At 59.2% G+C, this 56,357-nt stretch carries 53 protein-coding genes and 2 pseudogenes; 31 read left to right on the forward strand and 24 right to left on the reverse strand.

The features are described 5' to 3' along the window. Window positions 1-117 precede the first annotated feature (117 nt). On the reverse strand, window positions 118-732 hold the full coding sequence (locus tag CF137_RS14775) for a TetR/AcrR family transcriptional regulator (RefSeq protein ID WP_139691667.1): 615 nt from the start codon (window positions 730-732) through the stop codon (window positions 118-120). 201 nt (window positions 733-933) lie between these two features. Between CF137_RS14775 and hpt the strand changes: the two genes are divergently transcribed. From hpt to CF137_RS14800, 5 genes and pseudogenes are all read left to right on the forward strand, one after another. Further along, entirely contained in the window at window positions 934-1,464 is a 531-nt protein-coding gene (gene hpt, locus CF137_RS14780; RefSeq protein ID WP_042023605.1) for a hypoxanthine phosphoribosyltransferase, read from the forward strand. A gap of 110 nt (window positions 1,465-1,574) precedes the next feature. Further along, window positions 1,575-2,492: an ABC transporter ATP-binding protein gene (locus CF137_RS14785; RefSeq protein WP_101325779.1), complete on the forward strand. Its 918-nt coding sequence runs from the start codon at window positions 1,575-1,577 to the stop codon at window positions 2,490-2,492. Next, complete coding sequence (locus CF137_RS14790; protein ID WP_139719931.1) at window positions 2,489-3,262, forward strand: ABC transporter permease; 774 nt, start codon at window positions 2,489-2,491, stop codon at window positions 3,260-3,262. Before CF137_RS14785 ends, CF137_RS14790 begins: the two co-directional genes overlap by 4 nt. Before the next feature lie 252 nt (window positions 3,263-3,514). Next, a pseudogene (locus CF137_RS14795) lies at window positions 3,515-3,934 on the forward strand (MauE/DoxX family redox-associated membrane protein). A gap of 4 nt (window positions 3,935-3,938) precedes the next feature. Continuing rightward, window positions 3,939-4,466, forward strand: coding sequence for a rhodanese-like domain-containing protein (locus CF137_RS14800; RefSeq protein WP_139719933.1), 528 nt, complete (start codon window positions 3,939-3,941; stop codon window positions 4,464-4,466). Window positions 4,467-4,547: 81 nt separating this feature from the next. On the opposite strand, the gene CF137_RS14805 is transcribed toward CF137_RS14800, so the two are convergent. From CF137_RS14805 to thpR, 9 genes are all read right to left on the reverse strand, one after another. Next, window positions 4,548-4,895: a putative quinol monooxygenase gene (locus CF137_RS14805; RefSeq protein ID WP_139719935.1), complete on the reverse strand. Its 348-nt coding sequence runs from the start codon at window positions 4,893-4,895 to the stop codon at window positions 4,548-4,550. A 24-nt stretch (window positions 4,896-4,919) separates the two neighbouring features. Next, on the reverse strand, window positions 4,920-5,777 hold the full coding sequence (gene panC, locus CF137_RS14810; RefSeq protein WP_139719937.1) for a pantoate--beta-alanine ligase: 858 nt from the start codon (window positions 5,775-5,777) through the stop codon (window positions 4,920-4,922). A 247-nt stretch (window positions 5,778-6,024) separates the two neighbouring features. After that, window positions 6,025-6,819 (reverse strand): 3-methyl-2-oxobutanoate hydroxymethyltransferase, encoded by a 795-nt coding sequence (gene panB, locus CF137_RS14815; RefSeq protein WP_139719939.1) that lies wholly within the window; start codon window positions 6,817-6,819, stop codon window positions 6,025-6,027. Beyond that, window positions 6,816-7,325, reverse strand: a complete 510-nt coding sequence (folK, locus tag CF137_RS14820; protein WP_139720219.1) for a 2-amino-4-hydroxy-6-hydroxymethyldihydropteridine diphosphokinase — start codon at window positions 7,323-7,325, stop codon at window positions 6,816-6,818. Before folK ends, panB begins: the two co-directional genes overlap by 4 nt. An 11-nt stretch (window positions 7,326-7,336) precedes the next feature. Then, the gene (pcnB, locus tag CF137_RS14825) at window positions 7,337-8,815 is read right to left on the reverse strand and encodes a polynucleotide adenylyltransferase PcnB (RefSeq protein ID WP_139719941.1); all 1,479 of its coding nucleotides are present in this window, start codon (window positions 8,813-8,815) and stop codon (window positions 7,337-7,339) included. A 166-nt stretch (window positions 8,816-8,981) separates the two neighbouring features. Next, a complete protein-coding gene (gene gluQRS, locus CF137_RS14830) occupies window positions 8,982-9,890 on the reverse strand; it encodes a tRNA glutamyl-Q(34) synthetase GluQRS (protein ID WP_139719943.1) in 909 nt (302 codons plus the stop codon). A gap of 111 nt (window positions 9,891-10,001) precedes the next feature. After that, entirely contained in the window at window positions 10,002-10,451 is a 450-nt protein-coding gene (gene dksA / locus CF137_RS14835) for an RNA polymerase-binding protein DksA (protein WP_042023554.1), read from the reverse strand. Window positions 10,452-10,588: 137 nt separating this feature from the next. Then, on the reverse strand, window positions 10,589-11,314 hold the full coding sequence (gene sfsA, locus CF137_RS14840) for a DNA/RNA nuclease SfsA (RefSeq protein ID WP_139719945.1): 726 nt from the start codon (window positions 11,312-11,314) through the stop codon (window positions 10,589-10,591). Further along, a complete protein-coding gene (gene thpR, locus CF137_RS14845; RefSeq protein WP_139719947.1) occupies window positions 11,311-11,838 on the reverse strand; it encodes an RNA 2',3'-cyclic phosphodiesterase in 528 nt (175 codons plus the stop codon). The genes sfsA and thpR overlap by 4 nt, the downstream gene beginning before the upstream one ends. A gap of 175 nt (window positions 11,839-12,013) precedes the next feature. Between thpR and hrpB the strand changes: the two genes are divergently transcribed. The 3 genes from hrpB (at window position 12,014) to gloA2 (ending at window position 17,310) form a co-directional block, all read left to right on the forward strand. After that, the gene (hrpB, locus tag CF137_RS14850; protein WP_139719949.1) at window positions 12,014-14,461 is read left to right on the forward strand and encodes an ATP-dependent helicase HrpB; all 2,448 of its coding nucleotides are present in this window, start codon (window positions 12,014-12,016) and stop codon (window positions 14,459-14,461) included. Window positions 14,462-14,534: 73 nt separating this feature from the next. Then, window positions 14,535-16,850, forward strand: coding sequence for a penicillin-binding protein 1B (mrcB, locus tag CF137_RS14855; RefSeq protein WP_139719951.1), 2,316 nt, complete (start codon window positions 14,535-14,537; stop codon window positions 16,848-16,850). A 58-nt stretch (window positions 16,851-16,908) separates the two neighbouring features. Continuing rightward, window positions 16,909-17,310, forward strand: a complete 402-nt coding sequence (gene gloA2 / locus CF137_RS14860) for an SMU1112c/YaeR family gloxylase I-like metalloprotein (RefSeq protein WP_139719953.1) — start codon at window positions 16,909-16,911, stop codon at window positions 17,308-17,310. Between the two features lie 101 nt (window positions 17,311-17,411). On the opposite strand, the gene CF137_RS14865 is transcribed toward gloA2, so the two are convergent. Together CF137_RS14865 and CF137_RS14870 are read right to left on the reverse strand one after the other, a co-directional pair. Further along, window positions 17,412-17,732: an SMR family transporter gene (locus tag CF137_RS14865; protein WP_139690879.1), complete on the reverse strand. Its 321-nt coding sequence runs from the start codon at window positions 17,730-17,732 to the stop codon at window positions 17,412-17,414. Then, window positions 17,720-18,121 carry an SMR family transporter gene (locus CF137_RS14870; protein ID WP_082186841.1) on the reverse strand — a complete coding sequence of 134 codons (402 nt, stop codon included), beginning with the start codon at window positions 18,119-18,121 and terminating at the stop codon, window positions 17,720-17,722. Before CF137_RS14870 ends, CF137_RS14865 begins: the two co-directional genes overlap by 13 nt. A 157-nt stretch (window positions 18,122-18,278) precedes the next feature. Here CF137_RS14870 and CF137_RS14875 point away from each other — a divergent pair. From CF137_RS14875 to ppa, 3 genes and pseudogenes are all read left to right on the forward strand, one after another. Continuing rightward, a pseudogene (locus CF137_RS14875) lies at window positions 18,279-19,165 on the forward strand (LysR family transcriptional regulator). A 110-nt stretch (window positions 19,166-19,275) separates the two neighbouring features. After that, window positions 19,276-20,856, forward strand: a complete 1,581-nt coding sequence (locus CF137_RS14880) for a DUF3369 domain-containing protein (RefSeq protein ID WP_139719955.1) — start codon at window positions 19,276-19,278, stop codon at window positions 20,854-20,856. Between the two features lie 216 nt (window positions 20,857-21,072). Continuing rightward, a complete protein-coding gene (gene ppa, locus CF137_RS14885; protein ID WP_005313216.1) occupies window positions 21,073-21,603 on the forward strand; it encodes an inorganic diphosphatase in 531 nt (176 codons plus the stop codon). A 51-nt stretch (window positions 21,604-21,654) separates the two neighbouring features. Here ppa and CF137_RS14890 read toward each other — a convergent pair whose 3' ends face one another. Beyond that, window positions 21,655-21,978 (reverse strand): hypothetical protein, encoded by a 324-nt coding sequence (locus CF137_RS14890; protein ID WP_101315621.1) that lies wholly within the window; start codon window positions 21,976-21,978, stop codon window positions 21,655-21,657. 139 nt (window positions 21,979-22,117) lie between these two features. Here CF137_RS14890 and CF137_RS14895 point away from each other — a divergent pair, with 139 nt between their 5' ends. From CF137_RS14895 to CF137_RS14945, 11 genes are all read left to right on the forward strand, one after another. After that, complete coding sequence (locus CF137_RS14895) at window positions 22,118-23,008, forward strand: hypothetical protein (protein ID WP_139719957.1); 891 nt, start codon at window positions 22,118-22,120, stop codon at window positions 23,006-23,008. A gap of 220 nt (window positions 23,009-23,228) precedes the next feature. Beyond that, window positions 23,229-23,771 carry a YtfJ family protein gene (locus CF137_RS14900; protein ID WP_101315625.1) on the forward strand — a complete coding sequence of 181 codons (543 nt, stop codon included), beginning with the start codon at window positions 23,229-23,231 and terminating at the stop codon, window positions 23,769-23,771. A 44-nt stretch (window positions 23,772-23,815) separates the two neighbouring features. Beyond that, window positions 23,816-24,115 carry a DUF2607 family protein gene (locus CF137_RS14905; RefSeq protein WP_139719959.1) on the forward strand — a complete coding sequence of 100 codons (300 nt, stop codon included), beginning with the start codon at window positions 23,816-23,818 and terminating at the stop codon, window positions 24,113-24,115. Between the two features lie 31 nt (window positions 24,116-24,146). Beyond that, entirely contained in the window at window positions 24,147-24,764 is a 618-nt protein-coding gene (locus CF137_RS14910; RefSeq protein WP_139719960.1) for a DUF2796 domain-containing protein, read from the forward strand. 4 nt (window positions 24,765-24,768) lie between these two features. Then, window positions 24,769-25,458 carry an ABC transporter ATP-binding protein gene (locus tag CF137_RS14915; protein ID WP_139719962.1) on the forward strand — a complete coding sequence of 230 codons (690 nt, stop codon included), beginning with the start codon at window positions 24,769-24,771 and terminating at the stop codon, window positions 25,456-25,458. Then, window positions 25,452-26,699, forward strand: coding sequence for an ABC transporter permease (locus CF137_RS14920; RefSeq protein ID WP_139719965.1), 1,248 nt, complete (start codon window positions 25,452-25,454; stop codon window positions 26,697-26,699). The genes CF137_RS14915 and CF137_RS14920 overlap by 7 nt, the downstream gene beginning before the upstream one ends. Window positions 26,700-26,730: 31 nt before the next feature. Then, a complete protein-coding gene (locus tag CF137_RS14925) occupies window positions 26,731-27,204 on the forward strand; it encodes a DUF3299 domain-containing protein (RefSeq protein WP_101315634.1) in 474 nt (157 codons plus the stop codon). A gap of 104 nt (window positions 27,205-27,308) precedes the next feature. Beyond that, a complete protein-coding gene (locus tag CF137_RS14930; protein ID WP_139719966.1) occupies window positions 27,309-28,169 on the forward strand; it encodes a TIGR03899 family protein in 861 nt (286 codons plus the stop codon). Between the two features lie 271 nt (window positions 28,170-28,440). Beyond that, entirely contained in the window at window positions 28,441-30,078 is a 1,638-nt protein-coding gene (locus CF137_RS14935; RefSeq protein WP_139719968.1) for a methyl-accepting chemotaxis protein, read from the forward strand. A gap of 609 nt (window positions 30,079-30,687) precedes the next feature. After that, on the forward strand, window positions 30,688-31,020 hold the full coding sequence (locus CF137_RS14940) for a hypothetical protein (RefSeq protein ID WP_139719970.1): 333 nt from the start codon (window positions 30,688-30,690) through the stop codon (window positions 31,018-31,020). A gap of 142 nt (window positions 31,021-31,162) precedes the next feature. Then, window positions 31,163-31,927 (forward strand): hypothetical protein, encoded by a 765-nt coding sequence (locus CF137_RS14945; RefSeq protein ID WP_139719972.1) that lies wholly within the window; start codon window positions 31,163-31,165, stop codon window positions 31,925-31,927. 144 nt (window positions 31,928-32,071) lie between these two features. Here CF137_RS14945 and cysC read toward each other — a convergent pair whose 3' ends face one another. The 4 genes from cysC to cysG form a co-directional block, all read right to left on the reverse strand. Beyond that, the gene (cysC, locus tag CF137_RS14950) at window positions 32,072-32,665 is read right to left on the reverse strand and encodes an adenylyl-sulfate kinase (RefSeq protein ID WP_139719974.1); all 594 of its coding nucleotides are present in this window, start codon (window positions 32,663-32,665) and stop codon (window positions 32,072-32,074) included. Between the two features lie 194 nt (window positions 32,666-32,859). Beyond that, window positions 32,860-34,287 (reverse strand): sulfate adenylyltransferase subunit CysN, encoded by a 1,428-nt coding sequence (gene cysN, locus CF137_RS14955; RefSeq protein WP_139719977.1) that lies wholly within the window; start codon window positions 34,285-34,287, stop codon window positions 32,860-32,862. Window positions 34,288-34,299: 12 nt separating this feature from the next. Further along, a complete protein-coding gene (gene cysD, locus CF137_RS14960) occupies window positions 34,300-35,268 on the reverse strand; it encodes a sulfate adenylyltransferase subunit CysD (protein ID WP_139719979.1) in 969 nt (322 codons plus the stop codon). A gap of 96 nt (window positions 35,269-35,364) precedes the next feature. Next, entirely contained in the window at window positions 35,365-36,813 is a 1,449-nt protein-coding gene (gene cysG, locus CF137_RS14965; protein ID WP_139719981.1) for a siroheme synthase CysG, read from the reverse strand. A gap of 197 nt (window positions 36,814-37,010) precedes the next feature. On the opposite strand from cysG, the gene CF137_RS14970 reads away from it, so the two are divergent. Continuing rightward, on the forward strand, window positions 37,011-37,934 hold the full coding sequence (locus CF137_RS14970) for an SPFH domain-containing protein (RefSeq protein WP_068977657.1): 924 nt from the start codon (window positions 37,011-37,013) through the stop codon (window positions 37,932-37,934). Next, window positions 37,931-38,386 carry an NfeD family protein gene (locus CF137_RS14975; protein WP_139719983.1) on the forward strand — a complete coding sequence of 152 codons (456 nt, stop codon included), beginning with the start codon at window positions 37,931-37,933 and terminating at the stop codon, window positions 38,384-38,386. Before CF137_RS14970 ends, CF137_RS14975 begins: the two co-directional genes overlap by 4 nt. Window positions 38,387-38,454: 68 nt before the next feature. Here CF137_RS14975 and CF137_RS14980 read toward each other — a convergent pair whose 3' ends face one another. Next, window positions 38,455-40,560 carry a methyl-accepting chemotaxis protein gene (locus CF137_RS14980; protein ID WP_139719985.1) on the reverse strand — a complete coding sequence of 702 codons (2,106 nt, stop codon included), beginning with the start codon at window positions 40,558-40,560 and terminating at the stop codon, window positions 38,455-38,457. A gap of 139 nt (window positions 40,561-40,699) precedes the next feature. On the opposite strand from CF137_RS14980, the gene nadA reads away from it, so the two are divergent. Continuing rightward, entirely contained in the window at window positions 40,700-41,773 is a 1,074-nt protein-coding gene (gene nadA, locus CF137_RS14985; RefSeq protein WP_162515951.1) for a quinolinate synthase NadA, read from the forward strand. Between the two features lie 70 nt (window positions 41,774-41,843). On the opposite strand, the gene CF137_RS14990 is transcribed toward nadA, so the two are convergent. Beyond that, on the reverse strand, window positions 41,844-42,710 hold the full coding sequence (locus CF137_RS14990; RefSeq protein WP_139719988.1) for a D-hexose-6-phosphate mutarotase: 867 nt from the start codon (window positions 42,708-42,710) through the stop codon (window positions 41,844-41,846). An 85-nt stretch (window positions 42,711-42,795) separates the two neighbouring features. Beyond that, a complete protein-coding gene (gap, locus tag CF137_RS14995; protein ID WP_042023497.1) occupies window positions 42,796-43,791 on the reverse strand; it encodes a type I glyceraldehyde-3-phosphate dehydrogenase in 996 nt (331 codons plus the stop codon). A gap of 348 nt (window positions 43,792-44,139) precedes the next feature. Here gap and malQ point away from each other — a divergent pair, with 348 nt between their 5' ends. The 4 genes from malQ (at window position 44,140) to msrB (ending at window position 51,200) form a co-directional block, all read left to right on the forward strand. Beyond that, the gene (gene malQ / locus CF137_RS15000; RefSeq protein WP_162515952.1) at window positions 44,140-46,329 is read left to right on the forward strand and encodes a 4-alpha-glucanotransferase; all 2,190 of its coding nucleotides are present in this window, start codon (window positions 44,140-44,142) and stop codon (window positions 46,327-46,329) included. Between the two features lie 82 nt (window positions 46,330-46,411). Beyond that, window positions 46,412-48,589: a 1,4-alpha-glucan branching protein GlgB gene (gene glgB, locus CF137_RS15005; RefSeq protein WP_139719992.1), complete on the forward strand. Its 2,178-nt coding sequence runs from the start codon at window positions 46,412-46,414 to the stop codon at window positions 48,587-48,589. Then, window positions 48,589-50,745, forward strand: a complete 2,157-nt coding sequence (glgX, locus tag CF137_RS15010) for a glycogen debranching protein GlgX (protein ID WP_139719994.1) — start codon at window positions 48,589-48,591, stop codon at window positions 50,743-50,745. The genes glgB and glgX overlap by 1 nt, the downstream gene beginning before the upstream one ends. A gap of 68 nt (window positions 50,746-50,813) precedes the next feature. Then, window positions 50,814-51,200: a peptide-methionine (R)-S-oxide reductase MsrB gene (gene msrB / locus CF137_RS15015; protein WP_042023490.1), complete on the forward strand. Its 387-nt coding sequence runs from the start codon at window positions 50,814-50,816 to the stop codon at window positions 51,198-51,200. Window positions 51,201-51,273: 73 nt separating this feature from the next. On the opposite strand, the gene chrA is transcribed toward msrB, so the two are convergent. Beyond that, window positions 51,274-52,428 carry a chromate efflux transporter gene (gene chrA / locus CF137_RS15020; RefSeq protein WP_139719996.1) on the reverse strand — a complete coding sequence of 385 codons (1,155 nt, stop codon included), beginning with the start codon at window positions 52,426-52,428 and terminating at the stop codon, window positions 51,274-51,276. A gap of 63 nt (window positions 52,429-52,491) precedes the next feature. Then, window positions 52,492-52,956: a nucleotide triphosphate diphosphatase NUDT15 gene (locus tag CF137_RS15025; protein WP_139719998.1), complete on the reverse strand. Its 465-nt coding sequence runs from the start codon at window positions 52,954-52,956 to the stop codon at window positions 52,492-52,494. Between the two features lie 325 nt (window positions 52,957-53,281). Between CF137_RS15025 and CF137_RS15030 the strand changes: the two genes are divergently transcribed. Further along, a complete protein-coding gene (locus CF137_RS15030) occupies window positions 53,282-53,599 on the forward strand; it encodes a hypothetical protein (protein ID WP_101315666.1) in 318 nt (105 codons plus the stop codon). 168 nt (window positions 53,600-53,767) lie between these two features. Here the strand turns inward: CF137_RS15030 and CF137_RS15035 are convergent, their stop codons facing one another. Further along, complete coding sequence (locus CF137_RS15035; protein WP_042023483.1) at window positions 53,768-54,244, reverse strand: Lrp/AsnC family transcriptional regulator; 477 nt, start codon at window positions 54,242-54,244, stop codon at window positions 53,768-53,770. Between the two features lie 499 nt (window positions 54,245-54,743). On the opposite strand from CF137_RS15035, the gene CF137_RS15040 reads away from it, so the two are divergent. Next, window positions 54,744-55,562, forward strand: coding sequence for a Cof-type HAD-IIB family hydrolase (locus tag CF137_RS15040; protein WP_139720000.1), 819 nt, complete (start codon window positions 54,744-54,746; stop codon window positions 55,560-55,562). A 51-nt stretch (window positions 55,563-55,613) separates the two neighbouring features. Here the strand turns inward: CF137_RS15040 and CF137_RS15045 are convergent, their stop codons facing one another. Then, on the reverse strand, window positions 55,614-56,177 hold the full coding sequence (locus CF137_RS15045; protein ID WP_139720003.1) for a DUF2799 domain-containing protein: 564 nt from the start codon (window positions 56,175-56,177) through the stop codon (window positions 55,614-55,616). Window positions 56,178-56,357 lie beyond the last annotated feature (180 nt).

The raw sequence follows: 56,357 nt of genomic DNA on the forward strand, positions 1-56,357 counted from the left end.
ATGGTAGACCTCAAGGTGATGGCCTACTTCAAGCTTAGCCTTTCAACACATAATTGGGACAGAGCCTAAAAAAACGGCGCCACTCAATGAGTAGCGCCGTTTTTTCGTTAAGCCGTGTTAGCGAGCCTGGATCGGCGCCGTCACGTACTTGAACAGGAAATCAGTCACCTCTTCGCGCGCCGGGCGCTGGGGTTGATTGATCATCTGCATCATCACATAGCCAAAACCACTCAGTGAGCGGGCCAGATCCTGTGCTGATAGCACACTGGTGATCTCCCCTGCATCCATGGCGGTTTGCAGCTCGCTGGCGATCAGCTCAAGACACTGATCGAGCAGCCGGGTATAGCGGGGCCATACCTCTTCCCGAACTGATGAACTCCACTCCAGCCAGATACCGGCATAATCCGGTTGATCGTAGGCGGCATCGACAGAGAGGCTGACATGACGCCTGACCTTGTCGAAGATGGAGCCGTTGGCATCGTATGCCTGTGACAGCATATGGTTCACAAAGCGTTCGATCTCGGCCAGCACCTCATCAACCAACTCCTCGCGGGTGTTGAAATAGTTGAATACGGTAGCAACTGAGACCTTAGCCTGTTCGGCTATCTCGGCGTGCCCTGCACGGCCAATGCCGCGACGGGAGAACACCTCGATGGCACATTCCATCAATTGGGAGCGACGAGCTTCCGGCGAGAGCCGGGTACGACGTCTTATTTCTGCGCGTGGTTCCATAGTTTTTATCATCTAATAGTTATTGATTATGGTGTTTATAGTATTTTAACTAATCATGCCTGAGTGCCTGCTAACTCTATCAATTAAAATAAGCCGATAAAAGCACCACGTATCTCTAGCACCCTTCAACATGAGTGGTAGAATCATCGGTTTTGATATTCATGAACGGCCAAATCCCCTTTGGCCTTATGGGAGTAAGTGATGAAACACACTGTCGAGGTGATGATCTCCGAGGCTGAAGTAGCCGCCCGGATCGCCAAATTGGGTGAAGAGATCACCGCTCGCTATCAGGGTTCCGACGAAGTCGTGATGATTGCACTGCTACGCGGCTCCTGCGTATTTCTGGCTGATCTCAGCCGTCAGTGCCAACTGCCTATCACCATGGACTTCATGACCGCCTCCAGCTATGGCTCCGGCATGCACAGCACCCGTGACGTCCGTATCCTGAAAGACCTGGACGACGACATCAAGGGCAAGGATGTGGTGATCGTGGAAGACATCATCGACACCGGTTACACCCTCAACAAGGTGCGCGAGATCCTCTCCCTGCGCGAGCCGAAATCTCTGGCCATCTGCACCCTGCTGGACAAACCTTCCCGCCGCGAAGTGCAGGTGCCGGTAGACTGGATTGGCTTCGCCATCCCGGACGAGTTCGTGGTCGGCTGTGGCATCGACTACGCCCAGAAGTACCGCAACCTGCCGTTTATCGGCAAAGTGGTACCCCAGGAGTAAGCCAGGTTCAGGAATATCGCGGGTGACGTGGCCTGGTGCCATGTACTCTGTGCGGGCGGCCTTGGCCGCCCTTTCTGTATCGAGCCGGTTCAACCATCACAGAGGTTGTAATGAACGCACTGGAAATCAGCGGCCTGAAAAAGACCTATCAGGGGGGCGTCGAAGCCCTTAAAGGCATCGATCTTGCCGTCAAGCAGGGGGACTTTTTCGCCCTGCTCGGCCCGAACGGCGCGGGCAAATCCACCACTATCGGCGTCATCAGCTCGCTGGTGAACAAGAGCGCCGGCAAGGTGAAGGTGTTTGGCTACGACATCGACAGCGATCTGGAACAGGCCAAGGCCCAGCTCGGGCTGGTGCCGCAGGAGTTCAACTTCAGCCAGTTCGAGAAGGTGATCCAGATTGTCACCCATCAGGCCGGTTTCTACGGCGTGCCCAAGGCGGAAGCGAAAATTCGCGCCGAGAAGTACCTGCGCCAGCTCGATCTGTGGGAGAAGCGCGACATGGCTGCCCGCACCCTCTCCGGCGGCATGAAGCGCCGCTTGATGATAGCCCGCGCCCTGATGCACGAGCCCAAACTGCTGATCCTCGACGAACCGACCGCCGGGGTCGATATCGAGATCCGCCGCTCCATGTGGACTTTCCTCAAGGAGCTCAACGAGCAGGGTGTCACCATCATACTCACCACCCACTATCTGGAAGAGGCCGAGATGCTGTGTCGCAACATCGGCATCATCGACAAGGGTCGCCTGATCGAGCACACCAGCATGAAAAACCTGCTGGGCAAGTTGGGCCGTGAGACCTTCCTGCTCGACCTTGCTCCAGGTTCTGCCGTACCGGACGTACCGGAGTTCAACGGTCGCATGCCGGATGAGCGCACCCTCGAGGTGGATCTCGACAAGAGCCAGTCACTCAACAGCCTGTTCGAACAGCTATCGAGCCAGCAGGTGCAGGTCGTGAGCATGCGCAACAAGGCCAACCGGCTGGAAGAGCTGTTCGTCAATCTGGTCGAAGAGGGGAGAAAAGCATGAATCTGGCCATCTATTACATCGCCTTCAAGAGCATTCTGGCCAAGGAAGTGAGCCGCTTTACCCGGATCTGGATCCAGACCCTGGTGCCACCGGCCATCACCATGAGCCTCTACTTCGTCATCTTCGGCAACCTGATCGGTTCGCGCATCGGTGACATGGGCGGCTTCAGCTACATGGAGTTCATCGTGCCCGGCCTCATCATGATGTCGGTGATCACCAACTCCTACTCCAACGTCGCCTCCTCCTTCTTCAGCGCCAAGTTCCAGCGCAATATCGAGGAGATGCTGGTAGCGCCGGTGCCCAACTACGTCATCATCGCCGGCTATGTGGGCGGTGGCGTGGCGCGCGGCCTCTGTGTCGGCCTCATCGTCACTCTGGTGTCGCTGTTCTTCGTGCCGCTGCAGATCCACCATCTGTTCAGCGTCTGCTTCACCGTGCTGCTCACCTCGATCCTCTTCTCGCTGGGTGGCCTCATCAATGCGGTGTTTGCCAAGACCTTCGACGACATCAGCATCATCCCCACCTTCGTGCTGACGCCGCTCACCTATCTGGGCGGGGTGTTCTACTCCATCAGCCTGCTGCCCTCCTTCTGGCAGGGTATCTCCCAGGTGAACCCCATCATCTACATGGTGAACGCGTTCCGTTACGGCTTCCTCGGTATCTCCGACGTGCCGCTCGGCACCGCCTACCTCATCATCATCGGCTTTATCGTGGCCCTCTACGGTATCGCCTGGTGGCTCATCTCCCGAGGTACCGGGCTGCGCCACTGATCGGATTGAAAGTTCACTGCAACGGGCACCTTCGGGTGCCCGTTTTCTTTAGCCAGCAGCACATGGGGGAACAAGCCGGACAACCAAAAGCGCTTCCCCCGAGCAATACGGCCATCAGGGTATCAGTAGAAAATGAAGCCACCCCTCGCACTGCTCCGCAAAATCGAGATTTATCTTGCTCGCCTTGGGGTTAGCCATTGCTGCTCAACCGGTAATGGTTAGAATTTACCCCCATCCATAAAGAGGTAGAACATGCCTGCGTTGCTGCGCATGCTGGCCAATCTGGCGCTGGGTGGCTTCTTCGTCGCCTCCGCCGGCTTCAAGCTGGTATCCCCCACCCTGTTTGTCGAACAGATCGCGGCCTTCGGGCTGATCTGGCCATCACTGATCCCGCCGGTGGCCTAGGGGCTGATCGCCCTTGAGCTCTGCGCGGGCTTGGCGGTGATCGCCAACCGGCGCTGGGGGCTGTGGTTGGTGATCGGGCTGCTCGCCCTGTTTATTCCGGTGTTGGGCTATGGCGTCGCCATCGGGCTCGACATCTCTTGCGGCTGTCTTGGCAGGGCTGATCTCAGCTCGCTGCCGGAGGCCATCTTGCGGGATCTGCTGCTACTGACGCTTGCGGGCGCCCTGCTGCGAACTTCCCGCCCCGTTTTTCCCGTTCTAAAGGAGTAGTGACATGATGACATTGCGATCCCGCACTCTGCTGGCCTCGCTGATCGCCGCCAGTTTTGCCCTCACGGGCTGTGGTGACAACCAGTTCGAGCAGGAGGTGAAGCTGGAGCAGTCGGCTGTACAACTGGCGCAAGAGGCACAGCAAGGTGGCTATCAGCTGCTGACCGTGGCCGAGCTGAAGACCCGGATGGACAAGGGCGAGGAGCTGGTGATCATCGACACCATGCCCTATGAGGAGTCCTACAAGAAAGAGCACATCCCGGGCGCCAAGAACTTCGTGTTCGTGAAGGAGGCCAAGTCCGGCGACAACTGGAGCGAAATCGTCGAGGGGAGCGGCACTCCGGAGCAGTTCCAGGCGCTGCTGGGTGAAGACAAAGCCCGCCCTGTGGTGATCTACTGCGGCTTCGTCAAGTGCGGCCGCAGCCACAACGCCGCCGCCTGGGCGGTGACTCAGGGCTATCAGCAGGTCTATCGGGTGCCGGGCGGCATCTTCGCCTGGAAAGGAGCCGGTTACCCCGTCTCTGCCGAGTAACCCCTTGCCCACAAGGCAACACCGCCGACATAAAGAAGCCCGCTACTGCGGGCTTCTTTCGTATGGTCAGTTCATGTCAGATCAGAGCTTGGGGGCGTCGTACTGTTCGGGTTCGTCGCTATAGACGCAGACGTTCCACTTGGCGGCCAAGCCGTCATCGGCCAGACAGTAACGCTCGAAGAACGCGCTAATCTCGGCGCGCTGGCAGTGGGCTTCAAAGGCCGCCATGTCTTGCCAAATCTCGTTGAACACTATAGGGAAGCTCTCCCCCTCGGCAAACGGGCTGACGATGTGGCGGGTCACCCGATATTGCAGACAACCATCCTCACGCAGGGTGTTGGGCTCGAGCGCCTGCAGCACCTGAAACAGGGCTTGCTCCTGACCGGGTTTGGGCAGGAATTGGGCAATGCAGTAAACCTTCTTGGACATGGGGTCCTCCTGGTTGTGGCGGGCTCAGGCTTGTTGCAGCGTGACCACTTGGTTGTCGATAAGGCGGGCCTTGCCCAGATAGGCGGCCATCAGGATCACCAGCTGCGCGCTCTCGTCAGTGGCGGATTCGAGGGTGGCGGCATCGACGATGTCGATGGCATCGGTACGGAAACCGGCGTTGTCGAGACGCTGACTGGCTTGCGCCACCAGCGACGGCAGGTGGTGGTCACCCGCTTCGATCTGCCCGGCGATCCAGTTCATGGTGCGCACCAGCTCGGGGGCCAATGCCCGCTCGGCAGCAGTCAGATAGCCGTTGCGCGAGGAGAGCGCCAGTCCGTCTTCGGCCCGCACTGTGGGCACGCCGACGATCTCGATGGGCATCGCCATGTCGGCCACCATCTTGCGAATGAGCGCCAGCTGCTGGTAATCCTTCTGGCCAAAGCAGGCCACATCCGGCTGCACCAGATTGAACAGCTTGGTGACCACTGTGCTGACACCACGGAAGTGACCGGGGCGCAGCGCCCCTTCCAGCAGGCCGGAGAGGCCCGGCACCTCGACGAAGGTCTGGCTGGCCAGCCCCTGCGGATACATGATCTCCGGGGTCGGGGTGAACACCATGTCGACGCCGGAGGCTTCCAGCGCCGCGCAATCCTGCTCCAGGGTACGCGGGTAGTTGGCAAGATCCTCGACCTTGTCGAACTGCATCGGGTTGACGAAGATGCTGACCACCACCTTCTCGGCGTGGCTGTGCGCCTCTTTCACCAGGGTCAGGTGCCCCTGATGCAGGTTGCCCATGGTGGGCACGAATGCGATGGCACGCCCTTCACGGCGCCATTGGCTTATCTGCTCACGCAGAGCGACGGGATTATTTACGACCAACATCAGCAGTTCACCTTCCGATAAATCAAAAAGAGACGGATTACATCACCCAAAGCGGATGGCACTGGATTGTTCACCAGCATCATCTGCAGCTCAACTATCCAATAGTTCAACTATCCAGTAGTTCAACTATCAGCAATTCAACTATGCAGCAGCACAACCTCAGATGAATTAACAAGATACGGATTAAATATCTCTGGCCAGAAAAGGCAAATGGGGGCATATGCCCCCATCAGAATACCGAACCGGATCAGTTAAAACAGTGTTCGGGGCCGGGGAAGCTCCCCTCGCTCACCTGCTGGACATAGAGGCGGATGGCGGCACGCACATCACCGGTCTCGGCCAGGAAGTTCTTGGTGAACTTGGGCACATAACCGGAGGTGACGCCAAAGGCATCGTGCATCACCAGGATCTGGCCGTCGGTCGCGGGACCGGCACCTATGCCGATCACCGGAATGCGCAGCGCCTTGGTGATGCGCTCGGCCAGCGCAGTGGGCACACACTCGAGCACCAGCAGCTGGATACCGGCCGCTTGCAGTTCGAGGGCCTGACGGTAGATCTCCTGGGCCTGAAACTCGTCGCGCCCCTGCACCTTGAAGCCGCCAAAGACATGGACGGATTGCGGGGTCAGGCCGAGGTGACCGCACACCGGTACCCCGTTGCGGGTGAGGTGGCGGATGGAGTCGCAGAGCCAGTCACCCCCTTCCAGCTTCACCATGCGGGCACCGGCCGCCATCAAGCGGGCTGCGTTCTGGTAAGTCTGATCCGGGGTGGCGTAGCTCATGAACGGCATGTCGGCGATGACCAGCGCCTTGCTGGCACCGCGCGCCACACAGCGGGTGTGATAGACCATCTCATCCATGTTGACCGCCAGGGTATCCTGGCCCCCTTGCAACACCATGCCCAGCGAATCGCCGATGAGCAGCACGTGGGCGCCCTCGTCGTCGAACAGCTTGGCAAAGGTGGCATCATAGGCGGTGATGGCGGTGAACTTTTGACCTTCCTGCTTCATCTTCAGCAGGCTGGCGGTGGTGATCTTGCTCATAGAGGCTCCTGTACGTCTGCACTCGGGGCAATGATGGCCAAATCATTGTGCGGGCAGCGGGCAACCAGTCGGGCGAGCGGGGTGCAGCAGGGCAACACCAGAGCAGGCGCAATTTCGGCAAGGGGCAGCAGCACGAACTCCCGCTCCTTCATGCCGTAGTGTGGTACGATCAGGCGCTCATGGTTGATCACCTGATCCCCATAGAGCAGCAGATCGAGATCCAGGGTTCTCGGCCCCCACCGCTCATCTTTGCGCACACGTCCCTGTTCCAGCTCGATTTTTTGTAATTGATCCAGCAGCGCAAGGGGCGCAAGCCGGGTATTGAGCCGGACCACGGCATTGACGTAGTCCGGTTGGTCAGCAGGGCCCATGGGGTGGCTGCTGTAAAACGACGAGGCCTGCACCAGCACAGATTCCGGCAACCTTGCCAACGCGGCGACGGCGCGACGAGCCTGACCCAGCGGGTCAGACAGGTTGGAACCAATGGCGATGAAGACCTCGGTCATCACGTCTGTTATCACTCAGCCACTTTCGGCTTGCGGCGACGGGGGCGGCGACGGTTGCGGCTATTGCTGCTACCACGTTTCTCGCCGTCAGCGCTGCGGGGTTCAGCGGCCGGGGCACGCTCGCCACTCGCAGGGCGGCGGGTCGCCTCCCGCTGCAGTTGCGGCCGCACATCGGAATTGGAGGCGACATAGCGCTCCCACCAGCTGGCCAGCTCGCCAAGGCCACGTTCGACCCGGTTGCGCAGCAACAGGAAGTCGAATGCCGCGCGGAACTTGGCATGCTCCATGGCGCGCTCGGGGTGACGGCCCTGACGACGGGTCAGACGCTGTTGCAGTGCCCAGATATCGCGGACATCGGTAGTGAAACGGCGGGGAACGGCGATGATCCGCACCTGATTGTCCAGCACCTCGTTGATCGCCAGCATGAAGGCGTCATACCAGGGCAGGCCGCTCTCGTTCTCCAGCACCCGACCACGGGCTTCAACACAACCCCACAACAGGGTGGCGTACAGGAACGCCGGATTGACCCGCTTATCTTCACGGACCCGGGCATCGGTATCGGCCAGGGCATGTTCGATAAACTGTTCGTAAGGTGAGTTGCCGTGCGGGGTGAACAGCGCAGCCACTTGCGGGAACAATGGCTGGAACAGACCATATTCACGCAACAGCTTGTAGGTCGCCAGACCGTCGCCAGCCAGGAACAGCTTGAGGGTCTCCTCAAACAGGCGGGCCGGAGGAATATCCTGCAGCAGCGAGGCCAACTCGGCGATGGGGGCGGCAGTGCGCGGGCTGATGGTCATATCCAGCTTGGCGGCAAAACGTACCGCACGCAGCATCCGCACCGGATCTTCGCGGTAACGGGTCTCGGGATCACCAATTAGCTCCAGCTTGCGCTCGGCCAGATCTTCCAGCCCACCCTCGAAATCGTGCAGGGTAAAATCCTTGGCACTGTAATAGAGGGCGTTAACGGTAAAGTCGCGGCGCTCGGCATCCTCTTCGATGGTGCCGTAGACGTTGTCGCGCAGCAGCATGCCTTCGTCAGACTGGACCGACATATGTTTGCTGGTATTGACCTGATGGTGGTGACCCCGGAAGGTGGCCACTTCGATCACGTCACGACCAAAGACAATGTGGGCCAGACGAAAACGGCGGCCAATCAGGCGGCAGTTGCTAAACAGCGCCTTGATCTGCTCCGGCGTCGCATCGGTGGCGATGTCGAAATCCTTGGGCGTCTTCCCGAGCAGAATATCCCGGACTCCGCCGCCGACCAGGTAGGCTTCATAGCCCCCTTTGTTCAGGCGATAGAGCACCTTGAGTGCATTCTCGCTGATCTCTTTGCGCGAAACAGGGTGCTGGTCACGGCTTAAGGTACGACGTTGACCGGCGACACGGGCTGGAACAGGAGATTCCGCCGGCTGCTCGCCGTCTTCCTTGCCGAGCACCTTGCGGCAAAAGTTTGCGATCTGGGAAAAAATGGTACACCTCTTAATTACTTCTAAATTGACGGGAGGCCAAAAAATAGCGGCCTATGATAGCTCACGCCTGACCAAATGAAAAACCGTGCTGACAATTGATCCCGCATGAAACCGTCTGTCAGCAAAAATAGCTGTTTACCTGTGCCTAGCTCCCGTCTTATTACACGAAAACCGGCTCTCTTTACTCAACATCCAGCGGGATCTTCTGGCTGGCGGGCACCCGTTCGAGCTGCCAGTTGGCAATGCCCCAACCGATGATTTCGTTGATCCGGCTCGTCATCAGCTCGGGCGGCGGACACTGGCCAAGGAAGTGCAGCGCCTGCCACAGGGCCGGTCGCACCTCATCGAGCGCCAGTGCCGGCGCATGGTTCTGCTTCGACAACTTGTTGCCATCGGCCAGCACCGCCAGCGGCAGATGCGCCCAGTCAGGCACCGGCGCCCCCAGGGTTTGGTAGAGCGCAATCTGGCGCACCGTCGGCTCCAGCAGATCGGCGCCGCGCACTATCTCGGTGATGCCGCTGTCCATGTCATCCACCACTACCGCCAGGTTGTAGGCATAGAGACCATCACGGCGGCGAATAATGAAATCCTCTTCGGCCAGCGCCGCAGGCACCGCGATATGGCCCTGCAATCGGTCGTCGAAACGGTAGACCGGCTGGTGCTGACACAACCGGGCGGCGCAACCCGCTGCAGTCAGCCCGAGGGTGCGACAGTGGCCACTATAAAGCCCCCCCGCAGCCATGATTTCCCGGCGGGTACAACGGCACCAGTAGAGATCACCAGCCTGATAGAGCTGCTCGATGATCTGGTCATAGCGGTCATGGCGATCGCTTTGATAGATCACCTCCCCGTCCCACTCCAAGCCGTATGCCTCCAGCGTCTGGAGGATCAGGCCCGCGGCCCCCGCCATCTCGCGCGGCGGATCAATATCTTCAATCCGCACCAACCAGCGCCCCTGCTGCGCTCTGGCCTGCAAAAAACTGCCAAGTGCCGCAATCAGCGAGCCGAAGTGAAGCGGGCCAGAGGGTGAGGGGGCGAAGCGACCGACATAGGGGCGTATGTGGGGTAAGGACGTGGTATTCACTGACATGGCGGTTCGGGTAAGCAATACATTGAGGCTGCATTCTGGGGGGCACCCGCCAAAAGCTCAATAAAAAAGGGAGCCTGCGAGCTCCCTTTTTTATCTGTCAGAGGGGCGGGATCAACCGGCCATCTGTTTTTCCTTGATCTCGGCCAGCGTCTTGCAGTCGACACAAAGGTCGGCGGTAGGACGGGCTTCAAGACGACGGATACCGATTTCGATACCGCAATGCTCGCAGTAACCAAAATCATCGTCTTCAAGCAACACCAAGGTCTTCTCGATCTTCTTGATCAATTTGCGCTCACGATCCCGGGTACGCAACTCGAGAGCAAACTCTTCTTCTTGCGCGGCACGATCTACCGGATCCGGAAAGTTAGCGGCTTCATCTTTCATATGATCAACTGTGCGATCAACTTCCTGCATCAGTTGATTACGCCAGGCGCCCAAGATCTTGCGAAAATGCGTCTTTTGTTTGTCATTCATGTACTCCTCACCCGGCTGGACCTGGTAAGGCTCGACACCCGCAATCGCCAGGGGGCCCAGAGATTTTCTGCTTTCGCCTGTTGGCATGCCCTGTCTCCTAATTCAACACGCTACACGTGCCATCCATAAATTGAGGGCGACATCTATAGCAGAAGGGTAACGGGTAAGCAAACGAGCCGTACCAATAATGTTACCTAATCCTATATTTATCCACATCCCTCGGATCACAAGTGGCCAGATTCAAACGGAATAAAATTCTGAGCCACCATGCCGTAGACCCCAACATGGGGCCGATAGCATAAAATTTCAACCCCGGCTGCTATTGACTGCTCAATTAGCAGACTATAGTGCGGATCTATATGGGTTGCAGGGCGCATCCGGGTTATTCCGGAGTGCAACACCATAAATAACAGCACGGCCCTGTGGCCTGCCGCTTTCATCGCCATCAATTCACGCAAGTGCTTGGCACCACGGGCAGTGACCGCATCAGGGAAGTAACCCATGCCAGCCCCTTCCCGCTCATCGAGCAGGGTCACCGATTTTACCTCGATGTAACAATTACCCTTCTCGTCATCTTCCAGCAGCAGATCGATGCGACTGTTCTCTTCGCCATACTTCACCTCGGTGCGCAACCGGCTGTAACCCGCCAGCGGGGCGAGCGCCTGCAGCTCGATAAGCTCGCGGGCGATCTGGTTGGCACGGGCGGTATTGACGCAGATAAAGTGGCCCGCCGGACTCTCGGCGATTTCCCAGCTGTTGGGCAGCTTGCGCTTGGGATTGTCGGAGGTGGAGTACCAGACCCGGGTGCCCGGCTCGGCGCAGCCGGTCATGGCGCCGGTATTGGCGCAGTGGATGGTGATCTGCTCACCGTTATCGAGTTGCACATCGGTCAGAAAGCGCTTGTAGCGTGAAATAAGCTGACCGGATTGCAATGGCGGATCAAACGTCATGCACTTACCTTCTCTCTGGTACGAAGCGGCCAGCAGGCGAGCGGCTGGTAGCGCACTCCGTCCGGGGTCGAGATCGATTGATAGAGGCAGAACTCATCGGCCTGCAGCAGAAAATCGGGGGCTGGCAGGGGGGCCGGTGCCTCACCCGCCTTGCGCGACAAGGTGACATGGGGGCGATAACCCTGCTCGCCATTGCCAAGTCGCAGCTTCTCGCCGTGGCGACGCAGCGCCCGGGCCAATACGTTCAGCTCGTTGGGCCACTCTTTCGGGCCGACCCAGGCGGCCTTGGCCCGGCTGAACCAGCCGGTCTCATCCAGCCTGATGGCGAGCGGCGGGCAGTGTTGATGTTCAACAGCGGCAATCAGGCGGCGGGTGGTCAGCTCGTCCGCCTCGCCCAGAAAGGCCAGGGTCAGATGGAGGTTTGCTTGCGGCACCAGCTGACCGGGCCAGGGCTGTTGATCGCGCCAGCCGATAAGCTCGGGGGCGAGCGCCTTGATGGGCAGAGCAAAGAAGAGTTTTGCCATATCGATGAGAGTACCTCTTTAACACTCACTGGATGGCCCCATTCTATGACAGCTATCCGGCCGTGTCTCGCTACCCGCCCAACTGGCCAGCCTCTCACATCCACTCACGGTGGCACGGCTGGCTGTGGCAGAATAGGCGCCGATTTCCCGCTCGTCACAGAAGGTTCCCATCGCTTTGTCCCAGCTCCCCATCGTTTCGGTCTTGCCCGAACTCTTTGCCGCCCTCGACAGCCACAGCAGCGTGATCCTGCAGGCGCCCCCCGGCGCGGGTAAATCGACCCTGCTGCCACTGGAGCTGGTGCGCCAGAACCGGCTTCCCGGCCGCATCATCATGCTGGAGCCAAGACGGCTGGCGGCGCGCAATATCGCCAGTTTTCTGGCACGCCAGTTGGGGGAGAAGGTGGGCGAGCGCATTGGCTTGCGGGTCCGTGGCGAGAGCCGCACCAGTGGCCAGACCCAGCTCGAGATAGTGACCGAAGGGGTGTTGACCCGGATGCTGCAACAAGACCCCGAGCTGACCGGTGTCTCGCTGGTGATCTTCGATGAGTTCCACGAACGCAGCCTGCACGCCGATACCGCGCTGGCCTTCGCCATCGAGAGCCAGCAAGGGCTGCGCGATGACCTCAAGCTGCTGGTGATGTCCGCCACCCTGGATGGCATGGCGCTCGAGCGCCTGTTGCCGGATGCTCCTGTGGTTCGCTCCGAGGGGCGCGGTTTTCCCATCGACTATCACTACCGCCCCGCCAACCGCCAGCAGTGGCTGGAGCCGCAGGTCGGCGCCGTGGTGCTCGAAGCGCTGGCCGCCCACCGCGGCAGCCTGCTGGTGTTTCTGCCGGGACAGGGGGAGATCGAGCGGCTAGCGCAGTGGTTGGCAGACAAGCTGCCGGACGACGTGACCCTCGCCCCCCTCTACGGTCGCCTCGACATGGCGGCCCAGCAGGCGGCCATCGAACCTGCGCCTGCTGGCCGCCGTAAGCTGGTGCTCACCACCAATGTGGCGGAGACCTCCCTCACCATCGAGGGGATCTCGGTGGTGATCGACAGCGGGCTGGAGCGGCGCGCCTCCTTTGATCTGAAAAGCGGTGTCACCCGACTGGAGACCCGCCAGATAGCCAAATCCTCCGCTACCCAGCGGGCAGGCCGCGCCGGTCGTCTCGGCCCCGGTGTCTGCTACCGGCTCTGGAGCAGCGAGGTACAGGAGCGGCTCGCCGAGCAGAGCCCGCCAGATATTCTCACTCAAGAGCTGACCGGCCTGCTGCAGGATGCCGCCCAGTGGGGCGCCAAGGTGGAAGATCTGCCACTGCTGGACATGCCCCCCGCCGCTGCGTTGGCCAGCGCCCAGCGGCTGCTGGTGGCCCTTGGCGCCATGAAGCCGGAGGGTGAGCAACAACTCACTCCCGCTGGCCGCGCCATGGCCGCCTTCGGTACCCACCCTCGCCTCGCCCGCATGCTGCTGCGGGCCCGCGAGCTGGAGTCCGGGGGTCTGACAGGGATTGTCGCCGATGCCGCATATCTGGTGGCGTTGCAGGAAGAAGATATGCGAGGCTCGGAACGCCTCTCGGTGCTGTTCCACCGCCGTCAAAGCGCCCTGCGTCAGGGGGCAGCCCGCTGGTTTGAACGGCTTGGCACCCGCCCAGCCACTGCGCAAGGTCAGTGGCTGGGGCTGCTCTGCGCCCTCGCCTGGCCGGATCGCATCGGCAAGCTGCGCAGCGGCAATCGCTATCAACTCAGTGGTGGGGTGAGCTGCGATCTGGTAGAAGGTCATCCATGTCAGGGACAAGCGGCCCTCATCGCCATCGAGATGGGGCAAAACGATCGCGGCAGCCGCATCTTTATCGCCGAACCGATCGAGCTGGACGAGCTGGTACGCCTGCTGCCGGAGCTGGTGAGCGAGCGGCAATGGTTCGACTGGGATGAACGGGAAGAGCGGGTGCGGGCCGAACGCCAGCTGGTGATCGGCGAACTGGTGCTGAGCCAGCGACCGCTGACCGAACTCTCTGACGAGCAGAAAGGACGCTGCCTGCTGCAAGGCATTCGCCGCAAGGGGCTGCATGTGCTGCCCTGGGACGAGAGCAGCGAAGGGCTGCTGGCCCGTTTGCGTTGCGCCCGCGACTGGCTGCCCGATGAGGAGTGGCCCGCCATGGATGACGACAGCCTGTTGGCCGCGCTGGAACAGTGGCTGCTACCGGCGGTGAGTGGCATGACCCGGCTGGAGCAGCTGAAAAAGCTCAATCTGGGCGACATCCTGCGCCAATCCCTGCCCTGGCCGCTGCCCAAGCGACTGGACGAGGCGCTGCCGAGCCACTTTGCTGCGCCGACCGGCAGCCGGGTGCGGATCCGCTATCAACCGGGGCAGGCACCGGTGATCCCGGTGCGCATTCAGGAGATGTTCGGGCAAGGTTCGACCCCCTGCGTGGCCGATGGCCGGGTGCCGCTGGTGGTGGAGTTGCTCTCTCCCGCCCAGCGGCCGCTGCAGATCACCGCCGATCTGGCTGCCTTCTGGGCGGGCACCTACGAACTGGTGAAGAAAGAGATGAAGGGGCGCTATCCCCGCCACTACTGGCCGGACAATCCGCTGGACGCGATGCCGACCAAGGTCATCAAGAAGAAGATGGGCATCTAGGTTCGATGGGTTAATCCCGATCGGACGTTCGCGAATGCGACATAACAAGTAGAAAGGAAAGCAAAGAGGATTTATGGCAACCCAACGACGCAAGAGCCCCCCCAAGAAGGCAGCTCCCAAACGCACCATCTGGCGCAAGCTGTTCTGGCTTGGCTTCAAGCTCTCCCTGGTGGTGGCGGCCTTTATGGTGGTGTTTGGCATTTACCTCGATACCAAGGTGCGCGAGCGCTTCGACGGCGAGAAGTGGCAACTGCCGGTGATGGTCTACAGCCGCCCGCTGGAGCTCTACCCCAGCCAGCGACTCTCTCAAGCCCAGATGCTGCGCGAACTCAACATGCTGAGCTACAAGCAGGTGCGTCAGCCCCATACCCCCGGCGAATACAGCATCAATGGCAACCGTATCGAGCTGATTCGCCGCCCGTTCCAGTTCTATGACGGGGCCGATGGTGCCCGTGGCCTGCGCCTCACCTTCAACGGTCCGCGTCTTGAGGGGATCCAGTCGCTGGAGAACCAGCGCCAGCTCGGTTACGCCCAGATGGATCCGGTGCTGCTCGATCGCCTCAACACCGAGGATCGGGAAGATCGCCTGCTGGTCCGCCTCGCCGAGGTGCCCGACAGCCTGCTGGTGACCCTGCTCACCACCGAAGATCGCGATTTCTACCAGCATGGCGGCGTCTCGCCGGTGGCCATCATCCGCGCCATGGCAGCGAACCTGCTGGCGGGGCGCACCGTGCAGGGGGGCAGCACCCTCACCCAGCAGCTGGCCAAAAACTTCTTCCTGACCCGCGAGCGCAGCTTGTGGCGCAAACTGCAGGAAGCCTATATGGCGGTGCTGATCGACTATCGCTACAGCAAGGACGAGATCCTCGAGTCTTACCTCAATGAGGTCTATCTGGGGCAGAACTTCTCGCAAGGGGTCTACGGCTTTGGCCTCGCCTCCTACTTCTATTTCGGTATTCCGGCCAACGAGCTGGATATTGATCAAGTGGCCCTGCTGGTGGGGTTGGTGAAGGGCCCCTCCTATTACGATCCCTGGCGCTTCCCGGAGCGGGCCAAAACCCGCCGCGATCTGGTGCTGAAACTGCTGATGGATCACGGCAGCCTGCAACCGGCCGAGTATGATCTGGCCAGCCGTCAGCCCCTTGGCATCATCGCCCGTGGCCAGATGAGCTATGGCCGCACCCCGGCCTTTATGGGGCTGCTCAAGCGGGAGGTCCAGAGCCGCTTCGGTGCCGATCTGCTCAAGCAGTCTGGCCTCAAGATCTTCACCAGCCTCGACCCTATCGCCCAGCATGCGGCCGAGCAGGCGGTCGAGTTCGGCCTGCGCGATATCGAGAAGCTGCGTGGCAAGAAACGCCTCGAAGCCGCCATGGTGGTCTCTGACTGGCATAAAGGGGAAGTGGTGGCGCTGGTGGGTGGCCGGGATCCCCGCTACGCCGGTTTCAACCGGGCGCTGGATGCCCGCCGCCAGATTGGATCCTTGGTCAAACCGGCGGTCTACCTGACTGGCCTCTCCAACGGTCTGACCCTGGCGACCCCGCTCAAGGACCAGCCGATCCGCATTCGCGGTCAGGATGGTCAGATCTGGACACCACAAAACTACGATCGCAAGTTCCGCCAGAGCGTGCCGCTGATGGATGCGCTGGCCAGCTCCCTCAACGTACCGACCGTCAATCTGGGTCTGCAGGTGGGGTTGGAGAAGGTGGTGGATACCCTGCACAAACTGGGAGTCCAGCAGGAGATCCAGCCCTATCCGTCGCTGGTGCTGGGGGCGGTGGCCCTCTCCCCGATGGAGGTGAACCAGATGTATCTGCCCATCGCCAATCAGGGGCTGACCCAGCCGCTGTCGGCGATCCGCGCCGTGGTCAATGGGGATGGTGCCCTGCTCTATCAGCATGATCAGACCGCCAAGCGGGTCACCGACCAGCAGGCGAGCTGGCTGACCCTGTTCGCCATGACCAAAACGGTGAGTCAGGGCACGGCCCGCGCGCTCAGTGCCAAGTTCCCCGGTGCCACCATGGCCGCCAAGACCGGCACCACCAACGAACTGCGCGACTCCTGGTTCGCCGGGTTGGACAACAACGAACTGGTCAGCATCTGGGTCGGTCGTGACGACAACACCCCGGCGGGCTTGACCGGTGCCAGCGGTGCCCTGCAACTCTTTAGCGGCTACATGAGCCAGCGCGGCGTCAACAGTCTGGGGCTAAAGATGCCGGAAGGGGTCAGCTGGGCCAACTTCTCCCGCGCCAGCGGTACCCACGTCACCAACGGCTGTCCGGGCAGCCTGCAAGTACCGGCCAAGACCGCCACCATGGGATCACCAGCCGGTTGTGCCAGCAGCTCACCGCGCAGTGCTCTGGATGATCTGCTCGGTAGTTTCTTCAACTAAATCAACAGGACGGGCAGCACAGGCTGCCCGTTCACTATGCTGCTGACAAGGAAGCACCATGACCTTTCCGCTGTTTGACGCCATCCACCATGTGGCCATCATCGCCAACGATTACCAACGCTCGCGCCACTTCTACCACCAGGTGCTGGGGCTGCCCATCATCGCCGAGACCCTGCGTGAGGCGCGCCAGTCGTGGAAACTGGATCTGGCCCTGCCGGATGGCAGCCAGCTGGAGCTGTTCAGCTTCCCTGTCACCCCCAGCCGCCCCTCTACGCCAGAGGCCTGCGGCCTGCGCCATCTCGCCTTTCGGGTCAGCGACCTTGACCGGGTTATTGCCCATCTGCTGACTCATCAGGTGGCGGTCGAGCCGGTGCGGGTGGACGAGCTGACCGGCAAGCGCTTCACCTTCTTCGCCGACCCCGACGGCCTGCCGCTGGAGCTCTACGAAGCGCCACGCTGAGTCTGCGTCAGCCAAACAATCGGCCAAACAATCGGCCAAAAATCGGCCAAACAAAAAGCCGCCCGGCGAAACCGGGCGGCTTGGTCATTGATAAAGCGTTATCAGGCGGTGGTCAGCATGGCGACGGCCAGCGCCATCACCATCATGCCAGCCCAGCCAATGGGCTTGAGTCGCTCACGGAAGATGAGCAAACCACCCAGTGCGGTACCCAGAATACCGATGGCACCCCAAGTGGCGTAGGCCACGGCAAGGTCAATCTTGCCACTGCTCACCACTTCGGAGAGCAGGGTAAAGGCTCCCAGTACCAGCACAATCCCCAGCACGCCCCACCCTTTGTAGCGGAACCCCCGCGAGCGGTTGATCGCCATATTGGCACCGATATCCAGCAGGGCCGCGCCAAACACGATAATTAACGGGTGCATACCGCCTCCTTCGCATTAGTTGTTTCACTGCTGGTCACCGGGTCGTCATGGGTTTCTCCCATGGTCACCATAACAATACCCACTATTGCCAGCGCCAGACCGATCAGCTCCTGAGCGTTCAGGTTGTAATCGAGGAACAGCACGGAAACGACGGTGATCAGTGCAATCCCCAGCCCCTCCCACAACGCGAACGCAATACCAATGGAGATTGTTTTGGCGGCTTTGGCCAGTAACAGGTAGGAGATCGAGATCAGTACCCACATCGGCAGGTAATTCATCCATCCCGCGGCGTCCTCAGGGATCATCGCCATACTGGAGGTCCCCGCCACTTCGGTGATGATGGCTCCCGTCAAAAATATCCGCGCTAAAAGCATGCGACTGATTAACATATATTTTCCTTTAATTGCTGCGACGGGAGAAATGATAGCCGCAGTCACAACGCGGGCAGGAATCGCTGAGCGTCGATTTATCAGACGCTAACAGTTTGCCTTGCTATCAGAGGTCGGGCTAAGGTGGTGCTAGAACACTCCGTCATGACGCATCAGCATGAAGCTTTATCAGATAGAACTCTTTGTAGAATCAGCCAACAGTGGCTCCATCGCCAGCACAGCCCGGCGTATTGGCAAGAGCCGCAGCGCCGTCAGTACTGCCATCGCAGCTCTTGAAGTCGAGCTTGGCGTCGAACTTTTTGAACGCGGCGCCAACCAGAGTCGGCTGACCGAGATCGGCGAGCTGGTGCTGGATGACTGCACCCGCCTGTTGCAGGCTGCCAACAGCCTGCAACAGAAGTGCGAGCATTACGCGTCGGGTGCCGAGGTGGCGCTGCGGATCGCCCGCGATGACGCCATCCCCGAACAGGTGTGGCGCGAGCTGCTGGCCGCCTTGCACAGCCAGTTTCCCGGAACCAGCATCTCGCTGGTACTCGCCTCCCCGCCCGAACTGCCCGCGCTGGTGGAAGAGGGCTTCGTCGATGCCGCTTTTGGCCTCATCACCGAGGATCAGGAGCGCAGCGGCCTCAATATCGACGTGCTCAACCCGATCCGCACCCTGATGGTGGTGGCCCCCAGCCATCCGCTGGCCAGCCTGAAGCGGGTGCTACAGCAGGATCTGACCGAGCATACCCAGGTCACCCTCTCCTATGTGGATGAATTTTCTGTAAAAAGCCTGCTGCCGGTTGGCGGCAAGCATATCGGGCTCTCCAGCTTCGAGCTGATGCGCAATGCTGTGCTGGACGGGCTGGGCTGGGCTGGGCGGTGCTCCCCTCACCGCTGATCCAGAGCCAGCTGCGACAGGGCTCCCTGTTGACCCTGAAACACAAGTTCAGCCTGCAGTGGCGGGACTATGGCGTCTATCTGGCGGAAAACGCCTATCACGGCAAGGTGTTGGCCTGGCTGAAGAAATCGATCCAGACATACCTGGAGCCCTTCGAATAGGGATAAAGAGGTGGAGCCAGCTCACGATATAGACGTATCTTGGTGATCCCGCGCGGGGTGATCATGCATACTGTTCAGATACTCATTGAACGCCTGGAGGCGGACCCGATATGAGCAGTGCCCAAGACAAGGACGACATCTGGCTGGACGACGACATCATCGAACTCGACGATGACGAGGTCGTGGTCCCCAAGGCACTCAACCCATGGCAAGTGCTGATCGTCGATGACGAACCAGACATTCATCACGCCACTCGCCTGGCCCTCTCCAACATTCACTACAAATCCCGCCCGCTGGAGCTACTCAATGCCTACAGCGGTGCCGAGGCTGGCCGCATGCTGGAGGCCAATCCCAAAATTGCGCTGATCCTGCTGGATGTGGTGATGGAGACCGAAGATGCCGGTCTGCGGCTGGTGCACCGGATCCGCAACGAAATGCACAACTCGCTGGTGCGGATCGTGCTGCGTACCGGCCAGCCCGGCCAGGCCCCCGAGCAGCGGGTGATCCTCGATTACGACATCAACGACTACAAGACCAAGACCGAGCTGACGGTACAAAAACTGTTTACCACCGTGATTGCCTCCCTGCGCTCTTACGAGACCCTCAGCGCCATCGATAAAAGTCGCCAAGGACTCGGCAAAATTTTGGAAGGGGCGGGCGATCTCTATCACCTTCATTCGCTCAAGGAGTTTGCCTCCGGCGTACTGAAACAGATCAGCGCCATTCTCGATGTGGGCACCGAGGGGGCTATCTGTGCCGAGCGCCGTCCCGGCCAACAGGGGCTGGAGATCCTGGCTGCCACAGGTGACTACGAGACCTTATTGGACGATGGCAAGATCACCGACTTCCCCACCCTCAATGACTCGGTGAGCAAAGCCTTGGCGGCGCGCTGCAACCGCTTTGAACACCCACAGGACTCCCTCTATATCGCCGCTCAAAATGGCCGGGAGTTTGTGCTGAGCTTCACCCCGACCCAGCCTCTTGACCCACTCGAGTGCGATCTGCTGGATGTCTTCTGCCAACGAATTTCGGCCGCATACGACAATCTCTATCTCTACAATCAGTTGCTGCGCGCCCAGGAGGCAACCGTGGTGGCGCTGGCAGCATTGGCAGAATTTCGCGACTCCGACACCGGCGATCACGTATTGCGAGTCCAGAAACTCTCCGATGCACTGGTGGAAGAGCTGCAACAGATGGCGGCGTTTCCCGAGCAGCTGACCCCGGAGTTTGTCGAAATGATTGGCATGGCCTCCATCCTGCACGATGTAGGTAAGGTGGGCACCCCGGATCATATTCTGCACAAGCCGGGGAAATTTGATCCGCCCGAGCGAGTCATCATGGAACAACACGCCGGTATTGGTGCCGATATCTTGCACAAGGCGGGGGAGATGGTGGAGGGCACCAGTTATCTCTCGCTGGGGGCCGAAATCGCCCGGGGCCACCATGAACATTTCGATGGCAAGGGCTATCCACAACAGTTAGCTGGCCAGCAAATTCCTCTCTCGGCCCGCATCGTGGCGGTGGTCGACGTATTCGATGCCCTGCTCAGCAAGCGCCCTTACAAGGAGCCCTGGACGCTGACGCAAACCATGGAATATATCCAGTCCCGCTCCGGCAGCCAGTTTGATCCCCAGATAGTGGCAGCCCTGTCGCGGCTGGTTAACGAGTCGCGGCTCCCCTACTCGCTCTGACTCTCTTTGCTCTCAACTCAGCATGCCCTGCCGGTGACCTTAGTCACCGGCAGGGCATCAAAACAGCCGCTTTGTTGCATCCTGTACACATCAAAGTGCCGCAAACCGGAAACATCGCCCTTCTTTGCCAGCGATATCAGCTGAAATATGGTCATTTAACATCACATCGCTATAATATCGCCCTGCAAACCTGATACTAACAACGAAGGAAAAATCATGAGCCTGAACCTGGTACCGGCTGGCAAGAGCCTGCCCGACGATATCTATGTCATCATCGAGATCCCGCAGAATGCCGACCCGATCAAATACGAAGTCGACAAAGACAGCGGCGCAATTTTCGTCGATCGCTTCATGTCCACCCCGATGTTCTATCCGTGCAACTACGGCTACGTGAACGCGACCCTCTCTCTGGATGGTGACCCTGTCGACGTACTGGTTCCGACCCCTTACCCGCTGCTGGCTGGCTCTGTCATCCGCTGCCGCCCGGTCGGTGTACTGAAGATGACCGACGAGTCTGGCGAAGATGCCAAGATCGTTGCCGTGCCGCACTCCAAGCTGACCAAGCAGTACGACCACATCAAGGATGTGAACGATCTGCCGGAACTGCTGAAAGCCCAGATCCAGCACTTCTTCGAGCGCTACAAAGAGCTGGAAGCAGGTAAATGGGTCAAGGTTGAAGGTTGGGGCGACAAGGCCGCCGCCGAAGCCGAGATCGTCACCTCTGCCGAGCGTTACGCTGCCAAGTAAGCGCTGCTCGGGATGAAAAAAGGCGCCTTATGGCGCCTTTTTTGTGGGTATTTACGGCAGCTGACCGGCCGCATCTCCGGCAGGATTGCCCTGAATGTATATTTCACGGCCATCTTTCTGGTAGGGGCGATAGTAGTCGCCACCGCAGCGATAACCACCGCCCGGCTGGCTCATCAGTTCGCAGTTGACCGGCAACACCTCCAGCCACTTGATAGCCTGCTGATAGCGCAACCACTCCTGCCATTCATGTTCGCGCGCCAGCTGATCGCGCAGCGCAAAGGTATCCCCAATAGACAGCCCCTGGTTGACGATCACCTGACCCGCCATGGCCGGCAGGCTCAGTAACCCCCATACCGCTATGATCCAAGGCTTCATGTTCCCTCCTCGGTGACTTAATTTCACAATTAAATTAAAAGTGACATCAATCTGTTATCCAGATCACAAAACGAAACTTCACCAAAGTGCTGCCGCCTCACCTAGTTGTTTATTATCGTCCACGGCAGGAAGCACCACCATGAAGCCGATCCCGACCCTGTTGCTCAGCCTCACTCTCGGCACAACGTTTGGCACCACTGCTAATGCCAACGAGATCAACATGAGCTGGCAGTGGCAATCCACCGACGGTCATCGCAAGCACTTCCAGCTAACCACTGACGATCAGGTGATTGCGGCCAGTCGTCACGAAATGAGCCTGCTGGACGCCTCCCTCACCAATCCGCTGGAGACCCTCTACGCCTATATCAGCCCGCGGCTCTACAACAGCATCAACCTGATCAACCAGAGCAGCCCCGAGACCGCCACCAAGTTTCGCAATCTGGAGCAGGCATTCACCCTGCGTGACGACAGCACGGAATCAATGCTGTTCTGGCAAGCCTATCAGCAGTATCAGGAAGATGCTTTTTACCAGATGAAAGTGGTGCCCTGCGTCCACCCCAGCAATCGCAAGTTGCCTTGCGTACGACCCGATTACTCCCAGCTCTTCTACCACTTCAAGGGCCATCTCAAACCGTTGGCCCAGCAGTTTGCCGCCAAAGATCTCAGCACCAGCGTCAGCCTGCTGCAGGAGTGGCTGAACGCCATACCGACCCAACCAGAACAGCTGAGTCAATTCGCATCGCCACTGCAAGCCCTGCAGGACAACAAAGCCGACAGCGATGAAAAAGCGCTGTTGATGGCCAGCCTGCTGGCGGAATTGGCCCCGCAATATGTGCTCAGCATCATTTATCCAAACATCAGCATCGGCAGCGTCTCCCCTGCCTGGCTGGCCATTACGGCAGATAGTGGCGTACCCGGTGATGTGGTGGTGATCAACAATCAGCGCCATGTGCTGCTGACCGGCTCGTCCCTACTGGCACAGCAGATGACCATGGCCAAGATCCCCCTCGTCAGCGAGTCGCTCTACTGACGCTGACACCTCAGACCAGCAGCCAATTCATTGATTTTTATCGATGTCATGCCATCCTAACCGCCCTTGCCAGCCAACCTCCTGACTGGCGGGGCGCAGACGCTTCTGAATTGCGATCTTATTTAACACTTTTTAAACAGATCCGATCGGTTTAGGATGAAGCTCGCCCATTCCCTCAATCCGAAACTCGTTATAACATAACAAATGGAGTGTCATCAGGATGAAACATCTGGTACTTACTTTGGCGCTGCTGCCATCTCTGGTCTTTGCTCACAACATCAAGGATGGCAACCCGGTACCGCTGGTCAATGTCAGTGATCAGGGTGAGCTGGTACTGAACGGCAAGGATATCGGCTACCAACCGTGGCAGAGCCAGTCTCTCACTGGCAAGGTGTTCATGATCCAGCATATTGCCGGTCGCTCCAGTGCCAAGGAGCTGAACGCCCCGATGATCGAGGCGATCAAGGCGGCCAAGCTGCCGCAGGACAAGTACCAGACCGTCACCATCATCAACAGCAATGACGCCATCTGGGGCACCTCCGGCTTCGTGAAGAGCAGTGCCGAGGATAGCAAGAAAGAGTTCCCCTGGTCCGCCATGGTGCTGGATGCCAAGGGCATGGCACGCAACGCCTGGGATCTGACGCCGGAAAGCTCGGCGATCATCCTGCTGGATAAAGAGGGCAAGGTGCTGTTTGCCAAAGATGGCCCGCTCGATGCCAACAACATTACTACCGTGATGGGGCTCATCAAGTCCCATCTCTAAGTCAGAGAGAAAGGGCGCTGATGGCGCCCTTTCCATAAGGGTCTATGGGTCGTATCAAGCTGAAAATCTGGATCTTGCTGCTGGGCTGGTTATGGCTGCAGCCTGCCCTTGCCCGGCATCAGCTTGAATCCGCCCTGCCCGGCCACGACGACCATCACTGCCTGGTTTGCGCCCTCCATCTGGATGGCAAGCAAGTCATCACCGCTACCCCCTATTGTTTCCCCAGTGCGACTGCAGTTCTGCCCGTTGTTGCAAGCATGCAACTATCGGCCAACTCTGCCGCACTCCACAGTTATGCCATCCGTGCGCCGCCAGCCTCTGATTTTCTCTATCCCTTTGTTTAATTTCGCTATTTGTTTTGAAAAAGGATTAAAGATGAAAGCAGTTACTCTGTTGCTGGCCGCTGCGGCCTTTGGCGCACACGCAAATCACGACGAACACGAGAGCCACAGCCACGGTGCCCACGAACATGGCCACGGCCACCTCAATCTGGTAGTCGATGGCGACCAGCTGATGATCGAGCTGCAAGCCCCCGCGGCCGATCTGGTGGGCTTCGAGCACGCCGCCAAGAGCGATGAAGATAAGGCGCAGTATGCCAAGGCGGTCGCCCGCCTCCAGCAGCCTGACGCCCTGTTCCGCTTCGACCCGGCCGCTGGCTGTAAACTGACCCAGCAGGAGCTACAGGCCGCCAAAGAAGAGCATGATCACGACCATGACCATGACCATGACCATGACCATGACCATGACAAAGCTGCCAGCGACGCGCATGAACACCACCATGATCATGACGAAGCGGGTCACGCCGACACCAGCCACGCTGATCTCGGAGCCATGTACACCTACACCTGCGCCACCCCGGCCAAACTCACCGGCCTTGAAGCGACCCTGTTCAGTGTCTATCCGAGCCTTGAGAAGCTGAGCGTGCAGGGGATCCTGCCCACCGGCCAGACCGCTGGCGAGCTGACCCCGTCCGCCAACAAGCTGAGCTGGTAACACCATGAAAAAAGCCGTGGTTGAGATCCGCGATCTGGCCTTTGCCTGGCCGGGTCATGAAGTTGTACTCGATCTGCCCGCCCTCACCATCAGCGAGGGTGAGCGGGTCTTTATCAAGGGCCCGTCGGGCTCCGGCAAATCGACCCTGCTCGGGTTGCTGGCCGGGATCCAGACCGCCAACCACGGCACCCTGGAGGTGCTGGGCCAACCATTGGCCCAGCTCTCTGGCCGTGCCCGTGACCACTTCCGGGCAGCCAATCTGGGTTATATCTTCCAGCAGTTCAATCTGCTGCCCTTTCTCTCGGTGCAGGACAACGTCACCGCTGCCCTCACCTTCTCCCCCGAAAAGCAGGCCCGCCTGCAGGGCAGTCCGGAGCAGGAGGCGCGCCGTCTGCTGACGGAGTTGCAACTGCCGGATGACGCACTGCATCGCCCCGTTCATGCCCTCAGCATCGGCCAGCAGCAACGGGTTGCAGCCGCGCGGGCATTGATCGGCTCGCCGCCACTGGTGATCGCCGACGAGCCCACCTCGGCCCTCGATACCGATAACCGGGCGGCCTTTATCAAGCTGTTGTTCGAGGAGTGCGACAAGCAGGGCTCGACCCTGATCTTCGTCAGCCATGACCCCTACCTCGAGCCCCTGTTCCCGCGGGTTGAAAATCTGCAACAGCTCAACAGGAAGGCCACATGCTAAAACTCGCCCTGCAAAGTCTCTGGGCCCGCCGCCTCACCGCCGGGCTCACCCTGCTGGCCGTTGCCATCAGCGTCACCCTGCTGCTGGGGGTGGAACGAGTGCGCACCCAGGCGCGCGAAAGCTTCTCCAACACCGTCTCAGGTACCGATCTCATCGTCGGCGCCCGCTCCGGTCAGGTGAACCTGCTGCTCTACTCGGTGTTTCGCATCGGCAACCCCACCAACAACGTGGGGTGGGACTCCTATCAAGCCATCAAGCAGAAACCCGGCGTGGCCTGGACCATCCCCCTCTCCCTCGGTGACTCCCACAAGGGATTTCGGGTGCTCGGCACCAATGGCGACTACTTCACTCACCTGAAGTACGGTCAGCAACAGTCGCTGCAACTGCGCGAAGGGCGGCCGTTCGAGACGCCGTTTGAAGCGGTACTTGGCGCTCAGGTGGCCGAGAAGCTGGGCTATCGGCTCGATCAGGCCATCGTCATCGCCCACGGCGCTGGCAATACTTCGTTTAGCCAGCACGACAATCTGCCGTTCAAGGTGGTGGGAATTCTGGCACCGACCGGCACCCCTATCGATCGCACCATCCATGTGCCGCTGGCGGGAATTGAGGCGATCCATCTGGGCTGGGATACCGGCCGCCACAGCAAGAACGTGACCGCCGAGCAGGCGCTGGCGCTGGATCTCACCCCGAAAACCATCACCGCCTTTATGGTGGGCTTGAGCAACCGGATCCTGGCGTTCCAGCTGCAGCGCAGCGTCAACACCTATCCCAAAGAGCCGCTGATGGCGATCCTGCCCGGTGCCGCCCTGCAGGAGCTGTGGAGCCTGATGAGCGTGGCAGAGACGGCGCTGTCGGTCATCGCCGGTTTCGTGGTGGTGGCGGGCCTGATCGGCATGCTGACCACCTTGCTGGCGGGGCTTAACGAGCGACGCCGGGAGCTGGCCATATTGAGATCCCTCGGTGCTGGCCCTTCCCACCTGTTCCTGCTGCTGGCGCTGGAGGCGATGGCGCTGACCACGGTCGGCATCGCCCTCGGGGTCGTCGTGCTCTATCTGGGGCAGGGGCTTGCCACGCCCTGGCTGCTCAGCCACTATGGCCTGCAATTAAGCTTGGGGCTGCCGAGCACCTACGAATGGCAGTTGCTGGGGGTGGTGTGGCTGGCAGGTATGGTGATCGGCCTGCTCCCGGCAGCCCGCGCTTATCGCTATAGCCTGAGCGATGGCATGAGCATTCGCGTCTAGCGAGACGCTAAAAATAGAAACAGAAGGACAGATGATGAAGTGGAAAATAGTGGCGCTGCTCGCCAGCCTGCTGGTGCTGCCCGCCATGGCCGCCGATTACAAGACCATCGACTGGGATGTACTGATCCCGGAAGGGGAGCGGCTGTTGCCACCCCCGCAGGTCAATCACGAAGATCCCATGTCGGTGCCGCAGCCGGTCGGTGGGGTGAACAAAAAGCTGGACAACCAGGATGTGCGCATTCCGGGCTTCGTGGTACCGCTGGAAGGGGATGCCAAGAAGATCACCGCCTTCCTGCTGGTGCCCTACTTCGGCGCCTGCATCCATGTGCCGCCGCCCCCCACCAATCAGGTGATCTATGTGAGCTACCCCAAGGGTGCGCCGGTGGATGATCTGTGGGATGCCATCTGGGTGAAAGGCAAGATGCGCACTATCAGCTCCAGCCACGAGATGGCCACCGCCTCCTACTCGATGGAAGCGGTTGAAGTGAGTGTCTACGAGGAGTAATACTCCCGTTGAAAAAAAAGCGGCCTCCACGGAGGCCGCTTTGTTATCTTGGCCTCAGGGTTGGAGTAACATTCATCTCCTGAACCTGTGCTAATGGAGTCAGCATGGCAGACCTCCCGCCCCCCAAGAAAGAGAGTTCGATCCTGAGCAGTCAGGAGCAGACCTTGCGTCTGGCCCGCAGTCGTGGCATCGACGGCATGCTCACCCGCAACAGCGACAGCACCTTCGAACAGCGCGCCACCTTTCGCCATCTGGCGGATCAGGCCGCTCGCCAGCGCAATCTGGAAGCCATCATGGTGATGGCCGCTCGCCACTGCGAAGAGACCGCAGCCGGAGGGGAGATGGACAGCGACTGGCTGACCCGCTTCCTGCATCTGGCGGAAGATATCAGCATGGTGCCGATGCAGCAGCTGTGGGGGCGGATCTTCGCGCTGGAGATAGCCACCCCGGGCCGCTTCTCCATCCGGGCGCTCTCCACCCTCAAAGAGATGACCCAACGGGAAGCACAGCTGTTTCAGCGTATCTGTTCGCTGACCTGCCGCTACACCGGTAGCGACGAGCAGCGGCTGCTGCTGGGGCTGCACAAGGGGGCCAGTTTGCTGAGCCGTGCCAAGGCAACCCGGCTCGGCCTTGGCAAATACCGGCTGCCCTACAACGCCCTGCTGCAGCTGTTCGAACTGGGGCTGCTGCACCGCGGCGAGCTGGAATCCGGCCCGCTGCCTGCCGATGGGATCGAGCTGGAGTTTGGCAACCAGCGCTGGCGGCTGCAGTGCAAGCAGCACAACATCACCCTGCTCTACTACCGGCTCACCCCGGTGGGCAACGAGCTCGCCCAACTGCTGCAAGAGTCGCCGCTGGAGGAGTATCTGCAGGATCTGAAAACCGTGCTGGTGCAGGGGATCCAGATCGAAGTGATGCAGCTGGCCAGCGAAACCACACCGCATACCCCTGACGCAGCCCCCTGATCATCGATGGGGGCAACACGCCCAGCGACTCCCCGCAGCTCCCGCTCACTGCACCTCACTCAGCAAAGTGAGGTGCAAAATGCAGCTCTCCTCGTCTCTCGCTACCCGTTTTTTGCACATTGCAACGGCAGCACCGCCACTCTCGCTGGCTGCGCCCCTTTATTGACACAAAAATCACTTGATGTGGTTGATGGCCCGCCCTTTGCACCAGCTCTTGATACAGCTCTTGATACAGCTCAAAACTCAACCACCACAGCTCGGGAGCAAGGCCATGAGAATCAATCAACCGGTTACCCAAAGGGAACGCCTCTATCCAGACCACCAGAGCCTGATCTCCACCACGGATCTGGAGAGCCGCATCACTTACGCCAACGAAGAGTTCTGCGACATTGCAGGCTTCTCGCTCGATGAGCTGACAGGGGAACATCACAATCTGGTGCGCCACCCGGACATGCCGAAACAGGCCTTCGCCGATCTGTGGAACCATATCAAGGAAGGCAAGAGCTGGATGGGGCCGGTGAAAAACCGCTGCAAGAACGGTGACCACTACTGGGTCAGCGCCTTTGTCACCCCCATCAAGGATGCCAGTGGCCGGGTGGTGGAGTATCAGTCGGTGCGCACCGCCCCGAGCGAGGAGATCAAACAGCGGGCCGAGAAGGTCTATGCTGACCTGCGCAATGACAAGCTGCCGCTGGCACTCAAGCTGCCCACCTTCTCCCACACCCTGACCATCAACCTCTGCCTGCTGCTGAGCCTGCTCGCCATGTTTGTGCTGGGTTACAGCAACGAGATGAACTGGCAACTGGCGCTGGTCGCCCTCCCGCTGGCGGTGGCTGCCATCACCCTCAATGCCCTCTCCCGCCGCCTTGGCAAACTCAACAAGATGGCCCGCAGCCGCTTTGACAACCCGCTGATGCAGCTGCTCTACACCAACAAGGTGGACAACATCGCCGCCATCGAACTCTCGATGCTGCTCAATCAGGCCGAATTCAACGCCGTGCTGGCGCGCACCCAGCAGACTTGCAGCAAGATCCTGCAGGCCGCCGAGGGGGATCTGCGCAACGCCGAATCCATCACCGACAACCTGCAACAGCAGCAAGCCGAGACCAATCAGGTGGCGACCGCCGTTACCGAAATGTCGGAGTCAATCCGCGAGGTCTCGCAAAGCACCAGCGACTCCTCCAGCCTGCTGGATGAGACTGCCGTGCTGTTCAAAAGCGGCAACAGCAGCGTGGCCGAAACCGTGGCCGCCGTGGCCGGTATGAACAGCGAGCTGATCACCTCCAAAACCGTCATCAGCGCGCTGGTCGGCCACTGCCGCGATATCGACGGTATCCTCGATGTGATCAACAACATCGCCAACCAGACCAATCTGCTGGCCCTCAACGCCGCCATCGAAGCAGCCCGGGCTGGCGAAGCGGGCCGCGGTTTCTCGGTGGTGGCCGACGAAATCCGCTCGCTGGCCATCAAGACCCAATCCTCGACCAGCGAGATCCAGAAGATGATCACCGAACTGCAAAGCAGCTCGGGCCAGGCAGAACAAGCGATGGAAAAAGGGTGCCAGCTCGCCGATAGCTGCCAGCAGAAGGCATCGGCCACCGGCGCGGTACTGCAGCAGATCAACAACATGTTGCAGCAGGTTGCCTCCGGCAGCGGCCAGATTGCCCAAGCGGTGCAGGAGCAATCCCACGTTACCGCCGAGATCAACCGCAACGTGCTCAGCATCAAAACCCTGGCCGATGACTCCAGCGTCGGCAGCCAGCACGCCGTGCACGGCATCACCCAGCTGGTGACCCAGTTGAGCGACCTCGACCGGCTGGTGCGCCAGTTCCAGAAAACCGCTCCGGCGACTCAAAGCCGCTACGAAGTGGCCGCCACCCACGCCGTACCAGTACGCCAAGCCAGATAACCACTACACAAACAATCACCGCAGAAAAATCCTATGGGCCCGCAGGCCCATAGAGTTTTTTATTGCCCGCCGACAAGAGGCCGAGACTGCCGTTTCCCTGTTCGATTTCCCGCCGCGCTGATGGCAGCCGCTGTTGCACGGCCATATCGCAGTCCGTTACAAATTAATTTGTTGATCTTGCTCAAAAATTGCCAGCACCCACTTCCCCACTCAGCCCCGTTTGGTAACATGGCCGCCTGACAACCTCTCGTTGGAGTCAGCCATGAGCCAGACCAGTGCCACATCGCAGGTAAAAAGCAGCAAACTGGAGGCTGGAATTCAGGGGCGGTAGCGTGGTTTTTGCAGGTTGGCGCAGAGCGGAGCGAAGCTAAGCCCAACAAACGAGCATTATTACGCCAACCAGAGCGGGATAAACATGGATTAGAGCGATCGGTAAAACAAATGTGCAGATACGTTTCGCGGTAAACGTTGGGCTTCACTGCGTTCAGCACCAACCTACGATTTTTAGCCCAACACACGAGATAAAATAATAGTACGGCCTTGTATATAATCACTGTCATATGCTTGACATAAATTATAACATTAGACTACCAAAGTCATGGTAATTAAATGAAATTTACAGTTGAAAAATCAGGTGAACGTGTTTCATTGGCTATTGAGCATGAAGGTAAAGCCCGGCGCGTTCACGAAATTTCCGTAAGTGGACGAATCTTTGTGAAAGGTAAACCACCTGAAATATCCAAACTAATGAAATCAATGGAGACTCACTGTTTAGATAATAATATGGACAGCCGCGAATTTCTTGATCTTTATCACAAGAGTAGACAGCATACTATTGAGCATGAAATGAAAGAGCTATTAAGATGCTTTATGAAAATACAGAATTCTTTATATTGCATAGATATAGCGGATGCAATTAGGTTTAGTGATTCAGAGAAATAAATATATAACTACGCATTTAATATGGATTATCAATATTTTGAGTTCTCAGCTTGAGTCAAGCTTAGTATTTAAATCACAATGATGGTGGCTTTACTCACCACTTAACGCGGCCTATGACAATTAATTTGGAGATAGATATCTAATGTTGTTAAAGATAATTTTGATTTTTGTTTTTTCATGCACAAGCGGCTTCACATTTGCAAACACAACACAGCCACAGCCACAGCCACAGCCACAGCCACAGCCACAGCCACAGCCACAAGAAAAAATTAAAGAAATATCAGAGCAGAACATTCGATTGCAAGAACAAAATGAAATGCTTAAGTCATCTATAGAGAACTATAATAACATTATATTTTCTGCTTTAGGTTTTGCTGGAACATTTCTAATCACATTTCTTGGCGTGAATGTCTACTTCGTAAAAAATAGAGTGGATGAAGATAAGAAAAATCTGGAACGCATGATAGAAGACAAAAACAAAGAAAATTTTATTGCGCTGTCAAACACCATAACAAAAATTATTGATGAACACATAGAACATCTAGACAAAAAAACTTCATCACAAGCCGCTTTAATTTCTACTCAGCTTAAAACTGAAATCAGAACTATCGACAAAAAGATTAAATATATTCATTATGACTTAGCTGTCAATGAATATGAAAAGGAACAGTGTGATGGGAATAAACTAACTACTGCAATAAACCTTATTAAATACTCAGAGGCTGTTGGCTTTGATTGGAGAACATCTCAAACACTAACAGAGATAAAGACACTATTAAAAACTGGTGCAACATATAGTGCAAGCGAACTTCCTGATGTTTTTAAAGTTTTAAGGGACATTTCAGAATCAAATAAAAAACTAGCAGTTGACGTAGAAACATTAATACTACACACCGCAAGCCAGTAATAATAAGTACTCTGCGAACACTGATGCATACAAAAAACTTACATCTCCTTTTAAGAAGATAACAGCTAAAAATAATTGCAAGGAAACAAGGGGGCAAAAGCTCCCCCCTGATATCAATCCTCGGAATATTCAAGCATCCCAATCTTAGTCAATCCATCCTCTCTGCCGCAGGGCAATCAGCAACTCATCCACCAGCACGTCCACCGGTTTACCGGCGTTGAGCAGATGAATTTCCGGCTGCTCCGGCGCCTCGTAGGCGGAGTCGATACCGGTGAAGTTGCGAATTTCCCCTGCCCGCGCTTTTTTGTAGAGCCCCTTGGGGTCGCGCTCTTCACAGATGGCGAGCGGCGCATCGACAAAGACTTCGACAAACTCCCCTTCACCCAAGAGGCTGCGCACCAGCGCCCGCTCGGCACGAAATGGCGAGATAAAGGCGGTGAGCACGATAAGACCCGCATCCACCATCAGTTTTGCCACTTCGCCAACCCGGCGGATATTCTCCTGCCGGGCGGCATCATCGAAACCGAGATCGCCACACAGGCCGTGGCGCACATTGTCGCCATCGAGCAGATAGGTGTGCTTGCCCTCGGCGGCCAGCGCCTGCTCCAGCGCCCCCGCCAGGGTGGATTTACCCGCCCCCGATAGCCCGGTAAACCAAATCACCAGCGGCTTTTGCCCCTTCAATTCGGCCCGGCTTGCCTTGTTCACGGCATGGTCGTGCCACACGATATTGCTCATTCAAACTCCTTGCGAGGCATCAAGCTCATCCACATCGGGAAGGAACCAAAGACCCCCTCACCCTAGCCCTCTCCCAGAGGGAGAGGGAACACTTACTCCCTGCTCCCTCTTTTCTCGGTGGGATCAGGCCCCTCACCCCCTCTTCCAAAGGGAGAGGGAATATTTGCCCCCTCCAAGGGAGAGGGCTCCGGGCGCTATTGCTTGTCGCTGTCGTTGCCGATGGCCAGCGCCTGCCAGTGGGGGAAGTGTTTGCGAACCAGGGCATTGAGCTCGATCTCGAACTCGCTGTAGTGCCCTTTTGCCACTTTCGCGGCCAAGCCCTCTACGATCATGCCGGCGCCGACGGTGACGTTGGTCAGCCGGTCTATCAGGATAAAGCTGCCGGTATCGCGGATCTCCCGATACGGGTCGAACGCCACCGGGTCGGTCAGGCTCAGCTCGCACAGGCCGATCTCGTTGAGTTTGAGCTCGCTCGCAGCCAGCTCGTCCAGCTTGTTGATCTCGATGCGGTGGCGGATGGCCTCCACCTGACCGCGACTCTTCTTGGTGGCCAGCTTGACGTCGTAGACCCGGCCCGGTTGCAGGGACTCCTCCCCCATCCAGACGATATGGGCCAGCACATTCTGGGTCACTTGCGGACGGTTGGCGGCATCCACCAGCAGGTCGCCGCGGCTGATGTCGATCTCATCGGCGAAGGTGACTGTGATGGCCTGACCCGGCAGGGCGTACTCCAGATCCCCGTCGAAGGTGACGATGCGGGTCACTGTGCTCTCTTTGCCGGACGGCAGCACCGCCAGCTTGTCGCCCACCCGCAGGATGCCAGAAGCCAGCGTCCCCGCGAAGCCGCGAAAATCGAGGTTGGGGCGGTTCACATACTGCACCGGCAGGCGCACCGGATGGCGCTCCAGCTCACGCTCCACTTCTGCGGACTCCAGCAGTGCCAGCAGGGTTTCGCCCTGATACCAAGCCAGCTTGTCGCTTTGGTTGACCACGTTGTCGCCGTCCAGCGCCGAGACCGGCACTATCTGGATGGTATCGACGCTGAGCTTCTTGGTGAATTCGCGGTAATCGGCACTGATGCGCTCGAACACCTCCTGACTGAACTCCACCAGATCCATCTTGTTGACCGCCACCACGAACTGCTTGATGCCAAGCAGGCTCGCGATAAAGCTGTGGCGGCGGGTCTGATCCAGCACCCCCTTGCGAGCGTCGATCAAGATGATGGCCAGATCGCAGGTGGAGGCGCCGGTGGCCATGTTGCGGGTGTACTGCTCGTGGCCCGGGGTATCCGAGATGATAAATTTGCGCTTGGCGGTGGAAAAATAGCGGTAGGCCACGTCTATGGTGATGCCCTGCTCGCGCTCCGCTTGCAGGCCGTCTACCAGCAGCGCCAAGTCCAGCTTCTCGCCGGTGGTGCCGAGCTTCTGGCTGTCGGACTCCAGCGCTTTGAGCTGATCTTCATAAATCTGCTGGGAGTCGTGCAACAGGCGACCGATCAGGGTGCTCTTGCCGTCATCCACGCTGCCGCAGGTGAGAAAACGCAGCAGACTCTTGTGCTGCTGGGCGTGCAGATAGGCTTCGATGCCCTGTTCGGTGATGGCGGTCTGAATATGGCTGTTCATGCTGACGACTCCTTAGAAATATCCCTGACGCTTCTTCTGCTCCATGGAGCCGGCCTGATCGTGATCAATCAGCCGCCCTTGCCGCTCGCTCGAGGTGGTGAGCAGCATCTCTTCAATAATCTCCGGCAAGGTGGTGGCGGATGACTCGATGGCCCCGGTCAACGGGTAGCAGCCGAGGGTACGGAAACGCACCAGCTCCTGCTTCACCTCATCCTCGGCGCTCAACGGCATGCGATCGTCATCCACCATGATCTTGATGCCGCTGCGCTCCACCACTGGGCGGTGAGCCGCGAAGTAGAGCGGCACTATGTCGATGTTTTCCAGATAGATGTATTGCCAGATATCGAGCTCGGTCCAGTTGGAGAGCGGGAACACCCGGATGCTCTCCCCCTTGTTGACCTGGCTGTTGTAAACCCGCCACAGCTCGGGACGCTGGTTCTTCGGGTCCCAGCGGTGGGACTTGTCGCGGAAGGAGTAGACCCGCTCCTTGGCACGGGATTTCTCCTCGTCGCGGCGGGCGCCACCGAAGGCGGCGTCAAAACCGTATTTGTTGAGCGCCTGCTTGAGCCCCTCGGTCTTCATGATGTCGGTGTGCTTGCCGCTGCCGTGATCAAAGGGGTTGATGCCCATGGCAAGCCCTTCCGGGTTCTTGTGGACGATCAAATCCAGCTCATACTTTTTGGCGGTCTCGTCGCGGAACTTGATCATCTCCTTGAACTTCCAGTCGGTATCGACATGGAGCAAGGGGAACGGGATCTTGCCCGGATAGAAGGCCTTGCGGGCCAGATGCAGCATGACGGAGGAGTCCTTGCCGATGGAGTACATCATCACCGGGTTTTCAAATTCGGCAGCCACCTCGCGGATGATATGGATGCTCTCGGCTTCCAGCTGCTGCAGGTGAGTCAATCGTTCACGGGAGATACCGGCTGGGGTGTTCTCCACATGGGGTTGCTGCAAGTGAGTCACTCTTTCACGGTCCATGTTGGTCCTCGGGTCATTGCTAATGCGCCTGCTCGGGGCGCTGGGTGGTTCAGTGCGCGGCCGCACCGGCAGCCGCATCAAATATCTCTTTCTGGCTCAGGCCAGCTGCACCAGCTTGAGGTCGCAGCCATCGAGATCCGGGTTAGCGCGCTGCTGATCGCCGCTTTTTTCCCCAAACCAAGCCAGTCGCTCGCGCAGTGCTACTACCTCGCCGATGACGATGAGCGACGGGCTCACCGCCTGTTTGGCCAGTTCGGCCAGCTCGTCGAGCGTGCCGGTCAGCACCCGCTGACGGGCGGTGGTGCCGCGCTCGATGATGGCGATGGGAGTAGCTTGGCTGCGGCCGTGATCCACCAGCTGCTGCTGGATATGCTCGGAGCGCATCAGCCCCATGTAGATAACCAGAGTCTGACTGGTTGAAGCGAGCTGCTGCCAGTCGGGCTCCTTGCCATCGCTCTGGCCATTTTGCTGACAGTGCCCAGTAATAAACACGGCGCTCTGGGCGTAATCGCGGTGGGTCAGCGGAATACCGGCATAGGCGGTGGCACCGGCAGCAGCCGTGATACCGGGCACCACCGAGAAGGGGATGCCTTCATCGGCCAGCACTTCCAGCTCTTCACCACCACGACCAAACATAAAGGGATCGCCCCCCTTGAGCCGCACCACCCGGTTGCCCGCCTTGGCGAACGTAACCAGCAGGCGATTGGTCTCCTCCTGCGGCACGCTGTGGGCGCCCGCCTTCTTGCCGACTGACACCAGGGTGGCATCGCGGCGCACCAGATCGAGGATTTCGGCGGAGACCAGCTGGTCGTAGAGCACAACTTCGGCTTGTTGAATTTGTTGCAGTGCCTTGAGGGTCAACAGGCCCGGATCACCGGGGCCCGCGCCCACCAGCACCACTTCCCCCACTTCGCTGTTCGCATGGTCGAGCCCATCGCTCAGCCACTGCTCGGCACCTTGCCAATCCTCTTTCTCAATCAGGCTGGCAAGGGTGTTGGAGGCAAAAGCGCGCTCCCAGAAGCGGCGACGATCGGAGAGGGAAGAGAGCACCCGCTTGGCCTTGTCACGGACCCGGCCTGAGAGTTCGGTAAGACCGCCGAGATGCCGTGGCAACAGGCTCTCCAGCCGCTCGCGCAGCAGGCGCACCAGCACCGGCGCCTTGCCGCCGCTGGAGACCGCCACCATCAGCGGCGAGCGATCGATGATCGAGGGGAAGATAAAACTGGAACGCTTGGGGTCATCCACCACATTGACGAACAGCCCCAGCTGGTTGGCACTTTGATAAACCAGCGCGTTGACTTCGAGGCTGTCGGTGGCGGCCACTACCAGGATCTGACCAGCCAGATGGGCCGGAGTGAAGCGCTCCGCCAGATGGGTGATACGACCGGCAAATTCCGAAAATTCCGGTTCAAGCTCCGGGGAGACCAGGGTCAGCCGGGCACCGGCCGCCAGCAGCAGGCGCGCCTTGCGCAGGGCAACCTCGCCCCCGCCCACCAGCAATACCGGGCGGCCTTCCAACTTGGCAAACATAGGTAAATAATCCATTTCGGCCCATCCCTCGGAACACGACTAATATGGGGCGACTATAGGCAGGGCAGCTTATCCCTCAAAATAATAAAAAATGCTTTTTAATGCTTTTAAGTAATTAGCAAAGCCAATTCACGACAAAGGCGAGTGAAGTCACTTGTGGTACCTGACGCCACACCATAGGCTAGGGGCTGTGTTTCATAAGGAGCTAAATGATGAATGAATCATTGATTGTGCTAGGGATTTTCGTGTTCCTGGTGATCGTCACCCTGAGCGCGGGCATCAAGATAGTGCCCCAGGGCTACAACTGGACCGTGGAGCGCTTCGGCCGCTACACCCGCACCCTCTCCCCCGGCCTTAACTTGCTGATCCCCTATGTGGATCGGGTCGGTCACAAGATCATCATGATGGAGCAGGTGCTGGACATCCCGGCGCAAGAGGTGATCTCTCGCGACAACGCCAACGTCACCATCGACGCCATCAGCTTTGTGCAGGTGGTGGATGCTCGCAAAGCCGCCTATGAAGTCAACGACCTCACCAGCGCCATTCGCAATCTCACCATGACCAACATGCGGACCGTGCTCGGTGCCATGGAGCTGGACGAGATGCTCTCCCAGCGCGACACCATCAACGAGAAGCTGCTGCGCACCATGGATGCTGCCACCGCCCCCTGGGGCATCAAGGTGACCCGCATCGAGATTAAAGATGTGCGCCCGCCACTGGCACTGGTCGAAGCGATGAACGCCCAGATGAAGGCCGAGCGCCAGAAACGGGCCGAGGTGCTGGAAGCCGAAGGGGTGCGCCAGTCCAAGATCCTGAAAGCCGAAGGTGAGAAGCAGTCCCAGATCCTCAAAGCCGAAGGTGAACGTCAGGCCGCCTTCCTCGCCGCCGAAGCGCGGGAGCGGGCAGCCGAAGCAGAAGCCAAGGCGACCCACATGGTCTCCAAGGCCATCGCCGAGGGTGATATGCAGGCCATCAACTACTTCGTGGCCCAGAAATATACCGAAGCGCTGGCCCGCATCGGTGAAGGCCCCAACAGCAAGATCATCATGATGCCGCTGGAAGCGGGCAGCCTGATTGGCTCGGTGGCAGGCATGGCCGAGCTGTTCAACAAAGATGGCAAGGGCAGCAAGTCATGACAGCCCTGTTCGAGGGGCTGACCCACTGGCACTGGCTGGGGCTCGGCTTCATTCTGCTGGCCATCGAGGTGCTCGGCTCGGTGGGCTTCCTGCTCTGGACCGGCATCGCCGCGCTGGAAGTAGGGCTACTGCTGCTGGTCTGGCCCTTCGGCTGGCAGGCGCAGTTGCTGCTGTTTGCGGTGCAATCCCTGCTCACCACCTGGGCCTGGTGGCACTGGCAGCACCAGCGTGACAACTCGGGTCAGGATGCCGCCAGCACTATCAATGAGCGGATGCAGAGCTATATGGGCCGCGAGCTGACCCTGCTGGATGATGTCGCCCAAGGCACCAGCCGGGTACATCTGGACGATACCGTCTGGACGGTGCACTGCGACGAGTCGCTGCCAGCGGGCAGCAAGGTCAGGGTGGTGGGGGCCGACTCCCACATCCTGCTGGTTGAACCCCGCCACTGACGGCAGTTGCCATCGAACCATAAAAAAGCCCGCGATCGCTCGCGGGCTTTTGTCTCTCTGGCTGCCACTCAGGTACGCAGCCGGTCGAGCTGGCTGGCCAATGCCGTGGCGGCTTGCTCCAGCGCCTCGCTCAGCTGATGGCTGGAGCTGGCCTCCTGCCCGATCACGTTGGCGGTATCGCCAATCCGCATCAGGTTCTGGTTGATGGTGTCACTCACCGCACTCTGCTGCTCGGCGGCGGTGGCCACCTGACTGATGTGGTCGTGGATCTGCTGGATCTGGGCCACCACCCGATTGAGCGCCTCGAACGCCTGCTCGGTGCCCTGCACCGTGGTGGCAGAGCGCTCGATACCGGTATTCATCAGACGCTGGCTGCTGCTCACCTCGGTCTGCAGACTGCCGATCAGCTGACCGATCTCGTCGGTCGATTCACGAGTCTTGGTCGCCAGCGCCCGTACCTCGTCCGCCACCACCGCAAAGCCACGGCCCATGTCACCCGCCCGCGCCGCCTCGATGGCGGCGTTGAGGGCCAGCAGATTGGTCTGCTCGGCAATAGCGCGGATCACATCGAGGATCCGGCTGATATTGGTGCTGCGCTGGGCCACCAGCGCCACCGCCTTGTCCGCCTCATGCATATCGCTGACCAGAGTATGGATCTCGTTACGTGCATTGCTCAGGGTCTGCTGGGCGGTATTGATGTGGTGGGTCGCAGACTCCGACTCCTGCGCCGCCTGTTCGGCATAACCCGCCACGCTGACCGCCGTGGTACTCATCTCGTGCATGGCGCTCACCACGCTCTCCAGCTCCAGATTCTGTTCATCCAGACTGTTGCGCATGGTGTCGGCGGTGTGTTTCATCTCCCGCGCCTGCTGGTAGACCTGCTGGCCGATCCCCTTGCTCATTTGCACCATGCCCCGCAACTTGCCGAGGAAGGCATTGAGCTGGCTGCCAAGCTCGATCAACTCCTGATGGGTGTCGATCGCCATCTGCTGGGTCAAGTCCCCCTCATTGCTGGAGAGGTGGCCCACATGACGGCTAATTTGCGAAAGGGGGGCAGTGATGGTCTGGATAAACCACACCAGCAACCCCAGCACCAACAAGGTAATGCCGCCCATGGCAAATACTTGCTGACGCTGCCCCGCCTCCAGCAGAGCGCCCAGCTCGCCACTAATGGTGTGCGCCTTGCTCAGTGCCAGCGCCTTGGGCACCTTGATCATCAACCACCACTGGGTATTGGCCGCCTCGATACGAATCGGTTGCTGCAGGATAAAATCACTGTCGCTATTGACCGGCTGCCCGGTGGGCAGGGTCAAGCCCACCTCCTTGAGCGGACGACCCAGCTTGTCGGCATAGCGGTTGCTGCCCACGATAAGCCCCATCTTGCTGACCAGTGTCACATCGGCCTTGTTGTCATAGAGGCTCTTACCAAGATTTTCAGCCAGTTGCTGGAAGATGGGCAGGTTCATATCCACCCCGGCCAGCCCGACAAACTTGCCGTCATGCAGCACGGGCACCGTCAAACTGGTCATCAACATCTTGTTACCCGGGCTTATCTCGAAGAGGTAGGGCTCCATCAGGCAGGGTTGGCGGGTCTCACGGCCACAGAGATACCACTCGCTGTTGCGAATGCCGAACTCGTTGAGGGAGGTGTCGAACTTGGCCTCGCTGGCTGCCGCATCAATCTGCTGCTGAGTGGCCGCCCCCCCTTGGCCCTTGGTGAAGTAGATCTCCATACTCCCCTTTCCCACCACCGAGTGGCTGGCCCCCGCCAACCAGTTGCCATCCTCGCCGTCATAACCATCCGGTTCAAACTGGGCGTAGATGGAGCTGATCCCGTTCGCCTGCTGCAGGCTGCTGCCGAGCAGAGACTCGACTTGCGGCCGCGGCAACCGCAGTTCCGGCTTGGCCATCCCGGCTTCAATCTGAGCGGCCACGGTCAGGGGGATCTGATAGGAGTTCTGCATCAGCGAGGCGATCTGGATGGCATAGCGCTCCGCCTGATACTGCAGGCTGCGGGAGACCTCCTCTTCCAGTGCATCGCTGGTCTGGGTCATCACCATGCTACGAAGGGTACTGAAGGAGGCCGACTGCAACAGGGTCATGGCCAGCCCGGTCAGCAGAAACAGTCCCATGGTCAGGCACAATAACTTGAACTTGAGGGAGCGTTGCTTCATGGGGCAACTCCTTATGGCAGGGTGACAACGAATTATCTGAGTATATTCGCCCACTTGCGCTTCACCGGATTTGTGATGGGTTTGTCGCCAGCTTCTGGTTATAATTTTCGCCTTCCCGAGCGTTGATGGAACAGTCGCAATGAGCAATGCACTGAGCAGTGTCCCGCCGGTAGTCGAGATGGACTACCCCTTTCCGGCCAAGCCTATTCCCCTGAGCGCCGAGCAGAAAACGACCTTGATCGCAGACATCAAGGCGCTGCTCCAGACGCGCAAGGCGGTACTGGTAGCCCACTACTACACGGATCCCGAGATCCAGGCGCTGGCCGAAGCCACCGGCGGCTTCGTCGGGGATTCGCTGGAGATGGCCCGCTTTGGCCGGGATCATGAGGCACAGACCCTGATCGTCGCCGGGGTGCGCTTCATGGGTGAGACCTCCAAGATCCTGAGCCCCCATAAGCAGGTACTGATGCCGACCCTGAAGGCTGAATGTTCCCTCGATCTGGGCTGCCCTATCGATAAGTTCTCGGCCTTTTGTGACGCCAACCCCGACCATACCGTGGTGGTCTATGCCAATACCTCGGCTGCGGTCAAAGCGCGGGCTGACTGGGTGGTCACCTCCAGCATCGCGCTGGAAATAGTCGAGCACCTCGATAGCCAGGGCCACAAGATTATCTGGGGCCCGGATCGCCATCTGGGTGCCTATATCGAGAAGAAGACCGGCGCCCAGATGCTGCGCTGGCAGGGCCACTGCATCGTTCACGACGAGTTCAAGGCCCGCGCCCTGCGCGAGCTGAAAGAGCAAAATCCGGACGCCGCCGTGCTGGTTCATCCGGAATCACCCGCCTCGGTGATCGAGCTGGCCGATGCGGTGGGCTCCACCAGCCAGCTGATCAAGGCGGCCAAAGAGCTGCCCCAGCAGAAGCTGATCGTGGCGACCGACCGGGGTATCTTCTACAAGATGCAGCAGGCCTGCCCGGATAAAGAGATGGTGGAAGCGCCGACCGGTGGCGATGGCGCTACCTGCCGCAGCTGTGCCCACTGCCCCTGGATGGCGATGAACGGTCTGGTGGCGATCAAAGCCGCCCTCACCGATGGCGCTGAGCCGCACGAGATCCATGTAGACAAGGAACTGCGGGTGAAAGCCTTGATCCCCCTCGATCGGATGCTCAACTTTGCCGCCGAACTCAAGCTCAAGACCCTGGGCAACGCTTGATTGCAACGATGACGAGATGCAAAGAGGGCACCCGATGGGTGCCCTCTTGTTTTATGGGATGTGGCTGAAGTTAGATGATCACGGTAGAGAAGCTGTGCTCTTCATCCGGCGCAACAGTTACCCCCGCCTCGCCAGCGATGGCCGCCTCGACACATAACATGGTGCGATAACCATCGTCGCTCATGTCGGCCATGGCGGTGGCGCCTTCCAGCCAGGGGGTCCAGACCACCACGCTGTCGTGGTGGCCGCTCACGACCCGGGTCTCACGCTCGCCATCTTTGACACAAACCAGCGCATCTGGCTGCCAGTAGACCCGATCCAGCGCGCCATTGAGGGTCAATGCACCTTGCTGCTTGGCATCCTGTCCGGTCAACTTGTCGGCATAGGGCTCGCCCAGACCGGTCACACTCACCGCCTCTGGTGCGCTGATAGCGAGATAGGTGTGCAACGCACCGCTATAAGTCAGCGGCTGGGCACCGGTGTTGCGAGTGGCCAGCACCAGCGAAAGCTCTTTGCCCACCAACACGTCCAGCTCCAGCTCGAAGGAGTGATCCCACAGGGCGCGGGTCGCATCGCTGTCGCGCAGAGACAGATGGACCAGCGTGCCATCAGCATGGTCGGACACGCCGTCCAGCTCCCAGAGGGTGGTACGGGCGAAACCATGGGAAGACTTGCCACTGCCGACGCGCGCAGGCGCGGGGCCAAACCAGGGCCAGCAGAGCGGGATACCGCCACGGATCGGCTTGCTGCCATCCAGCACCGCCTTGTCGCTCAGCCAGATGGAGGCGGGCTCACCATGACGCTGATAGCTCAGCACATGAGCACCAAACAGACTTATCTCTGCCTTGCCATAGTCATTGTTGATGGTGAGAACCGGCAGACCTGCCGCGTTGTTGGCGAGCTGGCAGTTGGCGGTCAGAGGACGAATGGTATGCATATGGACTCCTGTCATCAGGGGAAGCGAAAAACAAAAAGGCGGCCAATGGCCGCCTTTTTTAAGCTACGCGATTGCGCATCCCAAATTACTTGGAGATGTGAGCGATCAGGTCCAGAACTTTGCTGGAGTAGCCCATTTCGTTGTCGTACCAGGACACAACTTTAACGAACTTGTCGTTCAGCTGGATACCGGCTTTGGCATCGAATACGGAGGTCTGACGCTCACCGATGAAGTCGTTGGAAACAACTTGATCTTCGGTGTAGCCCAGAACGCCCTTCATGGAACCTTCAGAAGCGGCTTTCATTGCAGCACAGATCTGCTCGTAAGTAGCAGGCTTCTTCAGGTTAACGGTCAGGTCAACAACAGACACGTCCGGAGTCGGAACACGGAAAGCCATACCGGTCAGCAGGCCTTTCAGTTCTGGGATAACTACGCCAACAGCTTTAGCTGCACCGGTAGAGGACGGGATGATGTTCTGGCCAGCGCCACGACCACCGCGCCAGTCTTTGGCGGACGGACCATCAACGGTCTTCTGGGTAGCAGTGGTAGCGTGAACGGTGGTCATCAGGCCAGACTCGATACCGAAGGTATCGTTCAGAACCTTGGCGATCGGTGCCAGGCAGTTGGTGGTGCAGGAAGCGTTGGAAACGATGTCCTGGCCAGCGTAGGTCGCGTCGTTAACACCCATTACGAACATCGGGGTAGCGTCTTTGGACGGGCCAGTCAGAACAACTTTCTTGGCACCAGCTTGGATGTGCTTACGTGCAGTAGCGTCATCCAGGAACAGACCAGTCGCTTCGGCAACAACGTCAACACCGATTTCGCCCCACTTCAGCTCAGCTGGGTCACGAACGGCGGTAACGCGAACGGTTTTACCGTTTACAACCAGGTTGCCGTCTTTAACTTCTACGGTACCGTTGAAACGACCGTGAGTTGAATCGTACTTCAGCATGTAAGCCATGTAGTCAACATCGATCAGGTCGTTGATACCAACAACTTCGATGTCTGCACGCTCGCAAGCCAGACGGAATACGAAACGACCGATACGGCCAAAACCGTTGATACCTACTTTGATAGTCATAATTTTGTTACCTAACTGTTCAGTAGTTAAAGAAAATTCCGTTTTTAAATTTACTAGAACTCTCAGGTGAGTCAACCAACTTTCTGTCTGAAATTGCGCTACGTCATGAAAAACTGTGAAATTAATTTTCTGTTTATGTAACTGATTACCATATTTTGATGAAAATAGTGTCATAACGGGGTCGTGCACAGAGATCCACAATAGTGCCTGCCCGGTCACACAACCATTCACAGAGATATGTAAAAATGTGCGCGGTTTAGCATGGCCCAAAAGCCACTGTTCACATACCAACCCATAAAAATGAATCAAAATAGTATAGATAGAATCCACAGCGGGAATTCTCAAACTATGACCACCCTGATTGAACAGCTGGCTGCCGCAAAAGGCATTGCCAGTGAATATGTTGATGCCTGGGGCCATCCGGCACAGGTATCCGAAGAGAGCAAGGCCGCCATGCTGGGCGCCATGGGTTACCACGTCGATGACGAGGCCGCACTGGTACAGCAGCTGGAAGAGGAGCATCGCCAGCACTGGCTGCGGGCGCTGGATCCTGTGATGGTGGTTCGCACCGGCGACGCCGTCACCCTCGAGGTCCGCCTCCCCCTCGAATTCGTCAACGACGCCCTCATCTGGCAGCTCCAGCAGGAGCAGGGTGCGGTGTTGTCCGGTCAATTCACCCCCATCGAGGGTGAGCTGGTCGGCGTCGCCGAATTTGAAGATATGGAGTGCCAGGCCTATCAGGTGACGCTGGAGATGGCCCCTGAGCTGGGTTATCACCAGCTGGTGCTGCTGGAAGAGGGCAACGATGAGCCGCTGGCTACCATGCGTCTTATCGTCGCCCCCCAAGCCTGCTACAAGCAGGCCCCGATTGCCGATGGCCGCAAGGTGTGGGGCCCGAGCGTGCAGCTCTACTGCCTGCGCAGCCGCCACAACTGGGGCATCGGTGATTTCAGCGATCTGGGCCAGCTGGTCGAGAAAGCCGCCGCCTGGGGTGCCCACTTTGTCGGCCTCAACCCCATTCACGCCCTCTACCCGGCCAATCCGGAGAGCGCCAGCCCCTACAGCCCCTCTTCCCGTCGCTGGCTCAACGTTGCCTATATCAATGTGGAGGCGGTGCCTGACTTTCAGGCTAACGCTAACCTCAAAGCCGAGGTGGCAAGCCCCGCCTTCCAGCAACATCTGGCCGAGCTGCGCGCCCAGGATAACGTCGATTACACCGGCGTTATCCAGACCAAACTCGCCATGCTGCGTCAGGTGTTCGATCAGGCAAGTCTTGGCGCCGAGCGTCAGACCGCCTTTGATGCCTTCGTGGCCGCCGGTGGCGACAGCCTGCAACAGCAAGCGGCATTTGATGCTCTGCAAGCCTACTTCTATGCCAAGGGCGACAACGCCTGGGGCTGGCCGGTATGGCCGGAACCGTTCCGCAATTACCACAACCCCGCAGTTGCCGCCTGGATGGCCGAGCATCAGCAAGATGTGAACTTCTACCTATACCTGCAGTTCCTGGCCGATGAGCAGCTGGCGCAAGCCGATGCCCGCGCCAAGGCGGCCGGCATGGTGATGGGGATCTACCGGGATCTGGCGGTTGGCGTCTCTGAAGGCTCCACCGAGATCTGGGCCAACCAGGATCTCTACTGCCCGAAAGCCTCGGTCGGTGCGCCGCCTGATGTGCTGGGGCCACTGGGTCAGAATTGGGGCCTGCCCCCGATGAACCCGAACCAGCTGTTTGAAGCCGCCTACCAGCCGATGGTGGAGATGTTCCGTGCCAACATGCGCTCCTGTGGTGCGCTGCGCATCGACCACGTGATGGCGCTGCTACGCCTGTGGTGGGTGCCGCCCGGAGCATCTGCCGCCAAGGGTGCTTACATCTATTATCCGGTCAACGATCTGCTGGGCATTCTGGCCCTCGAATCCCACCGCAACCAGTGCCTGCTGATCGGCGAGGATCTGGGCACTGTGCCGGAAGGGATCGACGTGACCCTGAAAGAGAACGGCGTCCACTCCTACAAGGTGTTCTTCTTCGAGCGCGCCAAGGCGGATGGCGGCTTCATCTCTCCTGCCCACTACACCGAGCAGGCGATGTCAGCCCTGACCACTCACGATATGCCGACCCTCAAGGGATTCTGGCATTGCGATGATCTGGCGCTCGGCCGTCAACTGGGTTTATATCCAGATGAGGATGTTTTGAAGACGCTGTATGCTGATCGCCATCAGGCCAAGCAGCGGATCCTCGACAGCTTGCATGCGCATCACGTCATCTCTGACCACATCAGCCATGACGTGAACTGGGTCGGTATGAACACCGAACTCAACCACGGTCTGCAGCTCCACATGTCCCGCGGTAGCTGCGCCCTGTTCAGTACCCAGCTGGAGGATTGGCTGGAGATGGACAAACCGGTCAACGTGCCGGGCACCAGTTACGAATACCCCAACTGGCGCCGCAAGCTCTCTGCTGACCTGGAAGATATTTTTGCCAATGAGGCACTCAAGGCACTGGCTGGCAAAATGAGCCAAGCCCGTGATGAGGCCAGTCGTTGAGCCACTGTGCAACACAGCTGACTCACCTAAATCCACTCCGGCCCAGGCCGGAGTGGATGCTCTGTCATGAAAGGAAATCTCGATGCTCGTTGAAAGTTTGGTTGCTGCCCGCTGTTCCGATCCCTTCTCTCATCTAGGCCTGCAGGCCAATCCGGCTGGGCCCGGCCTCAAACTGACCGCCTGGTTGCCTGATGCCCTCGAAGTCCGCATCAAGGATCTCAAATCAGGCAAAGTTGTTGCCACTCTGGCGCCCTCCGATGAATCGGGCCTTTTTGAAACTGTTTTCACCCGCCGCAAGAATCCCTTTCCCTATCAGCTGCTCGCCAGCTACCAAGATGCCACCACCGAGGTCATCGACCCCTATCAATTTCAGGATGCCGCCTGGGCGGGTCTTGCTGAACTGACCGCGCAACCGGAAAACCTCTACCACACCCTTGGTGCACAATTGCGCACCGTGGAGCATCTCGGTCAACAGGTCGAAGGGGTCCGTTTTGCGGTCTATGCGCCGAGCGCCACTGCGGTGAGCCTGATCGGCGACTTCAACTTCTGGGATGGCCGCCGCCACCCGATGCAACGCAGCCTGTGCGGTCACTGGGTACTGTTTGTACCGGGGCTGAAAGCGGGGGATCGCTACAAGTTCGAGCTCAAGGATCCTGCCGGTCATCGCTTGCCACACAAGAGCGATCCGGTCGGTTTCTATTGCGAGCAGTACCCGTCGTTCGCTTCCGTGGTCTATGACCAGCAGCAGTATCAGTGGCAGGATGCAGACTGGCTTGCCAGCCAGCACAACGACAAGCGGGAACAGCCGCTCTCCATCTATGAGCTGCATATCGGTTCCTGGAAGCGCCACCCCAATGGCGACAGCCTGAGCTGGCGCGAGCTGGCGGTAGAGCTGGTGGCCTACGTCAAGGAGATGGAGTACACCCACATCGAGCTGCTACCGATCTCCGAGCACCCGTTCAGCGGCTCCTGGGGCTACCAGCCGGTGGGCATGTTCTCCCCCACCAGTCGCTATGGCAGCGCCGATGACTTCAAGTACTTCGTTGATCAGTGCCACCAGGCTGGCATCGGCGTCATCCTCGACTGGGTGCCCGCCCACTTCCCCTCCGATGCCCACGGACTGGCACGCTTCGATGGCACGCCACTTTATGAATATGAAGACCCGCGCCGTGGCTGGCATCCGGACTGGAACTCCTACATCTATGACTATGGCCGCAACAATGTCCGCCAGTTTCTGGTGGCCAGTGCCCTGTTCTGGCTCGACAAGTTCCACATCGATGGTCTGCGGGTAGACGCTGTCGCCTCCATGCTCTATCTCGATTATTCGCGCAATGAGGGCGAGTGGGTGCCGAACGTCGATGGTGGCAACCACAACTACGAAGCGGTCAGCCTGCTCAAGTGGACCAACGAAGAGGTGTACAGCAAGTATCCTCACGCCATGACCATCGCCGAAGAGTCCACCGCCTATGCCGGTGTCTCCCGCCCCACCTTCCTCGGCGGCCTCGGTTTTGGCTTCAAGTGGAACATGGGCTGGATGCACGACACCCTCACCTATATGCAGAAAGAGCCGATCCACCGCCGTTATCACCACAACGACATGACCTTCTCCATGGTGTACCACTATGACGAGAACTTCATTCTGTCGCTCTCCCACGATGAGGTGGTGCACGGCAAACACTCGATGATCTACAAGATGCCCGGCGACGAATGGCAACAAGCGGCCAACTTGCGCGCTTACATGGGCTTCATGTATGCCCACCCGGGCAAGAAACTCAACTTTATGGGCACCGAAATCGCCCAAAGCAACGAGTGGAACCACGATGCCCAGCTGCCATGGCACCTGCTGCAGTTCCCCAAGCACGGTGGCCAGCAGCGGTTGATCCGCGATCTTAACCACCTCTACCGTCATGAGCCTGCCTTGTATCAGGCCGATTATGAGCAGACCGGCTTCCGCTGGCTGGATCACAACGATGCCGACAACAGCATCTTTGCCTGGCTGCGGGCCGATAAAGAGGGCAAGCATGCCATCGTAGTGGCGGCCAACTTCACCCCGGTGCCTCGCCTCGAATACCGGATTGGCGTCCCGGCTGCGGGCCACTATCGGGTGGTACTCAACACCGACAGCGAGTTTTACTGGGGCAGCAACTATGATGTGGGTCTGGTGTTCGCTGCCGAGCCGACCCCCTGGCAGGGGATGGCACACAGCATAGTGCTGGATCTGCCGCCGCTGGCAACCTTGTTCATTAAACAGGAGTCTTGATGCTTGTTATGGAAACCGGGTTGAGCCACCCACTGGGCACTCAACTTGATAAGGATGGTTGTCACTTCTGTGTCTGGGCCCCCCAATCGGACAAGGTAGAACTCTGCCTGTTTGACGAGCAGGAGCAAGAGGTCGGTCGTATGGATCTCCCCGGCCGCCGGGGTCAGTACCGCTTTGGTTATGTGCGTGGCCTGCAGGCTGGCCAACGCTATGGCTATCGGGTTTATGGCATCCCCCAGGAGGGGATGCTGTTCGACCCGCAAAAGCTGCTGATCGACCCTTACGCCAAAGCGCTCAGCCGCCCCACCTACTGGGATGACGATCTCTATCAGGGTGACAGTGCCGCCATGATTGCCAAGTCAGTGGTGGTGGATGACAGCTTTGACTGGCAGGGGATCGGCAAGCCCCGCATCAGCCATGCTCGCACCATCCTCTATGAGGCTCACGTCAAGGGCTTTACCAAACAGCACCCCGGGGTCCCCAAGGCGCTGCAGGGCACCTATCTGGGCGTCAGCCATCCGCTGATGATCGAACACATGAAGAGTCTCGGCATCACCTCGGTACAGTTAATGCCGGTGGCCGCCTTCATGTCGGAACCACGGTTGGAGCGACTGGGGCTGACCAACTACTGGGGCTACAACCCCATCGCCTTCTTCGCCCCCGAGCCGCGCTACAGCACCAAGCATGACGAGGCGGTGACCGAGTTCAAAACCATGGTGCGCGAGCTGCACCGGGCCGGGCTAGAGGTGATTCAGGATGTGGTCTACAACCACACCGCCGCCTCTGGCTTCGATGGCCCCACCTTGTCGTTCAAGGGATTCGACAACGCCGGTTACTTCGCCTTCGAAGCGGGCCCTCACGGCCCCGACTACACCCGTCACGCCAACGTCACCGGCTGTGGCAACAGCGTCAATCTGGATCACCCCAATACCCTTAGACTGGTGCTCGATGCGCTGCGCTACTGGGTGACCGAGATGCAGGTGGATGGTTTCCGTTTCGACCTGGCGGTGACGCTGGCACGGGAAGCGGGTGAGTTCGATCCCATGGGGGCCTTCTTCAAGGCGATCATGGCCGATCCGCTACTGTCGCAGGTCAAGCTCATTGCCGAGCCCTGGGATATCGGGCCCTTCGGCTACCGCCTTGGGCAATTCCCGAGCCAGTGGCAGGAGATCAACGACCGCTATCGCGATACGGTGCGGGCCTTCTGGCGTGGTGATGCCGGCAAGATGGGGGACTTTGCCACCCGTCTGGTGGGCTCGCGAGATATCTTTCCGAAGAATTGGCGCTCCCCACACACCAGCGTCAACTACCTCTGCTATCACGACGGCTTCACGCTGGAAGATCTGGTCTCCTACAACCAGCGCCACAATCAGGCCAACGGGGAAGATAACCGGGATGGTCACGGCAACAACCTCTCTCATAACCACGGGGTGGAGGGGCCAACCCTGGATCCGCGGGTCAACAGCCTGCGCCAGCAGCAAAAACGCAACTTGATCGCCACCCTGCTGCTCTCTCAGGGAACCCCCCATTTTCTGGCCGGGGACGAGATGGGCCGCAGCCAGCTTGGCAACAACAACGCCTACTGTCAGGACAACCAGATCAGCTGGGTCAACTGGCAATGGCGGCCAGAAGATGAGCGGCTGTTCGCCTTCACCCAGCAGATGATGGCGCTGCGGGCGGAATCGGGGGTCTTCTCCAACCTGCAACTGAGCGATGATAGCTGGAACGGCGCGTCCCCCAGCTGCCATCAGGTCAACTGGTATCACCCGGATGGCCACCAGCTCACCGATCAGGATTGGCACGCCCCTATGGGGCAGGCATTTGCCATGGATATCGGCATGATCACCTGTATCGGCGAACGCTGGTACGTGCTATTCAACGCCAGCGATTACGATATCCAGTTCCGCCTGCCACCGCCGGGGGAAGGGCTGGAGTGGATCCAGACCATCGACACCGCGACCAACGATGGCCTGCCGTTTCTACCTGATGACATCAAACGGCAGGTGGCGGTCGGTCGTGCCCACTCTCTCAAGCTGTTGGAGCGGGTCGCGCTGGCCAGCACGGCGGTGGATGCCCAGCCACCGCTGCCAGCACTCATCCCAGTATCCAGTGCAGACCAGCCTGCCACAGCGATCACAGATGCGGGCAAAGCATAACAGGCATGCTGGAGTCAGCTTTACGGAGCCGCTATGCTGGGCACCGTTATGAAAGGCAAGGAGTCGGTATGAGCAGTAACAATCCGGAACAGTGGCGCAGCAAACTGAGTACCGAGCAGTTTCACGTTTGCTGGGAGAAGGGCACCGAGCGCCCCTACAGCGGCGCTCTGCTCCACAATCGCAAGAGCGGTGACTACCTCTGCGTCTGTTGCAAGAGCGTGCTGTTTCACTCGGATGCCAAGTTTGATTCCGGCTGCGGCTGGCCCTCGTTCGACAAGGCCATCGAGGGGACGGTGAACTACATCGAAGACAGCAGCCACGGCATGAAGCGGGTGGAGATCACCTGCCGCCAGTGCGGCTCCCACCTCGGTCATGTCTTCCCCGACGGGCCAACCGAGACCGGCCAGCGCTACTGCGTCAACAGCCTGAGTCTGGATTTCGATCCCGAAGCCTGAACGGCTGACCCATAGCAATAAAAACGGCGCATCCATCACGGAGGCGCCGTTTTTTATCCGGTTTCCCCGGCGCTCACGCCAGCAAGAGGGCAGCACCTACCAGCAAACCAGCCAGTGCCAACACTGGCAATTTCACCACTCGCAACAGATAGAAGCCGATAACCGCCAGCGCCAGATCGGTCGGCGCCAGCACAGCGCTCTGCCACACCGGCTGGTAGAGGGCCGCCAGCAACAGACCCACCACGGCGGCGTTGATGCCGGTGACGGCCCCCGCCAGACGAGGCCGGGTCAGCCACTGCTGCCAACAGGGACCGACAGCCCACAGCAGCAGAAAGCCGGGTAGAAAGAGCGCCAGGGTCGCCAGCAAGGCGCCCATCAGCGGCATATCCGGTAACAGCTGGGCACCAAGATAAGTGGCGAGGGTAAACATCGGGCCCGGCACCAGCTGCGCCAGACTGTAGCCAGTCAGAAACTGCTGCTGGCTGAGGCCATGGCCCACACTCTCCTGCAGCAGCGGCAGCACCACATGACCACCGCCAAACACCAGACTTCCCGCCCGGTAAAAGTCGGCAACCAGCTGGCCAAGCGGGCCATCGAACAACGGCAGCCCGACAAAAAGAGCGGCAAACAACAGCAGGGTCGGCCAGTGGGGCTGACCAGCCGTGACCTGGCTTGGCTGCCCGACGGCAGCGTGCGTTGCGCCCTCCCCACCCAGCAAGCGAGCACAGATCAGCGCGGCCCCCGCCAGCATCAGTAACTGGGTCAACAGGCCGGGCTGCCACCAGAGTACCGCGGCGGTCGCCACCATGATCCCCTGGGTCAGTGACGTGGCGCAGAATTGGCGGCTCATGGTTAGTACCGCGTCCGCGACCACAATGAGCGCCAGCAGCTTGAGGCCATGCAGGGCCGCATCAAGCCACAGATTGGCTCCCAACTGGCCGATACCGATAGCGGCAGCCAGTAACAGCAGGAAAGAGGGAAGCGTGAAGCCGATAAAGGCCGCCAGCGCCCCGCCCAGACCAGCACGCTGGCGGCCAATGGCAAAGCCGAGCTGGCTGGAGGCAGGCCCTGGCAGCAGTTGGCACAGCGCCAGCAGACGGGCAAACTCTGCCTGCGTCAGCCAGCCGAGCCGCTGGACAAATGTGCGCTGAAAGTAGCCGATATGGGCGGCCGGGCCGCCAAAACTGATACAGCCGAGCCACAAAAACTGGAGAAAAACCGGTCCCATTACCTCACTCCCATCCCTTCATCACATATCCAGTGGGGATAATATGACAGCCCAATGATCGTTTTATGACAATTCGGCTGATTCGGCAGACACCATTGGCAAATCACTCGGCAAGTAGCAGCGTCCCGCCAACCAGCAGGCAATGGACTGGCGACTGGCATCGAAATGGGGCTCGGGCAACTCGCGCGGATCGCACCAGATCCAGCCTTCGCACTTTTCCGGCTCCAGCAGTTGCGGCGCCCCATCGGCCCGGGCGTGCAGCGTCACCGAGATATAGTGCAGCCCGCTCTCGCGCCAGGTTTCCAGATTGTTGGTCACCGCCACCACCTCGGGTGCGTGGATCTCAAGGCCCGTCTCTTCAGCTACCTCGCGAATGGCCCCCGACTCGAAGCTCTCTCCCAGTTCGAGATGGCCACCGGGAATTGACCAGTAGGGAGCGTGGCTCCCCTTGCGCTTGCCAAGCAGCACCAGCCCCTGCCCGTTGGTTAAAATAACGCCGACCCCGACACGGGGATAGAGAGTGGACATCAGACAAGCTCCTCAACAGTGGTATCAAAGCGACCTACCTTAGGCCGGCGACACAGCTACAACAAGCGGCCCGTGACCGGCATGCAACCCCTGCAGCCCGGATCTGGGTGGGCTATCCCTAGTTCGACAGCTGAATACCCTATGCACTCAACCAACGGCGGCGAATCGTGCCAAAAAGTGTGATCCCTGCGCCATAAAATGACATCAGCTGCGAGCGTGCTGGTTTTTTTCGCGATCTCGCCAGCACTTTGCCACCTTATTCATGGTGCACTCAGTTTTCTGTTCCCATACTGGCGCCACAGTTCCAAAAAAGAGGAGAGACAAGATGCAAACATCATTGGTCGGGCTCTCCATTCTGTGGGGGCTAGCCAGTTTTGGTGTTCAGGGGGATTTCATCGAGAGCCGTGATTCCGTTGCGCCATCCTGGCAAGCCGAGTCCAGAGTGGAGATGGAAGGTTATCTGATTGAAGCGCGAGGTGAAGATCGCTGGTTGTTCGACAACGGCAGCGAAAGCCTGCTGGTCTCTCTGCCCGAAGGGCAGTGGGTGCCGACCGGCGAGCGGCTGCGGGTCAGTGGTGAACCGCAGCAAGAACAGGCAGGCTGGCTGCTGCAAGTGGCAGACATCAGCCAGGTAAGTGTCTGAACATACCTGCCACCGCTCGCAGTTACCGCGACAGCTAGCAAATAGAAAGAGGAGGCCAGCGGCCTCCTCTTTCTATTTGCGCTCTTTGCGCACGACTCAATCCGACAAGTTCGGTGGCGGCGGTCCTACACAATCACGCACCAAACCAGCCGCCCCGCGCGTGGTGGCTCAACCCAAATGGTTAAGCGGCAGCGCGGTCTTGTGCTTGATACGGCGCAGCACGAAACTGGAACGCACCCCGGTCACCCCCGGGATATGGGTCAGCTTGTCCAGCAGGAAGTGTTGGTAGTGCTCCATGTCGCGCACCACCACCTTGAGCTGGTAGTCGGCATCATTGCCGGTGATGAGATCACACTCCAGCACTTCGGGCAGCTCCTTGATGGCGCGATCGAAACTTTCGAACCGCTCCGGCGTGTGTCTGTCCATGGAGATGTGAATGTAAGCGGTGAGGGTGAGGCCAAGCTGGCGGGCGTTGAGCAGGGTAACGTGGGTGTCGATGAGACCGGCATCCTCCAGCGCCTTGACCCGGCGGGAACAGGGGGACGGCGAAAGCCCTACCAGCTCGGCCAGTTCCAGATTGCTGATGCGGCCATTCTCCTGCATCAGCTCGAGAATATGTCTGTCTATGCGATCAAGTTTCAGCATTTACCCTTCCTCGTTGCAATGACTAATCCACTTTTCCTAGATTAAGGGTGAACTATTGCAAAAACAACCGAAATTAGTGGTTACTTTGCAACCACTCACCGCCGAGGTAGGGATACTATGGTTACATCTTCCGGTGGCAAAGCAGATACCTGACCGGGTCTCTGCGGTGAAGGACCTTACCGGGTCACACACCCCATCAGCCGTCTCACCTTATCGGGCAACGACGGGCTGGAACGAGAGAACCCCCTCCCCGAAGGCAACAAAGCAGGCATCCCGGCGCCTGCTTTGTTGTTTCTGGCGGTTGCCAGCCACTCGCCATAACTCCGCGCCAGATCACAACCTCACAGCACCATGACGCAGAGTGCTTGCATGCTATTGATAGTTTTGGGACTTTAATCCCCTCTGTCGATGACTATCAGGGCGACATGGATGACTGCTGCTCATTGCACAGGCTTCAACCCCGATTCCACCTCGCACCGTTCGCCCCTCAGGAGGAGCTATGAGTGAGTACAAGGCCATCGCGCTGGATATGGATGGCACCCTGCTGACCCGAGATCATCAGATCTCGTCGGCAACCCGGGCGGCACTGGCGCAAGCTCGCGCCCACGGCATCAAGGTGCTGCTGGTGACGGGGCGCCACTTTATGACGGCACGCCCCTTCCACCACGATCTGGCCCTCGATACCCCCCTCATCTGCAGCAACGGCGCATATATCTATGATCCGGCGCAGAACCGGATCCTCAGCGGCGACCCGCTGGCGGTTGCTCCGCTCACCGAGCTGCTGGCCGCGGTCGAAGCGCAGCAGATGGGGGCACTGTTTCACCTGAGCGACGGGATCGGCTACCTCGGCTGCGAGGAGCATGTGACCCGCATCCGCCACTGGGCGGCCAATCAGCCGGATCACCTCAAGATCACCCTGCTGCCTGCCGCCGATCTGGCCAACTGGCTGAAGCACCCGATCTGGAAGCTGGAGCTGTTCAATCAGGATCCTGCCCGCCTGCACACCTTTATGGGCGAGGTGGTCGAGCAGATGCCCTTTACCCGCGACTGGGCGGCCCCCTATGCGGTGGAGCTGGTGCAACCCGGTTGCAGCAAGGGCAACCGGCTGGCCCAGTGGGCGGCCTGCGAAGGAATTGCGATGGAGCAGGTGGTGGCGTTTGGTGACAACAACAACGACATCAGCATGTTCGAGCAGGTGGGGCTGGCGGTGGCCATGGGCAATGCGGCCCCGCAGATCCAGCGCCATGCCCATCAGGTCACGGCCGACCACAACGAGGATGGCATCGCACTGGCGTTGCAGCGCTGGGTACTGCCCTGATCTGACAAGATGCAACATGGCCAGCACGCAGGCTGGCCATGAAGAGAGGGATTAACCGCCGAAGGAGAACTGGATCACCCGATCCGGATAGCGCAGGCGGTTATATTCCCGCCGCAGGGATTCGTAGTGGCGAATGGAACGATCGCGCTTGGCGCGGTAGTAGTCGCGCTGTTCCGTGTTGGTTTCGTTGCGGATGCTGCGCTCGAGCCCATCGATATCCCGCTCGGTACGCTCCAGCTCATCGCTGATCTCCTGCAAGCGGCCAGCCAGTTTGTACTCTTCATAGCCGCGCTGATACTGCTTGAGGAAGCTGGCATCGTTGGGGCATACCCCCAGATAGGCCTGTCCCTCCTTGCCCTTGCTGTAGGCCAGCTCGGGAATGCAGTAAAGCTCCAGCCCCTTGTCATAGCCCCGTTTCCACTCGGCTTCATCCACACGAAGGCCAAACTCGCTGCAAGACGAAACGTAGTCGCGGGTCGCCAAGCGGGTTTTGCCCTGGGATCCATCCTGATAACCCAGGTTGTACCAGCTCATGGTGCGGCACTCATCTTCTGACAGGGCGCTGCATCCCGCCAGCAATACCGGCAGGGTCAGCAACAGGATTTTGGGGGACATGAACAGACTCCGGAAAATATAGTGACCCGCATTCTAGAGAGGATAAAAGACCTTAACAAGGGATGGACGCCAGCGCGGGTTGGGGCCGTTTTTTTGATGTGTTTGTCACTATTTGCCACCGTGCCGGACGGGGTGGCCAACCCGCTTTCCTTGTTATCAGCTGCAAGGTAAACTGCGCCA

Source organism: Aeromonas sobria (genome assembly GCF_006243315.1).
In the GTDB taxonomy this organism is placed as follows: Bacteria; Pseudomonadota; Gammaproteobacteria; order Enterobacterales; family Aeromonadaceae; genus Aeromonas; species Aeromonas sobria_A.

Excerpts from the sequence above, each read along its gene's own strand:
- CF137_RS14775 (WP_139691667.1), bottom strand. The coding sequence starts at position 732 with ATGGAACCACGCGCAGAAATAAGACGTCGTACCCGGCTCTCGCCGGAA.
- hpt (WP_042023605.1), top strand. The coding sequence starts at position 934 with ATGAAACACACTGTCGAGGTGATGATCTCCGAGGCTGAAGTAGCCGCC.
- CF137_RS14785 (WP_101325779.1), top strand. The coding sequence starts at position 1,575 with ATGAACGCACTGGAAATCAGCGGCCTGAAAAAGACCTATCAGGGGGGC.
- CF137_RS14790 (WP_139719931.1), top strand. The coding sequence starts at position 2,489 with ATGAATCTGGCCATCTATTACATCGCCTTCAAGAGCATTCTGGCCAAG.
- CF137_RS14800 (WP_139719933.1), top strand. The coding sequence starts at position 3,939 with ATGATGACATTGCGATCCCGCACTCTGCTGGCCTCGCTGATCGCCGCC.
- CF137_RS14805 (WP_139719935.1), bottom strand. The coding sequence starts at position 4,895 with ATGTCCAAGAAGGTTTACTGCATTGCCCAATTCCTGCCCAAACCCGGT.
- panC (WP_139719937.1), bottom strand. The coding sequence starts at position 5,777 with ATGTTGGTCGTAAATAATCCCGTCGCTCTGCGTGAGCAGATAAGCCAA.
- panB (WP_139719939.1), bottom strand. The coding sequence starts at position 6,819 with ATGAGCAAGATCACCACCGCCAGCCTGCTGAAGATGAAGCAGGAAGGT.
- folK (WP_139720219.1), bottom strand. The coding sequence starts at position 7,325 with ATGACCGAGGTCTTCATCGCCATTGGTTCCAACCTGTCTGACCCGCTG.
- gluQRS (WP_139719943.1), bottom strand. The coding sequence starts at position 9,890 with ATGTCAGTGAATACCACGTCCTTACCCCACATACGCCCCTATGTCGGT.
- dksA (WP_042023554.1), bottom strand. The coding sequence starts at position 10,451 with ATGCCAACAGGCGAAAGCAGAAAATCTCTGGGCCCCCTGGCGATTGCG.
- sfsA (WP_139719945.1), bottom strand. The coding sequence starts at position 11,314 with ATGACGTTTGATCCGCCATTGCAATCCGGTCAGCTTATTTCACGCTAC.
- thpR (WP_139719947.1), bottom strand. The coding sequence starts at position 11,838 with ATGGCAAAACTCTTCTTTGCTCTGCCCATCAAGGCGCTCGCCCCCGAG.
- mrcB (WP_139719951.1), top strand. The coding sequence starts at position 14,535 with ATGGCAACCCAACGACGCAAGAGCCCCCCCAAGAAGGCAGCTCCCAAA.
- gloA2 (WP_139719953.1), top strand. The coding sequence starts at position 16,909 with ATGACCTTTCCGCTGTTTGACGCCATCCACCATGTGGCCATCATCGCC.
- CF137_RS14865 (WP_139690879.1), bottom strand. The coding sequence starts at position 17,732 with ATGCACCCGTTAATTATCGTGTTTGGCGCGGCCCTGCTGGATATCGGT.
- CF137_RS14870 (WP_082186841.1), bottom strand. The coding sequence starts at position 18,121 with ATGTTAATCAGTCGCATGCTTTTAGCGCGGATATTTTTGACGGGAGCC.
- CF137_RS14880 (WP_139719955.1), top strand. The coding sequence starts at position 19,276 with ATGAGCAGTGCCCAAGACAAGGACGACATCTGGCTGGACGACGACATC.
- ppa (WP_005313216.1), top strand. The coding sequence starts at position 21,073 with ATGAGCCTGAACCTGGTACCGGCTGGCAAGAGCCTGCCCGACGATATC.
- CF137_RS14890 (WP_101315621.1), bottom strand. The coding sequence starts at position 21,978 with ATGAAGCCTTGGATCATAGCGGTATGGGGGTTACTGAGCCTGCCGGCC.
- CF137_RS14895 (WP_139719957.1), top strand. The coding sequence starts at position 22,118 with ATGAAGCCGATCCCGACCCTGTTGCTCAGCCTCACTCTCGGCACAACG.
- CF137_RS14900 (WP_101315625.1), top strand. The coding sequence starts at position 23,229 with ATGAAACATCTGGTACTTACTTTGGCGCTGCTGCCATCTCTGGTCTTT.
- CF137_RS14905 (WP_139719959.1), top strand. The coding sequence starts at position 23,816 with ATGGGTCGTATCAAGCTGAAAATCTGGATCTTGCTGCTGGGCTGGTTA.
- CF137_RS14910 (WP_139719960.1), top strand. The coding sequence starts at position 24,147 with ATGAAAGCAGTTACTCTGTTGCTGGCCGCTGCGGCCTTTGGCGCACAC.
- CF137_RS14915 (WP_139719962.1), top strand. The coding sequence starts at position 24,769 with ATGAAAAAAGCCGTGGTTGAGATCCGCGATCTGGCCTTTGCCTGGCCG.
- CF137_RS14920 (WP_139719965.1), top strand. The coding sequence starts at position 25,452 with ATGCTAAAACTCGCCCTGCAAAGTCTCTGGGCCCGCCGCCTCACCGCC.
- CF137_RS14925 (WP_101315634.1), top strand. The coding sequence starts at position 26,731 with ATGATGAAGTGGAAAATAGTGGCGCTGCTCGCCAGCCTGCTGGTGCTG.
- CF137_RS14930 (WP_139719966.1), top strand. The coding sequence starts at position 27,309 with ATGGCAGACCTCCCGCCCCCCAAGAAAGAGAGTTCGATCCTGAGCAGT.
- CF137_RS14935 (WP_139719968.1), top strand. The coding sequence starts at position 28,441 with ATGAGAATCAATCAACCGGTTACCCAAAGGGAACGCCTCTATCCAGAC.
- CF137_RS14940 (WP_139719970.1), top strand. The coding sequence starts at position 30,688 with ATGAAATTTACAGTTGAAAAATCAGGTGAACGTGTTTCATTGGCTATT.
- CF137_RS14945 (WP_139719972.1), top strand. The coding sequence starts at position 31,163 with ATGTTGTTAAAGATAATTTTGATTTTTGTTTTTTCATGCACAAGCGGC.
- cysC (WP_139719974.1), bottom strand. The coding sequence starts at position 32,665 with ATGAGCAATATCGTGTGGCACGACCATGCCGTGAACAAGGCAAGCCGG.
- cysN (WP_139719977.1), bottom strand. The coding sequence starts at position 34,287 with ATGAACAGCCATATTCAGACCGCCATCACCGAACAGGGCATCGAAGCC.
- cysD (WP_139719979.1), bottom strand. The coding sequence starts at position 35,268 with ATGGACCGTGAAAGAGTGACTCACTTGCAGCAACCCCATGTGGAGAAC.
- cysG (WP_139719981.1), bottom strand. The coding sequence starts at position 36,813 with ATGGATTATTTACCTATGTTTGCCAAGTTGGAAGGCCGCCCGGTATTG.
- CF137_RS14970 (WP_068977657.1), top strand. The coding sequence starts at position 37,011 with ATGAATGAATCATTGATTGTGCTAGGGATTTTCGTGTTCCTGGTGATC.
- CF137_RS14975 (WP_139719983.1), top strand. The coding sequence starts at position 37,931 with ATGACAGCCCTGTTCGAGGGGCTGACCCACTGGCACTGGCTGGGGCTC.
- CF137_RS14980 (WP_139719985.1), bottom strand. The coding sequence starts at position 40,560 with ATGAAGCAACGCTCCCTCAAGTTCAAGTTATTGTGCCTGACCATGGGA.
- nadA (WP_162515951.1), top strand. The coding sequence starts at position 40,700 with ATGAGCAATGCACTGAGCAGTGTCCCGCCGGTAGTCGAGATGGACTAC.
- CF137_RS14990 (WP_139719988.1), bottom strand. The coding sequence starts at position 42,710 with ATGCATACCATTCGTCCTCTGACCGCCAACTGCCAGCTCGCCAACAAC.
- gap (WP_042023497.1), bottom strand. The coding sequence starts at position 43,791 with ATGACTATCAAAGTAGGTATCAACGGTTTTGGCCGTATCGGTCGTTTC.
- malQ (WP_162515952.1), top strand. The coding sequence starts at position 44,140 with ATGACCACCCTGATTGAACAGCTGGCTGCCGCAAAAGGCATTGCCAGT.
- glgB (WP_139719992.1), top strand. The coding sequence starts at position 46,412 with ATGCTCGTTGAAAGTTTGGTTGCTGCCCGCTGTTCCGATCCCTTCTCT.
- glgX (WP_139719994.1), top strand. The coding sequence starts at position 48,589 with ATGCTTGTTATGGAAACCGGGTTGAGCCACCCACTGGGCACTCAACTT.
- msrB (WP_042023490.1), top strand. The coding sequence starts at position 50,814 with ATGAGCAGTAACAATCCGGAACAGTGGCGCAGCAAACTGAGTACCGAG.
- chrA (WP_139719996.1), bottom strand. The coding sequence starts at position 52,428 with ATGGGACCGGTTTTTCTCCAGTTTTTGTGGCTCGGCTGTATCAGTTTT.
- CF137_RS15025 (WP_139719998.1), bottom strand. The coding sequence starts at position 52,956 with ATGTCCACTCTCTATCCCCGTGTCGGGGTCGGCGTTATTTTAACCAAC.
- CF137_RS15030 (WP_101315666.1), top strand. The coding sequence starts at position 53,282 with ATGCAAACATCATTGGTCGGGCTCTCCATTCTGTGGGGGCTAGCCAGT.
- CF137_RS15035 (WP_042023483.1), bottom strand. The coding sequence starts at position 54,244 with ATGCTGAAACTTGATCGCATAGACAGACATATTCTCGAGCTGATGCAG.
- CF137_RS15040 (WP_139720000.1), top strand. The coding sequence starts at position 54,744 with ATGAGTGAGTACAAGGCCATCGCGCTGGATATGGATGGCACCCTGCTG.
- CF137_RS15045 (WP_139720003.1), bottom strand. The coding sequence starts at position 56,177 with ATGTCCCCCAAAATCCTGTTGCTGACCCTGCCGGTATTGCTGGCGGGA.